The following is a 56,093-nucleotide window of genomic DNA, read 5'->3' as shown; positions in this document are numbered from 1 at the left end:
TGCAGGCCCACTGTGAGCTGATGCCGTTTGACGGGGGTACGCCGGATGAGTGACAACACCTCCGGCCAGGCAGGGTGGATTCAGCCGGTTGAGGTGGTGGGGGATTACGATCAGTCTCTGGATATCCTTCTCAGCCGCTGGGTGCGATACGTCTCTGGCCTGGCTGACGGGATGGTGCGTGCGCGATGGCAGCCGGATCAGCCAGCGTTGCCGCCCGTCACCACGAACTGGTGCGCTTTTGGGGTGATGGATATTACTGCCGACAGCGGCCCGGCGATGGTCAACCAGACCGATAGCGCCACCGAATCATGGCGTCATGAACTTATTGACGTCCTGGCGTCATTTTACGGGCCGTCCGGCCAGCAGTATGCGTCACGTTTTCGCGATGGCATTGCCATCAGCCAGAACAACGCGGCGCTCAACGAATTTAACCTCACGCTCGCTGACTGCGACAGCATCCGCTCTGCGCCTGAACTGCTTAATAACCAGTGGGTGCGGCGCTATGACCTGCGCGTGCAGCTGCGGCGCAAGGTTGTCAGCACCTGGAACATTCAGTCACTGGTGGAAGCGCCAGTTACCTTTATCGGAGAATAACCATGACGCAGGGCTTACCTGTCTCCAACGTTGTGAACGTTGATGTGATCATGTCGCCTGTGGCGGCATCGGGTCGCAATTTCGGATCGCTGCTTATTCTCGGCACCTCTACCATCATCCCTGTGACTGAACGTCTGCGCCTTTATACCGCGCTGATGGATATCGGCACGGACTTCGGTACGGACAGCCCGGAATATGCGGCGGCAACTATCTATTTCAGCCAGTCGCCTGCGCCTACGCAGGTGTATATCGGGCGCTGGGCGAAGACGCTGGCCACTGCTGAATCCGGCTCGGTTGAAACCATGCTGGCGGCGGTGAACGCCGCGCAGGGCTATAACAGCTGGTACGGGCTGGGGATTGCCGACAGTGTTGCGCTGTCCGCCGCTGACGTGCTGTCTGTGGCTGCGGCCATAGAGGCCGATACGGTCACCCGCGTTTTCGCCGTGACAACCGCAGACGGCGGTGTGATCAGCACCACTTCAACGGACGACCTGGCCTCGAAAGTGAAAGCCGCCGGTTACAGCCGAACTTTCGTGCAGTATTCCACCGCCAGTGAATACGCCGCCCTCTCAGCCTTTGGCCGTGCGTTTACCGTGGACTTTACCGGCAGCAATACCACCCTCACACTGAAATTCAAAACTGAGCCGGGTGTGGCCTATGAAACCCTGACCAGCGCTCAGGCGGCGGCGGTGGATGCGAAAAACGCGAACGTCTTCGTGTACTACGCCAACGACAGCGCGATCCTGCAGCAGGGCGTGATGGGTAACGGTGACTTCTTTGATGAGCGTCACGGCCTCGACTGGCTGCAGAACTACGTGCAGACCAATCTGTTTGCTCTGCTCTACGGCTCTACGACCAAAATTCCACAGACCGATGGCGGTAATACCCGACTGCTGGCGAACGTGGAGGCGTCAATGGACCAGGCCGTTACAAACGGGCTAATCGCGCCGGGCGTGTGGAACGGTGGCGCAATCGGCCAACTGGCATCAGGCGACACGCTGACTAAAGGCTATTACGTCTACTCCGCCGGAATGGCCTCTCAGGCGCAGGCCGATCGTGAGAAGCGTAAAGCGCCGACGATTCAGGTGGCCTGCAAACTGGCTGGCGCGGTGCATTATGCCGACGTGCAGATCAATGTAGTTCGCTAAGGGGAAAATATGGCTACCTACTCATTTATGGACGTAAATGCGTCCCTGACCGGGCCGACCGGTATTATCGATCTCGGGTATGGATCTGCCAACGCGGATGAAGGTATCACCGTGACGATGGCGGAGAACAAAAACAACATGGCCATTGGGGCAGATGGCGAAGGCCAGCACAGCCTGATCGCCGGGAAGTCCGGTACCGTCACCATTAACCTGCTGAAAACCTCCCCGGTGAATAAAAAACTGTCGCTGATGTACAACGCGCAAACCCTGTCTTCAGCTCTGTGGGGTAACAACGTGATTGTGATCAACAACTCAGCCTCTGGCGATCTGGTAACGGCCCGGTCATGTGCGTTCCAGAAACACCCGGATTACAACAACCCAAAAGTGGCCGGCATCGTCGCCTGGGTATTTGATGTCATCAAAATCGATCAGGTTCTTGGGGAGTATTAACAGTGGAATTTGAACTGAAAGGGGTGCAGTACCGCACCGCAAAGCTGAGCGTTTTTGATCAGCTGAAAGTCACGCGTAAGCTGCTGCCGGTACTGGCCGGGCTGATGTCCGATTTTCAGAGCATCAGAGACGGCGCGCGCCTTACCGCTGAAGATCCGCAGTCCGCAGAGAAGGTCTACACGCTGCTGGAATCGCTGCTGCCGAAGATTGCCGACGTGCTGTCGGGTTTCAGCGAAGAAGACACGAACGCCATCATTCATACCTGCCTCGCGCGCGTGGCGCGCCAGCATGGCCGGGGCTGGTCACCCGTGTTTTCTCAGGGCGAGCTGATGTTTGATGACATCGACCTGATGAGCATGCTGCAGATGGTGGGCCGCGTGGTAGGCGACAGCCTGGGAAATTTTTTGCCCGCAGCCCCCGCCAACGAGACGCAGCCCCCGCCAGCGGGTTAATGCTGGAGTCACTGCCAGACGGCGAAGACTTTCTGATGCGCCCGGTGGATGCCGGGTATATCAGCTACGACAAGCTGATTGATGGCACGGTTGACCTGGCGGACGTGGCACGAATGAATGACTGGCTGGATTTAAAGGCCGATAACGAAGCGCGGATCAGACGATGGGAGCAGGAAAATGAACGCTGATACCATTAAAGACTTCATGATCTCGCTGGGATTCCAGGTAGATGGTGCTGGCGCGAAGAAGTTTGAATCCGTCATTCTGGGCGCAACACTGAATGTGGTTAAGCTGGGCAGCGCAGTGGAGGCGACAGCGCTCTCTGTTGTCGCCTTCACGGCAAAGATTGCCAGCGGACTGGATAACCTCTACTGGGCCGGTCAACGTAGCGGCGCAACCGTAGCGGGTATTCAGGCTCTGGGCTACGCCGCGTCTCAGACCGGCTCAAGCGTAGAGGCGGCGCGCAGCTCACTGGAAGGACTGGCGCGTTTCGTACGTAACAGCCCCGGTGCAGAAGGTTTCCTGAACCGCCTGGGGGTTCAGACGCGTGATGCCAGCGGCCGCATGCGTGATATGTCCTCGATTTTCTCAGGTGTAGGCCAGCAGCTCAGCAAAATGCCTTACTACCGGGCAAACCAGTATGCGCAAATGCTGGGCATTGATGAAAACACGCTGATGGCAATGCGGCGGGGCATGGGGCAATTCAGCGGCCAGTATACGCAAATGGCTCAGGCCATCGGTTACAACGCTGATGCGGCGGCGGTAAGCTCGAACAAATTTATGACTTCGCTGCGCTCGTTCGGCCAAATGGCGGGGATGGCGCGGGATAAAATCGGTTCAAGCCTTGCGAATGGGCTGTCCGGCTCCATCGATAACCTGCGAAAGCAAATCATCGATAACTTCCCGAAGATTGAACAAACCATCACTGCGGGCGTTAAGGGAATTTTGTGGCTGGCGGATGCGATTAGCCGACTGGTCTACCGGCTATTTGAAGCGGCACAAGATATTCAGACCTGGTGGCGAGGACTGGATAGCAGTACGCAAAAACTCATCGCCACGGTTGGCGGCCTTGTCGTTGCCTGGCGAATACTGAACAGCGCCTTTCTTGCCTCTCCTTTAGGGATCGTGACTCTGCTTATTGGCTCGCTGGCCCTCCTTTACGACGATTACAAAACGTGGAAAGAGGGCGGTAAGTCACTTATTGACTGGAGCACCTGGGAACCGGGTATTAACGCCGCTAAGGGCGCGCTGGACTGGTTCACCGATAAACTCAATAAGCTTAACAACGGCACGCTGGACTGGAAAGCTACGCTGAAATCCCTGTCTGATTTCATGAAAGGTGACTGGTCGCAGGTCATTAACGAGGCCATCAATTACGTTAACAGTAAATTCAATGGTTTCTTCTCCGACTTCGGCAAAAAGCTGGCTAACAGCCCGTTCTGGCACCTGCTGGAAAAAGCCCACATTATGTCGGCGAAAGATACCACCGATATGCTGAGCCTTTTTAATGGTACGCCGGACACTCCTGATCAGCACGCACAGTCGGTTAAAAGACCTCAACCCACCCAGGCCGGTGCTGCATTGCTGGGCTGGATGCAACCTAAGTTCGCCCAGCTTGAGGCGCTTTATCACCTTCCGGTTGGCGTACTTCGCGGCATGGCTATTACCGAGTCGGGGGGCAATCAGTTTGCAGTTGGACCAAAAACTAAATACGGTCAGGCCAAGGGGATGTTCCAGCTCATTGATGGTACTGCCAGAGATTTGGGGTTGCGTGGCAATGACGTTTTCGATCCTGCTAAATCGGCAGAGGCAGCTGCGCGTTATCTCAGCCAGTTGTTGAAAGCGAACGGCGGCAACCTGTCGAAAGCGCTGGCCTCATATAACTGGGGGCTGGGAAACGTACAGCGCTATGGCATGGGGTTGATGCCGAGGGAAACGCGGGAATACCTGCCTAAAGTGTTGAGCAATATGCCAGGCGCTACGGGTGGGGCATCCATCAGTCAGGAAACCAACATTCACATTCATGGCGTTAATGATCCGCGCCAGGCAGCGCAGGCAATAGCGGATAAACAGACTTCGGTTAATGCTCGCCTGGCGCAGTCAGCAACTACAGGGCCGCGCTGATGGATATCGTTTCAACGCTGTTAAAACTGAGCACCCGCAAAATCGGCGTTGTGGTGCCGGACGTGGTGATTTCAGAGAAGCACAGTGACCTGCTGGAGATTACTGAGCATCCGGTTGAAAAGGGTGCACCGGTTGCCGATCACGCTTTTAAACGGCCTTCTGAGGTGGTGATGGAGGTCGGGTTCTCCGGAGGTGGTTCGCTGCTGGATTTACTGGACACGTCGTCAGTAGGTTTGAGCCTGGGCCTTAGTCCGAAAGAGGTTTACCAGCAGTTGCTTGATATACAGACCAGCCGCATTCCTTTTGATGTGGTGACGGGTAAGCGGAAGTATTCAAATATGCTGATCCGTGAGCTGTCTGTTGTCACGGATAAAACCACCGAAAATGTGCTCTCCGCAACGCTCAGTCTGAGGCAGGTCATTATCACCAGCACTCAGACAACCACTGTGGCTGATAAGGCTGACATGACCCAAGGAGCCAGCACCTCAGCCGTACAGAGCGCAGGCACAAAATCCACTGCGCCTGTCAGCAATCAGTCACTGTTATCTAAGCTGAAATCATATTTTTAGGAGGATGAGTGGACTACAGCGAGATTCTTCTTTCAGCAGATAATCAGAAATTCAGCGTAGCGATCGGAGGCGTAACTTACGTTATGCGGCTGCTCTGGCGCGACAATGCCGGATGGATTATGGATTTAATGGATGGCAGTGAAACCGCAATTGTTAGCGGAATTCCACTGATTACCGGCCTGAACCTGCTGGCGCAATACAGCTATCTCAATCTGGGATTTGGGCTCATCGTGTTGTGTGATGATGACAGCCAGGAATACCCGACTAAAACAGACCTCGGCACAGGCAGTCATCTGTATGTCGTCACGGAGTAATTATGTCTCAGAACTGGATGCGGCATTTTGAACTGCAACTCATCAGCGATAGCGGAAAAATAATCAGTTTCAGTGATTTTAAGGTCACGTTTGAAATCGAGTGGACCGATACCCGCTGGCCGCGCGTAGGCCTGGTAAAAATTTACAACCTGTCAAAAGACACCGCCACTCAGATTCTGGGGAAAGAGTTTAACAGGATTAAAATCATTGCCGGGTACGATGGCTTGCCGCAAACGGTGGATTCCAGCCAGCTTAACAAGGCAACCGAAATTGATGAGTCCCAGATAGGACATGTAAACGGCACCAACTTCGGCGAGATATTTAGCGGGGATGTTCGCTTTACTATTGAGGGGCGGGATAACCCTACGGACACGTGGGTGCTCATTCAGGCCATTGACGGGCATCAGGCATTTCTTTACGCCTCGGTCACCAAAACTATTGCTGCGGGCTATACGGTTGCTGATGTGCATGCCGCATGCGTAAAAAGCTGTAGTCCTTTTAGGATAACCCAAGGCGTTACGGGTGATATGCCAGTTACCGTATTCCCCAGAGGAAGAGTGCTTTATCAGTCTACCCGGGATGTGATGGATAATGTCGCGGCACAATGCGGCGCTACCTGGCAGTTAATTGGTGGTCAACTCCAGCTACTACCGACAGATAAGTATCTGGGAACGGCAATTGTGCTCAACAGTGACACCGGGCTGATCGGCATGCCGCAACAGACGATGAGCGCGGGTGTGAATGTGCGTTGCCTGATTAACCCTAATATTCGGGTAAACGGGCTAGTGCAGATAGACGAAACATCGGTTTATCGCGCCAGCCTGTCCTCTGATGAGGTGAAGGCACTGCCTGGACGCACCAGTGAAACTGATGCGAACGGTAATCTGACAGTGAATGGTACGCTGCAACAGCCAGCGAGTATCGCTGCTGATGGGGTGTATATTGTTAAATCAATCTCCTATACTGGCGATACACGGGGCCAGCCGTGGTACATGGATTTGATGTGCTTCGCGCGCGGATCGGCTGATCTACTCAATGCCTCAGCTAAAAACAGGACTGTTTAATGCGAAAGATCATGGTTTTTTTGGGGCTGTTTATTCTTACTTCGCAATGCTTCGCAGTAACAATATGCGGCCCATTTACTTTGTCATCTGGCCCCAATGATGGCTGGTTTCGTATAAATGGTGAGAAGCCTGATACGCAAAAAGTCACCTTCTTAAAACGGAAGGAGGGCTATGACAACATTCAAGTTCAATGGATGCTCCCGCGCTCTGATGCGCCTGGCTGGCTTGGTCTCGATTACGTAAAACGTAACGGAAAAGCCGTTCTTAATGTTGAGGCTATCCGTAGCAATATGGATCAGCCACGGGTGTTTGGTTCGTTTGATTGTAAAAAGGTTTAATCTCAACTTTTAAGGAGAAATGATGTTAGATAAAACCAAGCTGATTACAGGGCTATTTGTGGCAAGTATTAGTATTGGGAATGCTTATGCTACGCCAAGAGGTGGTTCTGCTGCATATTTCCTCAGCGAAATCTGCATGAAATATGAAAATCCTGCCTACCAGGGAGACCCTGTTAAAGCAGTAAAAGAGAGCCCAGAATATGAAGCTTGGCCTTTTAAGGAAAACCTCGATCTAGCAGAGGATGCATTCAACAAGCTTAATAAGTCAGAAAAATCAGAGTGCAGTAAATATCAAGATGATAAGTTTTACTCTCTTACTAAAAAAGAAAAATAATTGAACCCGCTTCGGCGGGTTTTTTTATGCCCGGAGGAAACATGGCAGTAACCCCGCAATCCCTTGCTGGCGGCGAGCAGGAGACGCTGAAAAGCATTATCGGCTCAGCGCTTGCCGCGATCCGCGTTGCAATGCCAGGCATCATCCAGTCATTCGATCCGGGTGACGACAGCACCCCGCCTACCTGTACCGTTCAGCCAGCCATTAAAGGGCAGGTTAGTGATGACCAGGGTAACTACACGTCTGCACCGTTGCCACTACTGGTCGATGTGCCTGTGGTATTTCAGCGCGGTGGGGGTTGCTCCCTGACGTTCCCGATCAGCGAGGGCGATGAGTGCCTGCTGGTGTTTAGCGACCGCTGCATTGATTTCTGGTGGCAAAGTGGCGGCGTGCAGGAAGCGGTGGATGACCGCATGCACGACCTGTCGGACGCTTTCGCCATTGTCGGGCTGCAGTCTGGCGCGACGAAAATCGGCGGTATCAGTACCACTGCTGTCGAGCTTCGCAGCGATGACGGCGAAACAAAGCTGAGCCTGTCACCGGGTGACGGCACCATTAGCGGCACGGCACCGGGTGGCTTTAACCTGAACGGACTGAAAATCCTCAGCGATGGTCGCCTGCAGCTGGTTGACGGCTCTATTGTTGATAAGCACAACCATGGCGGCGTGCAGTATGGCGGCAGTAACACAGCGCCGCTGGGAGGCTGATATGCGGTACCGGCGCGAAGATGCTGATGGCGACTACACATTTGGTCAGGGCGATAACACCTGGCTGATTAACTCACCCGAGTGTGTCGCCCAGGCGGTGAAAACGCGATTTGAACTCTGGTACGGCCAGTGGTTTCTCGATACCACGGCTGGCACTCCCTGGATTCAGTCTGTGCTAGGCAAACAAAGCCCGGAAACTTACAGCCTGGCTATCCGCCAGCACATACTCGAAACGCAGGGCGTGAATGCCGTGACAGCCTTCGATACCAGCAAAAACACATCTACCCGCCGCGTCACGTTTACGGCAACGATCGACACCATTTACGGAACGACGACGGTCAGCAGCGAGGCTTAAATGGCTCTTAACCTTGATACGCTGGGGCTTGCCGCAACGGTAACCGCCTCAGGCATAAGTGCGCCTGACTACCAGACGGTCCTGAGTACCCTCACCGGATTTTTCCAGCAGATTTATGGCACGGACGCTTACCTTGAGCCGGACAGTAAGGATGGTCAGATGGTGGCGCTGGTGGCACTTGCCATCAACGATGCCAACAATACGGCGGTTACCGTGTATAACTCGTTTTCTCCGTCCACCGCGCAAAGTGATGCCCTGACGCGAAACGTCAAAATTAACGGCATTACCCGCAACGGGGCCACGAACTCAACGGTTGACCTGGTGCTGAGCGGTACGGCGGGAACCACTATCACTAACGGCTCGGTGAAAGATGCAAACGGCATCATCTGGAACCTGCCAGCAAGCGTGACGATTGACACTGGCGGTTCAGTGATTGCTACAGCAACCTGCGCCAACTCTGGTACGGTGGCGGCGGTGATCGGCTCTGTTAACCAAATCAACACGCCAACGCGGGGATGGACATCAGTCACGAACGCCAGTACCGCAACAGTCGGCACCGCAGTGGAAACCGACTCCGCACTGCGCATCCGTCAGGGGCAGAGCGTGGCGCTGCCTTCGCTAACTCCGTTCGATGCTGTTGATGGTGCACTGGAAAACGTTGATGGCGTGACGCGGCATAAGCTGTATGAGAACGATACCGGCTCAGCTGATTCCAATGGCCTGCCAGCACACTCACTTTCAGCAATTGTCGATGGCGGTGATGCAACAGTCATTGCCCAGACCATTCGCGGCAAAAAAGGGCAGGGTGTGGCCACATATGGCACCACCTCAGTGACGGTACCGGATACATACGGCAACCCTCATGCGATTAATTTTTACCGCTCAACCGATGTGCCAATTTATATCGCGCTTTCTCTGAAAGTTTTCACTGGTTACACCACGCAGATTGGGGAGCAGATCAAGCAGGCCATCGCTGACTACATCAACAGCCTTCTGATTGGTGATGATGTGCTTCTGAGCCGGGTTTACTCACCGGCAAACCTCGGGGTAGTCAGCGGGGGTAATGCGAAATATTACGACATTTCGTTACTTCAGATTGGCAAAAGCGCGGGTGCTGTAGCGGCGGCGAACGTAGTTATCGCATTCAATGAATCAGCATCATGCAGCACCGCTAATATCGCGCTGACGGTGACATCATGAGTAAGTACACTGAACTCATCACCAACTACCACGCTGGAAAACCGAAGTTTGTAGCCCACGTTGACCTCTCCACCCGTCCACTTATCGACGCTTCGACATCGCTGCAAAGCCTTATTACTGCATTCGACATCGACAGCGCGGTGGGCGTGCAGCTGGACGTGCTAGGCGAATGGATTGGCCGGACTCGCATTGTCAGCCAGCCAATCGCGGGCGTTTATTTCTCTTTCGATACGGACGGGCTGGGCTGGGATCAGGGGGGGTGGCAGGGGCCATATGACCCGGACGCAGGCTACACCAGCCTGAGTGACGACACCTACCGCATTGTCCTGAAAGCGAAGATAGCGATTAACAACTGGAACGGACAAAACGATACGCTGCCGCCAATTCTGGAAACCGCACTGGAAGGCTCAGGCCTGAAAATGCAGATCGTCGATAACCAGGATATGACAATTTCTGTCTGGGTTTTCCCCGAAGTAGATATCAGCCAGGTTTCTCTCGAACTACTGGCCGCCATCAGGCAGGGATATTTAACCGTCAAAGCCGCTGGCGTCTGGGTTGGCGATATTCAAACCCCCTCAAGAAACCCCATCTGTGGGGAACCGCTTCTTTGGGTTCGACATGGATAACGAATATATCGCCGGACTTGATGAAGGCGCATGGGAGAAAAAACTTTAATGGCAACTAATAACTTCAAACCGTTTTCAACTGGTATTAACGCTAACGTAATTGCTCAGGCAGATTATGAGGCTCTGGACGCTCTGATAAATGGATTCCAGGCGGGTAAGGCATCATCGGCTCAGATTAATAAAGCATTACGCCAGTCAACCTTTGTAGCGGCGGCGCTGGCTCAGTTTCTTGTTAATAAAAATGGCACTGACGTATTAGATAACGGTGATCTGAATGGGTTTGTGACTCTGCTGGGAAATACATTTGCTAAAACTTACCTTTCACGATCCAATCCCTTTGCCGATATTAAAGCAGATGGTACGGCGGCAGTAACTGCTGCGCTGGCAAATCTGGGGCTGGATCTTGCCTTGGGTGCAAAAGCCGCATTGGGCGGATCAGCTACACAAACATTTCTGGTTCAATCAGCCTCATCAAATACCAATGCAGCAGTTCCAGTGTCTCTGCTTAATAGCGGGCTGGCTTCAAAGGCAGCGCTAGCAGGAAGTTCTGGTCAGGATTTTGCTGTAGCAGGGGGAACCGCATCAAACAGTGCAGTGGCATACAATCAGTTCACATCCGGCACCAATGGAAATGGGGCATGGACTAAACTGCCAGGAGGTGGGCAGTGGTGTCGCCAAAACCTTACTCTTGCTGCCAATGCCACAACCACTTGGACATTTCCGGCGAGTTTTGTAGCTGCGCCGGCCGTATTCATCACGGCGATCAACGGCGCGTTTCAGTGCTGGTTGAATGGCATCGGACCAAGCAACTGCGGAATCTATAACAACGGCTCATCCCTGAACGTAAACCTCCTGGCAGTGTGGTAATTGAAAATGACAGATGAAAACATTGAAGTTCAGGCAACAGAAGAGATTGCACCTTTTTCTATTCGATATTTTATTCAGACTGACAGCGATGGTTACGTCACCGGAATGATGGTAGCGGTGAGCAAACAGGAGTCGGAGGGTTATGTTTCTGCACAACTTCAGGAAGTGAGTGAAGATGTCTTCAAGTCGATTGGGCAGGACTCAAAATATGTCGATGGTAAGGTGGTTCAGGGCGAGCCTAAGCCCGTACAACTTACTGCGGACAACGCGAAAGCTATCAAGTCTGCTTTACTGGCAGAAGCTAATACCAATACCCAGCCATGGCAAACTCAATTGATGCTGGGGATTATCAGTGACTCCGACAAGGATTCATTAATAACTTGGATGAAATATTACCAGGCTGTTCAAGCTATAGATATCAGTAAAGCACCGGAAATTATTTGGCCGGTACATCCCTAGATGATAATTTAGCGCAGAAAAACTGCGCTAAAGCATTAAAAATCTGTTGTAGATTTCAACATTGCAGAGCCTGTACTTATTATCACACAGTTTTCAACGCACTGATTCGGGGTGTCAATTGTGGGTTTATAAGGAATTTCAAATGAAAAGCCTTTTTTATTCTTCAAATATAAAACCATTCCCCATGGAGCCCATTCATTGGCTAATGAAATGTTTCCGAATTCATCTGTTCGCTGCACGTTTGAAAATGCATTATAAGTGGGGTTTGTAATGTCTATCATTACTTTCCCTGAGTAATTCTTACTAACTTTATTTGATAACTCTGCTGCCAGTGACTGAAGCTCTGAGCGTTGTGGTATAACGAATCCACGGACAATATTGTAAGAGCAACTGGCAGCTATGACAGTTACCAATCCCAAGATGAACGTAAATCTGTAGCGTGGGAATAAATCAGCTAAAGAAAGAAGACCGACTATAAATATTGAGCTGACAACAATTGTTAGCCCAGGCATAGTTCTCCATGTCGCCCATGACTCACTAACAATCAAACTAAGGCTAAAACTTCCTATACCAAACATTGCGACAAGCAGCAGTTTCCATCCACCATTACTCAAACGGAAGACAAAAAATAAACCAGTTATCGTCACTATGATGCTAATAGCCAGATACCATACGGAAAGGGTTATGTCATAGTTGGACAAGGCAATTCTCATTGGTTCTATAACAAACCACTTAGCCTTCCCAATAAGATCATGAGTCAATGCCGCGCGCTGGAATGTCTCGCCATACATCATCAGTGGAATGATTTTGGTCATGACAGCACTACTTAGAACCCCGCAAGCAGTCAGGGCAAAAGAAAGAATGCATTTTTTTATGTCAATTGTTTTATTTGATAGACAAATATCAATAAATGCGAATGCTAGAAGCGCCATTCCTGCAGGCTGATAGATGGCGAACGAAGCTGAAATCAGTGCTAAGGATGCAAGAACTCTGACTACGTAACGATATCTATTGCTGGAAAAGCAATCGTATGACATCAATGATAACCATGTCGCCATTACGTACACAGAGCAAGTAGCCCACGAGGTGTAAACCTGAAACGTGGGCAGCATACTTAGAGATGTTGCCAACAAAACTCGCTTTACATCTGAATCCAGAACTTCTCTTCTTTTCAAAAAAGTAAAAAGATGCACGGAAAATCCTGCAGCGCAAACTGCAGAGAAAGCGCGGAGATAAGCTAGGTCAACAAGATCAACGTTAACTTTGTAAGCCATCAACCGAAGATAGGCAAACAACGGTCTGCCAGACATTATGTCCCACTTGAATGTGTCGCAAAAACCAGCCATCACTTGCCCAAGCAAAGCATAATCATCATTGAATGCATAGTTAAATAAGTATGCCGGTGAGAAAGCGAGCAAGACTATCGTAAAAACTATTACATGCAGCTTGTGTTGCTTCCTTATCTCTTTATCCATTTTTACTTCCTACTTTTAACTAAGTATCTTGGTCTTTGTTTGGTTTCTATGTAAATCCTTCCAATGTATTCACCGAGAACACCTATTCCAATCAACTGTACGCCACCTAGAAATAGTATTGAAACTATAATTGAAGGGTATCCATCAACTGGGTTGCCAAATATCATGGTGTCGATAATCATGTATGCGCCATAGAAAAATGATAACGTTGCAACAACTAACCCTATATAGCTCCACATCCTCAGCGGGAAAGTCGAAAACGATGTTATCCCTTCAAGTGCGAGATTCCACAATTTCCAACCATTGAATTTAGAAACTCCCGCTACGCGTTCTGCACGCGAATACTCAACCACTTCAACCTGCCCGCCGACCCAGGATAATATTCCCTTCATGAAAAGATTACGTTCAGGTATTAGCTTAATGTTGTCTACAATCTCCCTGGACATCAGTCTGAAGTCACCAACATTTTCTTCAATTTTTGGGGAGCTGATTTTATTGTGCAGCTGATAGAACCACTCAGCAGTTTTTCTCTTCAGGTGAGTATCTGTACTGCGATCAGTGCGTTTTGCTAACACAACATCAGCGCCTTGTATCCATTTCTCGACTAGCTTAGGAATTACACTGATTGGGTCCTGAAGGTCTACATCAATAGGGATTACGGCCTCACCAGTAGCGTGCTCAAGACCGGCAAACAGAGCTAGCTCTTTGCCAAAGTTACGCGTGAAAGATATCGAGATCACTTGAGGGTCGGAAACGCATAGCGCATTAATGATACCCTCCGTTCCATCTTTACTGCCATCATTAATGAAGACTATCTCAACATCAAATTTTTTCAGTTCCTTACGTACTGCCTGATAGAAAATAGGCACCGCCTCCTCTTCATTGAAGACAGGAACAACCAGTGAGATTTTCATTTATTTTTTCTTTCCCTGAAAACAATGTATTTAGAATAGATAAATCCGCAAATAAAACTTATCGCTGAAAACACGACGAGTGTCGCTACGGGTGAGACTTTTAGTCGATCGGCATACGAACCGATCATGACTGCTACAATTCCCATGAACAAAACATACATCAAATAGCGTATTGTTGTGGCCTCAGAACTGAAAGTCCATTTTGCATTAGCAAAGAACGAGAATGTAACGGCTACGCAAAATGCGATGAAATTAGACAGCGATTGTGGCTGTCCATGCTCCACAAGTATAGCGAAGGTAATCCAGTGGATAGCTGTATTCATTACGCCGATGGTGGCGTATCGAGCAAATATTTTTGCCATGAGTTTTCTCTTAAAAAGTTACGTCTGATTCTGGCATCACTGAGAGGCATTATCAAGGATTGCCATCAAACCAATTGATAACTTTCTCCGAACAATAGTACTGAATGTATGCACAGTATCTATCTAAGGGTTAATTAAAAGGGCACCCCCTCTACAGCACGGGACTACGACGAGTCTCGTCTCGACCTGAACGAGCTGTGTATGTCCAACCGTAACAGCACATTCCGCATCGATACGGCTACGGGATTTATGCTGGTTGATAGCGTGACCAGAATTAAGCCTGGCGATTTAGTCGCGTTCCAGTGGGAAGGAAACCCTATGCTCGGAAAATGGTACCCGAAGCACCTGATGACGGAAGACGGCGAAGCGATAGAGGGTGAAGCGCTGGAAGAGGTGATCGTGTTGGGGAAGATTGTTTGTGAGATTCTTACGCTGGAGCGAAACGAAGGGCCAGTATGAGCCTGGCTTCTGAGTATTAATAAAAGCCTTGTAGCACATTGTGTCATTATTTATGTTGAGTATTTACTCAAAGCGTCTACTGTAAGGTTTCAGCCTTGTTAACATAAGCTTAAAAATGAAAGAAGTTAGAGCATACAGGACGCAAATGATTGGATGCGCTATAGGGTCAGCGGTCTTACAGCTCGCAGGTAGAGGTATTTATGTCAGCAATGAAAATATTCTCTATGAACTTGAAAGGATTGCCGCTGAATCGAAAGACTTGCAGATGAAAGCATTTACCTTAGATGCCGCAAAAATTCTGCGTAAAGCATGCAAGATTATCAATAATTAGGTCGTCACTTATAGCTAATGCCCGGACAGAACCGGGCCTAGTGGTTAGTCGGATGTTGAATCAGGTTTCTTCTTCCTGCCACCCTTACGGCCAGCCTCCGCTGCGCGTGCAGGATCATTTTTGAAGTTTCCTCCACTCATCGCGCCGCCTTTCTTGCCAGCCTCTCTTGCTCTATCCGTATCCTCAGCAAAATTTCCTTTTCCACCACGTCTTGTGGTCATAAGTAATACCTCAGTTGTGTGCCTAGGGAAAAACTAGGTTTTAGACAGTAGGAGTATGATTTTCTTTGAAAAAAAATGCCCGGAGACAGCCGGGCAGTAACATGAAATATCAACGGAGAGATAAGCAACACCTACAGCTGAGTTAACTATAGATGAGATTGTATAAAGGGGCGCATTTTTTGAGTCGAAAGTGATACGCATCCAGTCTATGTACTAGAGATGGCACAGCTATAGAAGTTGAGGTTCAGGAAAAGGTGATTGTGCCAGGGAGATTGTTTGTGGGCTTTTTACATAAGATAATGTGGAAAGGGGAGTTTAAGTCCGAAAAAATCCCGAATACGATCCGAATTTCAAAGTAACTGATTGATCTTAAAAGCCTGTATTGATAACTATTGGCACCATCAAAACATGCTGTTTTCTCAGTTAACTTGATGATATTAATCGGAAATATCGTCATGGGTTGTAAACAGGAATCGTATTCGGTCTTTTTTTAATATGTTGATTTTTATGGTTATTTTTTGTGTGGTAACGAAATTTCCCGAAATTCTTATATTCGGTCTATACCATCACATACTCCTGCCCGGTGAAAGGATTACGCCAGTAGTAAATCGGTCAAGATTTTCTGAATGTCAGATTCCCTGGCAGAGTGCGTAAGGCTTAGATCGCCAACTGCGGCGGTACTGCGCAGTCCATTAGCGCGGAGTTCCTTGCGGTGCCAGTGACTGCCAAAAACGTTGTTCCAGTCGTTGCGTCCACCAGCACACTGGATGCACTTAAAGCCGGCTTCGAAAAGAGGTTGCGTGGATGCTGCACGGTATTGAGGTATTCGGTGAAACTGCTGTGGTGGATTTGGTGGCACGGCGTAATCGGTATCGTTAGAATTAAGGCGTAATGTAATATACGCCTTAATTCCTTTGGTTAGTTTATTATTTTAACTAATCTATATTTAATATTGATAATCAACCCTTGCTTAGGATGGTTTTGAATATATTTCATCTTCGATACGGATTGTAATGCTGATTCCTTGAAGTAACCTTTAGGCCATTCCTGGATGACTGCAACATTATAAGTTTTTCCACTTGCATCAACATCATATTTTACTTTTACAATTCCAGTTAATCTCTTTTGGTATGCCTGCGATGGGTATAAAGGTTTAGGAGCATAGACAAGACCTTCGGAAGGATTACCAGTAGACTGAAGTGGTGCTGAACATCCTGAAATTAATAATATCAAACCTGCAATAACCACTCTCATATGTAATCCCTTAGCGATAAATGTGATATGCAAGTGCATGGTAATGAAAGTCGTTATCATTTGCAAATGATAGTTTTAGACTATGTATAATTAACAAAGGAAGAAATTAAAAAATGACAGACACTAATAAATTAATTAGCGCTGGGTTTACTCTTCAACCTCGAGTATATAATTACCCATCTCAGAATATTTGGTTGTGGGATATTACAAGCACAGCGGTTGGGGATAATGCATCAGCATCATTTACAACGAAAGCTGTTAGAGCTTCCGCCTAATTGAAGTGTTTGCTCGTAATCAGGATGAAGCGCTCAAGATGGTGGAGTAGCACAATATCATTTACGGCAGATCTAATCCTGTTTGCCAGACGTTCGGGGACATCCTTAGTATCAACTGATGGGGGAACGAGCATGTATGGTGTAATAACGCAGATTAAAGCGGTACAAGGACAGCGAAATGCCTTGATTGCGATTCTTCAGGAAAATCAACAGGGAATGGCGGGTTGCCATAGCTACCTCATCTCCAGGGATCTTGCTGATTCCGATAGCCTGTGGATATATGAAGTCTGGGACTCGAAGGCCGCGCATGTGTCATCTTTGCAACTGCTTGCGGTACAGGATGCCATCGCCAGAGCACGTCCTGTGATAGGCGGTTTAGGTCACAGGTTTGAAACTGAACCCGTATAATAAATCTGTATATAAAAAGTAAAACTTCAACAGGATCATGACTTTGCTCCTGTTAAAGGGGCTCTATTATAACGAGTCATGCCACATCAACGCGAAATATTCCGCGCTGATAATCATAGAGATATTAAACTGTTAGCTTGCTAATGATAACAATGGCAATTAATGTTAAAACTGACTCGGAAAAATCTGAGATGATTATCTCGCCCCTTCAAGAGCTAAGCCATTACGAGTGCCGGAGATAAGCGCCGGGTGGGGCGCATGCTTTTTTCACTGCTATTTATGAATATAAACGGCAGCGTTAACCCTAAGCTATATCCATTGCTTTACTAACCAGATCTTTTTGGCAGTATGCCTCTGTTATCTTTTTGCTATACAAATAATCTTCATCACCGTCTCTCATCTTGAATTCAGAAACATACATGCACCGGCCAGTTACCTTTGAAAGTGATTCCGCGCCAACAAATAAAATGAGTGATGCGGTGTCCATTTCAAGGTTCTCCTCTTCTTCATTAGCAACTCCCCGTTCACCATGCTTTGTCATTTCAACGCGTCGAGGTACTTGCTCTTCATGCATCTAGCTATGGAGAAGGTGGGATCGGCAGAGACCGCTGGCGTCTCAGTGAGCGGAAATTTCTCCTGCACCACTGCACCAGGTTAGAAAAGCAGCACAAAATCGGCCGACAGGTACAACCTATCTCAGCAACAAGCACAACCCGCTGGCGGTTTCTGTTTGCCAGGAAAATAATAAGCTTATGACTACATATCGTATCCGCGTTGGTTTCCATAACCCCTCAGCGTTAACACTGCGCCAGCTTGATGATCATCTGGCTGAACATCGCTTTTGTAAAACCCGCGAGCGAGACGCTACTTTTCGCTACTTCCTTGAGTATGAGTATCACGCACCCGATGCCGACTACTGTACGGTATGTTCCCTGGCCTATAACGAGGCTTGCAAGGTGCGTAAGTGTCCATTGGTACTGGTGGAGGAAAAGGCTGACAACTGAGTCGCGAAAACTCTCCCCACATCAAAACAGCCCGCTTTCTAAGACACACTCTGACATATCCTGGTATGTACACACATTCCCTCTTTCCCTGTCGTCATGACGTTAAAATCTGATTTTTAAGATCATTTAGAAATAAAAAGTTAATTTTATATTCTCTAAAAATCAATCCGCGGCTGGTGTTTTCTATTTTTCCTTCGGAGTAATCTTAAAAGAATGTAAAAAACAGGGTGATTATGTTTAAAAATAATTCTTTATGTTTGATAATGTTTTGTCTGTTAATTTTGCCAAAATTGAAAAAGAACCAGCATTGGGTAGAATGATGCTGCTGATGGAGCAGGGTGGTTACAGGTAAGGGATTATTGGGGATTGTAGCGATCTCCCAAGGGCGGTAGCGTGCCAAAACGATCGTAACCAGTTGTTTTCGATCGTTTGTTTCCCCATTCCTTATTTAGTCTGTCGAAAGAACTATTGGCTGTTTACTTAACAATCATTCGATAGGCTTTAAAATCACCTGAATACAAAATTTAAGTTTAGCTGTTACGCGAACAGCTAACTGATCAGTTTGATTAAAGTTATGTAGGCTTTTCTTAGCCTTAACTTTCTACTGACTGTAAATTTATGTATAGCTTACGGTGCGTTATGAAAACGTCTCTGGTTGTTGGAGCACATTCAGTGCGCCAAAACAGCATATCTGGCCGCAATGCCACGAAATGATGCTGAGACTAAGAGAAATCTGGCGTATTTCGAACCACCCAAAACTGCTGCCATCTCCTACCCTTTGTCATTAAAACCACACAGTTCACTCCTGATCGGGGAATGATGCTGTTATCTGCATAGCATTGAATGGAAAGTAAAAATCATGACGATTAAACAAAAACTCCCTCTGTTGTTTTCCCTGCTTTGTGTTCTGGTGGTTGCCGGATGTAAAGCACCCCCTCCGCCGTTAACGGATGACTCCATTGTGAGCAGCACCGTTGATGGCGTCACGTTGAGCTACCGCCACGCCATCACACCGCCTGCCCAGTTTGAACCCGTTAACAAACCCTATCGTGCGCTATACGACGCCTCAGTCATGAGCAAACCTGGTTTTAACGGCAACCTGGTTAAACACCTGGAAAACGGTCAGGGCTACACCGTGTTAGGGACCGTTGAAAATAACTGGTTTGCGATTGCCGAAGGTGACAGCGATCAGCTGGTCGGCTATGTGCCGCTGCGAGCTGGTGTTGCTGCCGATCGTTATGACGCGACGGTACGAGCGGATTCACGTCGTGTACGTCGTGCCCCTGCGAAGAAAACCTGTGTCTCCGTGGACGGTGACAGCAAAGCGTGTCGCAACAGCAACAACGGTACCTGGATTCTTAACTAAAGTACGGCAGGGATGAACGATGACGACGAAAACGCCTTTATCGCGCTTTATCAGCTGGATGCTGATTCCTCTCGCGCTCATCCTGCTGGCAGGGTGTGGTGCTACCTCCTCAGAGACGGCTTCCCGCTATCAGCTGAAATTTCAGGCGCATCCACAAATTAACGACAGCGCACCTTTGAAGGTGCGCGTTTTGCTACTGAAATCCGATGCGAACTTCATGTCGGCCGATTTTTACTCGCTGCAAAACAAACCTGACGCTGTGCTGGGCAATGACTTGCTCAACGCCGATCAGTTCTTCCTGATGCCCGGTCAACTCAACAAACTCCTGCGCGGGCAGACCCAGCCTGGCGCGCGCTATATCGGCATCATGGCGGAATATCAAACTCTTGATGGCAAAAAATGGCGCCTGTCTCTGCCGTTGCCCGATCCTTCACAGGGCAGTACCTGGAAATTCTGGCAGAGCAACAGCGGTGAGCTGAACGCAGAGATCATCGCCGACATCAGCGGCATACGTACCCTCAGCCCGCAAAACTAAATCAACAAACGGATATCAGAAATGTCGAAAACAGCCAGGGTTGTATGGACGGAAGGCATGTTTCTTCGTCCACACCATTTCCAACAGGCCGAAAATTACCAGTTAAACCAGCAGCGTATCCGGGGCGAGGCGCAGCATAGCTGGAACTATGGTTTCTACACGCTGAAATTTGATCAAGAGCAGTTAAAACGCGGCACGCTGGCACTGGACACCGTCTGCGGCGTCTTTCCTGACGGTACGCTGTTCTCATTAGAACGAGGCCAGGCGGCACCCGCCCCCGTGGTTATCGCGCCGCAACATCTTGGTCAACAGTTGGTTCTGGCACTGCCCGCGCAGCGTGGTGGGCGAGATGAGGTGATCTTCAGCGAACAAAAAGAGTCGCTGGCACGATACGTAAGCTTTGAGCAAGAAGTGGCCGATCATAATGAAATGTCCCTTGGCGATGCGACAGTGCAGTTCGGTCAGTTGCGTATGCGCATCATGTTAGAAAGCGAGTTGACGGCGGAGTGGGTCTCCCTGCCGCTCGCCAAAGTCACGGACGTGACAAAAGAGAAGCATCTTGTCTTCCATGGCGAATATATCCCGCCCTGCCTGCATCAAGGCGCGGTTGAAAAGCTCCATGACTTCGTCAACAACTTGCTGAAGCTGATGGCAGCGCGCAATGAAGCGATTGCCTTCAAGCTGCGTGAAGCGGGCCGTATGACCAACAACGATACGCTGGATTTCATGCTGTTGGCCTTTATGAATCGTGCCAGGGCGGAGTTCACGCACCTGGCCGAGCGCAAAAAGCTCCATCCTGAGGTGGTTTACGGCTATTTATGCGGGCTGGCTGGGGAGCTGATGACCTGGAGCGAAAGCCGTCTGTTAAAAAGCGGATTGCTGCCTCCGTACAATCACGACGATCTGGCGGGTTGTTTTGGCCGCGTCGCATGGTTACTGCAACAACAGCTTTCTCAGGTTATCGAGCAAGATGCCTTGGCGATTGAGCTTGATAATCGCTCGCATGGATTGTACAGCGGCTACATTCCAGACAGCCCAGCCATCCGCAAGGGCAATTTTGTGCTGGGGGTAAAATCTAGCCAACCCAATGCCAACCTGGCAACGCAGTTTCCGGCGCGCAGCAAAGTGGCTTCGGTGCACAAAATTCGCGATCTGGTGCAGTTACAGCTGCCGGGAATCGCACTGCATGTAATGCCAAGTTCTCCACCGCAAATCCCATGGAACGCCGGGTACACCTATTTCCAGCTGGAACAGGGCGGCGACTTGTGGGATGACCTGGAACAAACCGGAGCAATTGCACTGCACCTTGCAGGGCAAAATGGCGATCTGGAAATTCAGCTCTGGTCGATTCGCGCAACTTCAGCCTGATTCAACGGACATTTTCATCATGCAGGAACACGTTTATCACGGCAGCGACGCCGTATCCTCTTCGCAATGGCAGGATAACTCTCTGCTGGCTGCTGCTAACCCGCTGCTGAATGCGATCCCGCAAATTCGTCACTCGGTGGAGCACGCTTCGCCGGATGCGCTGCGACAGAAACTGATCGCTGAGATCCAGCGTTTTGAAGTGCGCAGCCAACAGGCCGGGCACGCCTATGAAACCATTATCGGCGCGCGCTACTGTTTGTGTACGGCTCTGGATGAGGCGGCAGCATTAACGCCGTGGGGCGGCAATAATGTCTGGCCCGCCAGCGGGTTGCTGGTGACCTTTCATAATGAGACCTGGGGAGGGGAGAAGTTTTTCCAGCTGTTGGCAAAACTGTCGCAAAAGCCGCGCGATCATCTGTTCCTGCTGGAGTTGATCTACTTCTGTCTGATGTTGGGCTTTGAAGGGCGTTATCGCGTTGTCGACAATGGCCGTACCCAGCTTGAAACCATCCGCCAGCGCCTGCAGCAAATGATCGCTTCTGTGCGTGGCTCTTACGCTGCGCCTTTATCGCCACACTGTTTCGATCAGGCAACGCAACGCACCCTATGGCGGCCCAGCATTCCGCTCTGGGCATGGGGAGCGGTGAGTGGATTGGTTGGCTGCCTGCTCTTTATTGGATTCAACTGGCGTCTTGGTGATGCCACCACCCCGGTGCTGGCTTCGGTGTATCAGAGCAGTGTGCCGCAGGTCACTATCAGTAATCGTGCCGCTCCTGCACCTGCCGCGCTCGATTTGAAGCGCTTCCTGCAACCTGAAATCGCGCAGGGGCTGGTTGCCGTTAAAGATGAAGCCGATCGCAGTGTTGTCACCTTGAAAGGGGATGGGCTATTCGCTTCTGGAGCCACCACGGTACGCGGTAACTATCAGCCCGTTATTCAGAGAATCGCCAGTGCCATGAACGGCGTCAACGGACGGATCGTGGTGGCCGGGTATAGCGACAATGTGCCGATTCGCAGTGCGCGTTTTGCTTCAAACTATGAGCTCTCTCTTGAGCGAGCGCAGTCCGTGCAGCAATTGTTACAGCAGTATTTGCAGCAGCCACAACGTGTGAAAGCGGAAGGGCGCGGCGATGCGAATCCTCTGGTGCCAAATAACTCAGCGGCCAACCGCGCTCGCAACCGCCGTGTTGAAATTACACTGCTGGTTGCTCCGGGGAACACGCAGGCGCAACTCAACGGACTGTCGCAAGGAAATTAACGGATGCTTAACGTGCTATTTGCCATCCTCTCCAGCCGGGTGCTGTGGGGTTTTATTGGTATCACCGCTCTCTCTTTTATTATCTGGGTGATCGGTCCGGTGTTTTCCATTAGCGATGCCAGACCGCTGGAGCCGGAAACCAACCGTCAGGTCAGTATTCTTTTGCTGTATGTCGTATGGGGGCTGGGGCAGTTAATCCCACGTCTGCATGCTGCGTGGGTCAACCGTAAAATGGTTGATACCCTGGCGCAGCACAAAGAAGAGGCGATAGACAGCAGCAAACGCCTGACGGATGAAGAGCAGCAACTGAATGAGCGTTTCAACGAAGCCTCTCAACTGCTGAAAAAAGCCCACTTTGATAACGCCTCTGGCCGTAAAAAGCCTTTCTGGCTGCGCCGTTTCAGCCGTCAGTACCTTTATCAGTTGCCATGGTATGTGATTATCGGTGCGCCGGGTGCAGGTAAAACCACTGCGCTGGTGAACTCAGGCCTGCATTTCCCTCTCGCCAGCCATTTTGGCAAGAACGCGCTGCGTGGCATTGGTGGTACGCGAAACTGTGACTGGTGGTTCACCAATGAAGCGGTGCTGCTGGATACTGCGGGCCGCTACACCACCCAGGAGAGCCAGCGAGAGCGTGATGCCAGCGAATGGGGGAAATTCATCTCACTGCTGAAGAAATTCCGTGCTCGCCAGCCGATTAACGGGGCGATCATCACCATCAGCGTACAAGATCTGCTAACACAGAGCCCTGAGCAGCGCCAGCAACAGGCCAGTGCCTTGCGCCAGCGCTTGCTCGAACTGTATGAACAGCTGGGCATTCGCTTCCCGGTGTATGTTCTGGTGACCAAAACTGACCTGCTACAGGGCTTCACCGACTATTTCAGCCATTTTGATAAGTCACTGCGCGACCAGATCTGGGGCTTCACCTTCCCCTGGGAGCAGGTCAAGCAGGGGCAATTTGATTTGGCGCTGGCCTTTGAGCAGGAGTACGCGCTGTTGCAACAGCGTCTGGATGCCGGCTTAAGTGATGTCATGATCGGTGAGCGTGATAACAAAGCGCGCGCCGGAAGTTACCTGTTCCCGCAGGAGTTCATGGCGCTGCGGCCGTTGCTGCGTGATTACCTGTTGCAGGTCTTTGCCCGTTCAGGTTTCGAAACCCCGCTAGCCACCCGAGGCATCTACTTTGCCAGCGGTACCCAGGAAGGGCAGCCGTTTGACAAAGTCATGGGTGAACTGAATCGCGCATTGAATCTGCCATCGCGCGTTACTCAAGAGGGCGATGCGGTACCGCCGGTTAAAGGTCAAAGCTTCTTCCTGCGTGATCTGCTGGAAAAAGTGGTGTTTGAGGAGTCCAGCCTGGCGGGGAGTAATCGCTGGTGGGAACTGCGTAACCGGGTAATTCACTGGTCCGGTTATCTGGTGATGAGTGCGGTGCTTATTATCGCCACTGTCCTCTGGTACACCAGCTACAGCCTTAATCGCAGCTATCTGAATGAAGTCTCTGCCCGGGTTCCACAGGTGAATCAACAAGGCAGCGCATTGCAGATGGGCCAGGCGCGCGATCTGTTTGCGCTGTTGCCTTATCTCAACGGTTTACTGCATCTGCCAGACAGCGCGGAGTTTGATATTCATCATCCGCCATTGACGCGCCGGATGGGACTGTATCGCGGCAACGAAGTGGCTGATGCAAGCAATGAGCTTTATCAGAAAGCGTTGAAGCAGTTACTGCTGCCGCAGGTGGCGCAACAGATCACTAACTGGTTGCGTAACGACAACGGCAGCGACGCTGATTACAGCTATGAGGCACTGAAGGCTTATCAAATGCTGTATCAGCCTAAACACTATGACGGCAAGTTCCTGCAAACCTGGGTGATGCTCAACCTGCAACGCAATTTACCGCAGGACGTGACCCGTGAGCAGTTGGGTCAGCTTGAGTGGCACCTGACGCAACTGCTTGAAACCCAGATTCAGTCATCACCTTATGCCAAAGATGATGCCTTGATCGGGCGTGAGCAGGCGATGGTCGCGAGGATGCCGCTCGCTGAGCGCGTGTATGGCCGCATGAAACGGCTCATGGAGCATGACAACAGCTTGCAACCTGTCTCGCTGGCCGCGTTGGGGGGCGCGCAAAGCGACCTGGTGTTTAGCCGTAAAAGCGGTAAATCACTTAACGATGGTGTACCTGGCCTGTTTACTCCGGCGGGCTACTGGGGAAAGTTCACAGCGCAGATCGACAGCGTCTCTGACGGTCTGCACAGTGAGGATCGTTGGGTGCTAGGAAGCGCAACCCAGGATGGCGATAAAACCCAGACGCGCAGTGCGGTACGTCAGCTCTACATTGATGACTATATTCGCCAGTGGGACGCGCTGCTCAGCGATCTACAACTGAATAATATTGGCAATTTAGCGCAACGGGTGAACAGCGCTCGTTTGCTGTCGGGAAATACTTCCCCGTTGCGTACTTTGGTGACGAATCTCAGCCCGTATCTTCAGTTAGCCAAGGCAGAACCCGTCAGTAAAACTGACGCGAGCAGCAAGCCGGATAGCAGCGCCAGTTCGACGTTGCGTTCACTGTTTAACAACAATAGCGCCGCAGTGCCGACTGCGGCAGCCTCTCCGGAACAGCAGGTGAATCAACATTTCTCCGCGCTGCTGGATCTCGCGCATCCTGTGGGACAAGGGAAGAGCATCGCCTTTGATGATTTTCTCAAACAGATTGACGATCTCTACCGCTATTTGACCGCCGTTCAGGATGCGGCGAACAGCGGCCTGCCTGCACCGGGGGGCGATGCCATTACCCGATTACAAGCAGGAGCGGGTCGTTTGCCGGGTTCACTGCAAGGCATGTTCTCTAGTCTCGCCGTGGGTGCCAGCGCCGATACGCAGCAGCGCGATATGGATAACGTACGTAAACGGATTGAAGTGGAAGTGGGTGGCTTTTGCCGCCAGGCCATCGCCGGACGTTATCCGCTGGTCAGAGGCGCGCGTAATGAGGTCACTCCGGACGATCTGGCGCGGATGTTTGCGCCAGGCAGCGGCCTGATGGACAGCTTCTTCCGCGATAATCTGGCTGGAAAAGTCGATACCACGCAAAGCCGCTGGCGCTTTACGCCGGGCATTGATGGCAAAACGTTACCTGGCGGTGAGGCGTTATTACGTCCCTTCCAACAGGCGCAAAATATCCGGGATGCTTTCTTTGCTAATGGTGCAACCACGCCGGCATTTCGTGTCACGGTGCGTACCGTGCGCATGGACAATGACATTCTTTCCATGACGTTGGATGTGGATGGTCAACTGTTGCGTTACAGCCATGGCCCGCAAGCCCAGCAGTTGATGAGCTGGCCTGGCAGCGGTGGCACCAGCCAGGTGCGTTTGTCCCTCGGGTTGGCTAACGGCACAACCTCAACGTTGGTGACCAACGGGGCCTGGGCGTTGAACCGCTTCTTTGATCGGGCGCAACTGGCTGCGGGCAGCAGTAGCCTCAGTCGGCTCGCGACTTTCACCGTGGATGGACATCATCTGACGCTGGAGTTCACGCCAAACAGCATCCGTAATCCATTCCAGCTTCCGGCCTTTGGCTGTCCTTGAGGAGAAGACGATGAATCAGCCTCCTTTTATTAGCTGGTATGGAAAATTGCCCTCGGCGGGTGATTTTTTGCAGCGCCGTTTTCCTTCGGTGCTAAAGAACCAGTGGAGCCAGTGGTTTCAGGTTGGTATGCAGCAGCGGCAGGTTGAACAACCCTCGCTGCCGTTTATGCAGGCGGTGGCCTGGAATTTTATCGTGCCACCGATGATAGGCAGCCAACTGGTGCAGATGGGCTGTGTGGTGCCATCGCAGGATAGCGTTGGTCGCCTCTGGCCTTTAACGGCGCTGTGCAGTTTTTCGCCGAACAGCTGGTCGCAGCAGCAGTTACTTTCTGCGGGTCACTGGTATCGTCAGCTTTCTCAGTTGCTGGTTGAGGCCGTGCGTCACCGACACAGCCCGGAACAGCTCGATAGCGATCTGCTCGCATTAGCGCCCCTGCCGGAGCCGTCATCGGTCATTTTGAGTAGTGAAAATGCCGTGCCGCTCAGCTGGCCGCTGGTGGCACAGAACTTTTCTCCGCGCCATTACAGCAGTTTCTGGTGGAGCAGTCAGACTGATGGCACACCACTCCATACCCATGTGCACAGCGGTAACTTCACCAGCCAGCTGTTTTCGCTGTTGTTTGAGTCGTCCAGTGATGCAGCACCTGGGCGTAAAGGCATCTACAAACCCATGTTTGAATGATCTGAGAGACCCAGCTTATGACGATTGAAGCCTTACTGGCTCCTGTCAGTGAAGAGATGCCCTGCGGCATTAATCTGGAATATGACAATGACTTCCAGGCGATGGAACAAGCCGGGCAGGGCAAAGCCGAGCAGCAGTTTGGTAGCACCATCATCCCGGCTGAGCCAGCGGACTGGAACCGCGTGGCAAAGCTGGCGGAAAAGCTGCTGACACAAAGTAAAGATCTGCGCGTGATGCTGGCACTGACCCGCGCATGGACACAGCTGAAAGGATTACCGGGCTGTGCCATGGGGCTGCAATTGATTAACCAGACGTTGCAGCAGTATTGGGATCAGGTCCATCCACTGCTGATGGTGGATGGAGAAGATGACAGCTGGTTCCGCATCAATGCCTTTGCCCAACTGGGTGATAGCGCTGCGCTGAGCCTGGCGATTCGCAATGCGCCATTACTGCGCAGTGCGGCGGATGTTTTGAGCCTGCGCGATGCGGCCGCATTACTGGATGGCAGTAAAACCGAGCTGGATGAGTTTCCCGGCGGACGACCGCGCTTGCTGGATGAGCTGACCCGAGCCGAACAGCCTGGCGTCACAGCCCTGGCGCAGATTCTTCCGGCGCTGGAGAGTATTCATGCTCTGGTAACCGACAAGCTGGGTGCTGGCGCGATGCCGGAAATGAAGCAGCTGTTTCGCACCCTGAATACCGTTCAGCAGGAAAATCAAGCGACGGATCTCTCCGCTTTGATCCCTCAGGCAGAACAAGGCACTGAAGCGGGGCCGGTATCCCAGGCACCCGCAGCGGCTGCTCCCCGTGCTGCCGTACAAGACTGGCGTAGCGCAACGCTCTCAAGCCGTGACGATGCGCAACTGATGCTGGAAAAAGTAAAACAGTATTTTATCCAACATGAGCCGGGTCATCCGGCTCCACTGATGGTGGAACGTGTTCAGCGCATGATGACGCTGGACTTTATGGAAATGGTTCGTGATCTGGCCCCGGATGGTGTCCATCAGCTGGAAACCTTATTTGGCCGCCGTAACGGCTGACCATTCTGCATTGGACGGAGGGGCTTTGGTCCTCCGTCTTTGACTTACCGCGCTACTTCCTGGAGAACAACATGGCAGGTAATACCTCTCGCAGCGGGCAGAAATTTATCTCCCGTAACCGCGCGCCTCGTGTGCAAATTGAATATGACGTAGAGATCTATGGTGCCGAGCGCAAGATCCAACTGCCCTTTGTAATGGGCGTGATGGCGGATCTGGTGGGCAAACCCGTTGATGCTCAGCCTGCGGTTGATGAACGTAAGTTCCTCGAAATCGACATCGATAACTTTGATGAGCGAATGAAAGCGCTGAAACCGCGCGTAGCGTTTAACACAGAAAACACGCTGACCGGTGAAGGACGCCTCAATGTTGATTTGACCTTTAACAGCATGGATGACTTTGCGCCAGATGCGATTGCCCGCAAAGTGGAGCCGCTGCGCCAGTTGCTGGAAGCGCGCACTCAGCTGTCGAACTTGCTCACCTATATGGACGGTAAGAACGGCGCAGAAGAGCTGATCAACAAAATCTTGCAGGATCCTACCCTGCTGAAGTCATTGACGCATTTGCCGCAGGCGGATGCGACTCACCATGAAGAGAAAGGGGAGGAGTAAGCCATGAGCCAGTCATCCCAGTTACAAAATGAAAATGCAGCGGCGTTTAGCCAGGACGAGTTCAGCGCATTACTGAATAAAGAGTTTCGTCCGGCCACCGATCAGGCGCGTTCAGCGGTAGAGCATGCGGTGAAAACCCTGGCGCATCAGGCGCTGGAAAATACGGTTACCGTCTCGGATGATGCTTATCGCACCATCCAGTCCCTGATCGCCGAAATTGACGAGAAGCTGTCGAAGCAGGTGAATCAAATCCTGCACCATGAAGAGTTTCAGAAACTGGAAGGGGCATGGCGTGGCCTGCAACATCTGGTGAATAACACTGAAACGGATGAGATGCTGAAAATTCGCTTTATGAGCATCTCCAAGCAGGAGCTGGGCCGCACGCTGAAACGCTTTAAGGGCGTGGGCTGGGACCAGAGCCCGCTGTTCAAGAAAATCTACGAAGAAGAGTATGGCCAGTTTGGTGGCGAACCCTTCGGTTGCCTGGTTGGTGACTATTTCTTCGACCACAGCCCGCAAGACGTTGAGATGTTGACTGAGCTGGCGCGTATTGGTGCGGCATCACACTGTCCGTTCATTTCTGGCACCGCCCCTTCGGTGATGCAGATGGAGAGCTGGCAGGAGCTGGCGAACCCTCGCGATCTGACCAAAATCTTCCAGACTGCGGAATATGCAGCGTGGCGCAGCTTGCGTGAATCGGAAGATGCGCGTTATCTCGGCCTGGTGATGCCGCGTTTCCTGGCACGTCTGCCTTACGGCGCGCGCACGAATCCGGTAGACAGCTTCGACTTTGAAGAAGAGACCGACGGTGCAACGCACAGCCATTACACCTGGGCGAATGCTGCCTATGCCATGGCGACCAATATTAACCGTTCGTTTAAAGAGTTTGGCTGGTGTACGTCGATTCGCGGCGTGGAATCGGGTGGTGCGGTAGAGAATCTGCCTTGCCATACCTTCCCAAGCGATGACGGCGGCGTAGACATGAAGTGTCCGACGGAGATTGCGATTAGCGATCGTCGTGAAGCTGAACTGGCGAAAAATGGTTTCATGCCGTTAATTCACCGTAAAAACTCAGACTTTGCTGCCTTTATTGGTGCACAGTCACTGCAGAAACCGGCTGAATATCATGACCCGGATGCGACCGCCAATGCGCGTCTTGCTGCTCGTCTGCCTTACTTGTTCGCGTGCTGCCGTTTCGCGCATTATCTGAAATGCATCGTGCGTGACAAAATTGGTTCGTTCCGCGAACGTGCGGATATGGAACGCTGGCTGAATGACTGGGTAATGAATTACGTCGATGGCGACCCGGTTAACTCCTCGCAGGAAACCAAGTCACGTAAACCGCTGGCGGCGGCTGAAGTGAAAGTGGAAGAGCTGGAAGATAACCCTGGCTACTATGCGGCGAAATTCTTCTTGCGCCCGCACTATCAGCTGGAAGGTCTGACGGTTTCACTGCGTCTGGTTTCTAAACTTCCGTCACTGAAATCCAGCGAAGCATAATCTGCATTGAGCCAGGAAATAACCTGGCTCAAAACAAGTTCACTATTAGTGGAAATATTTACCTGAATCGTTAATTAATATTTCATCGAGGGGTTTGGCAAAAGAAGATATTTGTACTTTTGCTTTTGTTTTTTTCTGGTATAGTGAGCCCCGGTTAAGTCGATGCACAGATAAAAATCATTCACTGGCGGTAATAAGCCAGGAACCAAACTAAAACAGTAAGCCTGCGATAAACATCAGCACGACAGCCACTGCAAACAGGAACAGGAATTTTCCTACCACTAATGTCAGGATGACAGAGAGGACATAGTCCACCATCGCCAGAAACAGCGCCTTCTGCACCAGCATTAAAATGACTGCAGGGATGAGTATAACTAACAGGATGTAGAGCAGAGATTTAAGGATGCGTCTTAGATAATTATTTCCCATATACAGAGTCCTTGTTGATGTGATTAATACAGCCATGTCTGGTGCATATATCGGGCGGATAAATTCAATCACAGCAGAAAGTAGAAAATCAAGATTTGATTGTTGCATTTCGATGGAACAATCATCACCTCTGAACGGTCCATGTAGCGGATTTTTCAGAAGCAAGGCAGAGGTAAAATATGGATGGTTTTATTGAGCCCCATGCTTTCCTGTATGCCATATCGATGCTTGCCACAAGCAATAATGTTCATTAAACAAGAGTAGATAATTATGGCTATTGATATGTACCTGAAGGTTGACGGCGTAACCGGTGAATCGACTGACTCCAACCACACGGGTTGGATCGATATCAGTTCTTTCTCCTGGGGCGCGACTCAGCCGAATAACACCACTACCGGCGGCGGCGGCGGTGCAGGTAAAGTGAAGTTTGACGATCTGAGCGTTAACGCCAAGATTGACAAAGCAACCACAGCGATGCTGAAGAAGTGTGCTACTGGTGCCCACATCAGTGAAATTCAGGTTTCTGTCTGTAAAGCAGGTGGTACTCAGGTTGAGTACACCCGTATCACCCTGACCGATGTACTGATCTCCAACGTACATTACAGCGGTGCAGCAGCAGATGACACCGTTGGTATCACTTATGCCTTCCAGGCTGCAAAAGTGAAACAGCAGTACTGGGAGCAGAGCACTTCTGGTACCAAAGGCGCAGAAAGCAGCGCTGGCTGGAACATCAAGACCAACACCGAAGCATCTTGATTTTAAAGCCCCCAACTGGGGGCTTTTCCTGCCCTTAAAGATAGTTTAACTTCGTTGGTCAGAGTGAAGGGAGCATTTGATGTTAGTGTTAAGGAAAGGCGATCGCGGAGATGCAGTCCGGGCGTTGCAAAATGATTTGCACGGCAAAGGCATCAGAATTACTGCTGATGCTATTTTTGGTTTTAAAACCGAAGTCGCAGTTAAGGAGTTTCAACGTAAGCATGGTCTGCATTCTGACGGTATTGTAGGGCGACACACTCTTGCTGCCTTAGGAAGGCCAGTGACATCTCGCCCACCACATCCTGCTATCGGCGGTGTGGCTGGTCGACAAGCTGTCGGTGCTATGAATTTATCAGCATCAGGGTTTGATTTTATCTACAATCACGAAGCAAGACGAAACGTTAGTAATGTATTACATCATCCTACCAGTGGTAGTGGCGTAACTTTAGGCCCTGGTTATGACATGAAATCTAAATCGCAGAATGAGATTAAAAATGTGATGCTGAGCATAGGTCTTTCTGAAGACATATCAGATAAAATCAGTCAGGCATCGGGATTATCTAAGGATGATGCGAATACTTTTGTTTATAATAATAAAAGTTTGGTTTTCTTAAGTGTAGAACAAGAGAAGCTATTATTTAGAAATGTTGTTCCAAGCTATGTGAAAATAGTTAAAAGCCATACATTTGTACAGCTGAAGCAGTATGAATTTGATACCTTGGTATCCTTTGCATACAATGCGGGTAATCGCGTTATAAATGTTTGTAATTTCCTTAATAAAGGAAGCGTTTCAGATGCAATGGATTATATGAAAAGCATTGTTTTTTCTGGAGGAGAGAGGTCAAAGGGACTTATCAATAGAAGAAAAGCGGAAGTTGATCTATTTCTTTATGGACGTTATTAATGAAAAAAATTACTTTGTTTTTTTTAAATTTGGCTATTATCACTTCATTGACTCAAAGTGTGATTGCAGCTGATGATTTTTCGTTACCCCAAGATATTTGGCAAGTGAAAAGTCTAAGAGTGAACCTGAATCAGCAATCACGTTATTATTATCAATACGATGATGATCGGGTTGTAGGGCGTTTTTTGGTCGTCAGTTCAGATGGAATAAAAAGCGATATTCCATTATTGCAGCAGTGTGATAAACCTAAGTATCAAATACAGTATTCTACTGTAGGGAAATATCTTGAAGGTATCTCAGGAGATAAACATGATGCATCTGCCGAAGACTTCAAGTTAGGTTCGTATGTAAATGATAAAGCGAGTATTATATCTGTTAGTTGTACGGATGGATTAAATAACAATCTCAAGTTACCACCAATGGCTATTGAAGCTGATAAAATATTTTGGTCATGGGGTGAGGATAGTATACTCGTTCTAAATAAAGTAAATACCGATGATATAACCCCTTCATATGATTGTAAGAAAGCACGTTCTTTGACAGAGAAAGCCATTTGTAATAACTACCCGTTGGCATCATTGGATCGCAGTGTGGCTAAATCATGGAAGCTACAAAAAAACATCGTTACTCAAGAAGGGGTCGATGTAAAAAAACGTCTTTCTGATTTAGATGTTAGTCAGAAAAAATGGCTGACAGAGAGAAATCAATGTGGTTCAGAATCAAAATGTCTTACAGAGAGTATGAACAACAGACTTGAGGCGCTAAATGAATTTACCAATGGTTAAATTGAACTGAACGCCGATTGGGAGCATTTGATGTTAGTGTTAAGGAAAGGTGATCGCGAAGATGCAGTCCGGGCGTTGCAAAATGATTTGCATGGCAAAGGCATCAGAATTACTGCTGATGCTATTGAAGATGATGTTTAAAATCATTACGAATTTGTCTTTACTAAGTTTTCCATTGATCGCCCTCGCTAATGAAAACACTCCCCTCCAGGGAGATTGGAAAGTAGCCAGCCTTCGTGTTAATCTGAATAATCCAACACGCATGAATTTCCAGTCTGATGATGACAGAGTTGTGGGGCGTTTCTTTAAAGTAAGCTTACATGAGATTAATACGAACATTCCTGTTTTAGATAAATGTCTTGACCCAGTTTATAAAAAGAAAACCACTACTCTAGGTCAATACATTAAAGAAACATCTGGAGAGGATTATGGGACAACTGCATCAGATTTTGATTTGCAAAAAGCGGCCGGGGAAACGGTAACCGTATTTTCAATATCGTGTGCGGGGAATATCTCTGATAAGTTAGTCTTGTCTTCGCTTGCGATAGATAAAAATAATGATATTTATACATTATGGGGTGAGAATAATATAATCATTCTCAAGCCAGATAATAACAATGTGATCAAAGCTTCATATGATTGCAGTAAAGCAAGTTTATTACCGGAGAAAACCATCTGTAGCAATTCTGAACTGGCCGCTTATGACTTGAGTGTTTCAAAATCATGGAATACACAAAAAGAAGCATTACAAAGAGTCGGTCTGGAAGATAAGCTGGATGAATTAAAAGAAAATCAGAAGGTATGGCTGAAAAGCAGGAATAAATGTAATAGCGATCAAGCCTGCTTGAAAAAAAGTATGATAGAAAGGCTAGGTGAATTATCCGATGTAACTAACAATGAGGGATGACAACAATTATTAGATAATATACTTAACAAATTACAACGCTTAGATTTCTATGGTTTTGGAAGAGATAATAATCTGGTTTGAATTCATGGCTAATATGACCGTTATCAGTAAAGTATAATCTTATGTGGCGTTGTTGTTTTTTATAGTGACTGTTAGCTAGTTCTAATTTTAAACGGATGATTTTATGCGTTTGCCACTATTTATTTCCATAATGATATTCTCAGCCTTTTCATTCTCAGCTAATTTGAAGAAGGTGGGTGTCATACCTGGTTATGTAAAAAACTTTATCACTTATAATCATGATCAATCCATATCTCAAGTGAGTATACAGGATGATCAGGTTTTTGATGTGGTGAATAACCATGAATCTTTAGGCTATTTAATTCCAGTAACAGCAAGATTTAATGATATAAGATCTGTTTGTTACATCACATGGACGCTTGATGGAGTTAATATTAAAACTATTATTCCCACTGTAGGCTTAGGTGATTTAGAAACATCTCAGTGTGATAAAGTCACTGCAGTGGGTTTGATTGATAAACCTGATAGCGGGAATATAAAGCTTGCTGTTGTTTATAAGGCATATTCAGGGGCCGAAGCTGGAAGCATTCCTTTTATTCTAAATGTTAATGAAAAAAGTAAGATACTGAGTGTTGACACAAAAAATACAGAGCAAGTTGAATTGACTAATATTAGCGCTATCGCTGAAATCAAGAAAAAGCTTGCTGATCAGTAACCCCCATTGGATAATAGGTAATGCCTCTGAAATTATAAGGACGATTTTTTATCGTCCTTTGCAGGGTTTTTTAGTAAGCATCTATTCCCTATGTCTTTCTGGCTATAATTAAATTAAGGGACCAGGTGATTATTTTGAAAAATGTGTTTTTTACATTATTAATTTCTCTGTGGCTTACCTCAAAGGTGTTTGCCGGCGAAACCATGACAGGCGTCTTGCAAGCTTACTGGCTACCAGACTGGACTGAGAACAACGTCAATCATCCGGAGCTGTTACTTAGATTATTAAAGGTAGATGAAAAAGGTAATCTCGAATCCATAGTGTACCTTAAAAACAGTAATCTAACTGAGAGCTTTGTGAGAGAACACTTTCATTCAATCCCTGTTGAGTTTTACAAATATCATGAGGGTTATGTTAACCAGTACGGGAAATTAAAATTCACTCACTTAATCCAGTCTGGTGAATGTGGTGGCAGGATTGCTAACGCGAATTATGTAGGATTTATGCCTTCTGCAGATAATGTTGAAATAATACCCTCTGCAGAGCAGTGCGATCTGCATCCTTACAAACTTATCTACAGATTAAAAGATGAGATTAAAAATCTCTCATTAAAACAAGAACCAAATGCATCAAGTAAAATCATTGGTAACTTTACTCCTGAGGATACAATAACAAAAATAAAAACCATCAATGACCAATGGCTCTATGTCTCTGACTATGATGAAAGCCAAAAGGATGACATTGGAAAGATCAGAGGGTTTATAGAGGCTGACAAAGTGGTTCCGTTGAACTGACAAATGGAGTGAATACCAATGGTTGTTAATTCAAAATTATTTATTATTGCGCCGGTTTTGTTATTTTACTCTTTGCAAGCCGCTGCAGTAGAGAAAATAAATGGAGTATTGCAAGCGTATTGGCTTCCTATCTGGGATGAGCAGAATGTTAACCATCCCATACTGTCGTTACGATTCCTGCGACAGGAAAAAGGACATGACAAGATAGGCGCGATAGACCTGGAACAAGCAACGTTAAACAAGGAATTTGTCGAAAAAAATTTCCAGAAGGTACCTTCAGAATTTTTCAAATATCGAGAGGGCTACGTTAACCAATCTGGCGTCTTGGCCTACAGAAACATCCAGGTATTTACTGAGTGCGATAGCAAAATAACCAAGGCTGACTTCGTTTCATTTACGGCAGGAAAAAATGAAAAATTAAAGGGTGATATTGCACAATGCGGATCATGGCCTTACTTACTCAGCTATAGCTTGAAATCTCAGTATAAAAACCGCTATTTGAAGTCAGCACCCGATGGAAATGCGCCAGACAGCTATCTCATTTCAGATAGTTTGACAAAAATAAAGTCACTTGAACACGGGTGGTTTTATGTCGCCAACTATGATGAATCTAAAGCGAATGGCATTGGCGATCATCGTGGATATATCGAGAGTAAGTATCTTGACCCCATTAACTGATCAGCAGCGTCTTACAATCATGTTCGTGCCCTCTGAGCTAAATGGTAAGACGCTACATCTAAACGACTCATCGCCCCAAACACATTTATCTCCGTATCAATACCTCAGCGGTTTTTTATTAAAACCGCTGAGGTATTGATGCCGCACAGACCTGAACAGGAACCCGTTATGCGATTTACCATTATAACGACCAAACCCGGCCCGCAGCCGCCGCAGATGATTTGTGATTTCTACCCGCCGGGCGGCACGATTGGACGGGGCAGCAACACCCTTGAGTTGCCGGATGAAAGCCGGATGATCTCGCGTTTACAGGCGTTGGTACATACCTCTGCCAGTGGCGAATGCAGTATTTCCGAACGCGGACGAGTGACCCATTTCGTGCTCAATAATATCCCGCTGGGAGAAGAGCAGCAGGCCGAGCTGCGTGCTGGCGATGAACTGCGTATCGGCGAATATGTGATACTGGTCAGTGAGCTAGGGCAACAGCCAGTAGCAGCCAAGCCGACGCCAGTCACGCGTCCAGCCGCACCGGTGCAGCCTGTTGCCCCGGTAGTGGAAGAAGAGGACAAGCCCGCGCCGATCCCGGCAGAAATCTGGGATACGCTGGTGGATGAGTTTTCCATCTCCGATAACCTCTCCAGCAGCCGTCAGCCCAAACCCCAGGCCTTGCCTGAGCCAGCGGTAACTGCCGCTAAAACGCCAGAGTTCGTCAATCCGTTCGCACAACCGGTCGCTTCCGATCGTAACCCGGAAGACCCGCTGGCCCAGATCGTGGCCAGCGATGAAATGACTAAACAGCTGCATCGCAGCACCGACCCGACCCAACTGTTTGCTGAAGACAGCCTGTTTGAAGGGGAGAGCATTTTTGCGGATGCCACGCCTTCGGCCTTGACGCGTCCTACCGGTGAACAGAAGGTGACGCCCGTAGTCAGCGAGGCAAAAACAGAAGAGGACCCACTGGCACTCTTCGGCGCTGAGTTACAGCAGGTCCCGACGGCGCTGAGCAGCGATGATCCGTTGGGAATATTGGCCCAGGGCGCGAAACCCCTTAGCACTATCGCGCCAGCCGCCGCACCGGAAACAGTTGAGGAAACCTCTGAAAATCCGGCTCCTTCCACTGTAGTCTTGAGCAAAACACCCAACCAGAATGATCCGCTGAATTTGTTTGGCACGGAAACTGCGGAAGAGGGTAATGTGGCAACACCCGTTGCCCACACAGAGGAAGAGAGCCTGCTGAGCCTGCTTTCTAGCGACAAGGCTGAGGAAACCCCTGATCCGCTGCTGGCTGCCCTGGCTGAAGCAGAAAAGCATCTGCCGCCACATGCGCGAGAAGCGAAACCGCAGGCTGAACCTGTTTCACCGGCAGAGAAAGAAGCCGAGAGTGAACTGGCCGATCTCGCTTCATCACCGCTGTTTGCTGAACTGCCATCCAGCCAGCCGGTAAGCGAAGCGCCACGCAATGATTACGCCGGTATTACGCTGCCAACGCCGCAGACCGTCACCCGCACGGTCACACCGCCGCCGAAAGGGCGCTTGCGTATTGATCCGGTTGATTACGGTGCCGCACGCGCAGAGCAAAATACCGCACCGCAGACCAACGACAGCCGTTTAAATGGCGAGCTGCTGGATGCGCTGATCGAAGGAATGGGGCTCAAAGATCTCCAGCCCGTACCGCAGTTTGATAAAGCACAAATGCATCAGCTCGGGCAAATGCTGGGCATGTTCTCACAAGGCACGGTGGCTCTGCTCTCATCTCGCTCCATCCTCAAACGTGGGGTGAAAGCGGAAATGACGGTCATTCTCGATGAAGCCAACAACCCGTTTAAATTGCTGCCATCAGGCAAATCTGTCCTGATGCAGATGTATGGCAGCCGGATGCCAGGCTTTATGGCCCCGAACCAGTCTGTACGTGACGCGCTGGTCGATTTGCAGGCGCACCAGCTCGGGATGATCGCCGGTATTCGCGCCATTATCGCCGCTATGTTGCAATCGTTTAATCCCGAACAGTTGGAAGCCGAAGCCAAAGAAGAGGGACTGACCTCACGCATTGGCTTCGCCAGCAGCCGTAAAGCTGCTCTGTGGGAACATTTCACCCAACGCTATAAAGCCACTGCGGGCGAAATCGAAGATGACTTTCATACCCTGTTCGGCGAGGCCTTCTTGCACGCCTATGACATGGAAGTTAACCAGTATAAAGACTCTCAGAACGCATCGGACACATGATAAATATTACAACTGCCTCGATCTCAAAACAGGGCGACCGCGCCTCTAATCAAGACCACATCGGCGATCGCATCGGCGAACGTGCGGCCTGCTTCGTCGTCTGTGATGGCGTAGCCGGTCTACCCGGTGGTGAAGTCGCTTCACTGATTGCGCGTAACGCCATTGTGAATGCCTTTGATGCCAGCCAGCCGCTGGATGCCCAGCGCATTCGCACCTTTGTGGCGGATGCGCAACAGGCCATCCGCCATGAGCAACAGCAAAACCAGCAGAACCGGCGCATGAGCACCACGCTGGTGGGGCTGTTTCTTGACCGCGACCATGAGCTGGCCTACTGGGCACATGCGGGCGACAGCCGTTTGTATCTGTTCCGCCGTGGCTACATTCGTGAGGTGACAACCGACCACAGCCTGGTTCAACGCATGCGCGATGCCGGACATGCCACTGAAGGCATCAACAGCAACATGCTCTATTTTGCCCTCGGCATGGAAGATGAAGGGCGAGACGCCAGCTATAGCGAAGTGGTGCCGATTGAAGATGGCGATGCCTTCTTACTCTGCACGGATGGCTTCTGGCATGACATTGATGAGCGCCAGATGGAGCAGTCTCTGCACATGGTTAACACCCCGGAAGAGTGGCTGACGCTGATGCAGCAGATCATTGCCAGCCAGCCGCGCACTAACGGCGAACGACAGGACAACTTCAGTGCGCAGGCGGTGTGGGTGGGTTCACCCCAGGACACCACGTTATTGCACTCACTGGCTGAAACCGCTCAGTTTATCCCCGCCCGGGGATGATTGACGTATCTCTCAAGGACAAACATGAAATACTGGATCTCAGGTGCGCTGGCACTCTGTTTTGCTACGGGTGCTGCGGCAGAAGGCGTTCAACTGGTCTCTTCTCCTGCGCTGAAACTCGATTTTTGGGTTGATAACATCAAAAACACCGATGTTGCCAGCTGGTGCCGTGCCGAATTACCGCTGCGCGTGGTTTCTCATGAAAGCCACGATCCCCATGTGCTGGATGACTATCTGCCACGTCTGGCGAGCCTCTTAAGCTCACAGTGCCCAACGCTGAACACCCTGAAGTGGCAAATGAACGACGGCCACGGTGAAGCACTGGCTTCGGGTGAAGCCTTGAAAAGTAACAAATGGGCGGTGACGGTCGATCAGCCTGCGCCGCCAGAGCCGACACCTGCCGCACCTTTGTCTCCCCCGGCGGACACCACCGCATGGCAGCAATTTGATCTACTAAACGGCTGCCATTTCCGCACCTACTGGATGGATGACAGCGCCAGCTCAGCTCTGTTCGTGCCGGGCAAATCAGGGATGAAATGTGGTGATGATGGCTGGCTGAATGGACAAAGTAACATCACGCTGATGGGTTCTGGCGCGGCAAAAAGCAGCCGCATCACCTTCCTGGCAGGGTTCCCCATCAGCGGGTTGAAGCGAACTGACAATGCCATTCACATCACCACGGTCAACAATCAACGCATGGTGTTGAGTAACGATAAATCACCGCAAAGCTGGCTGATTTTACCCTGGCAGCCCCAGCAGCATAGCTGGAGCAGTGCGGGTAGCCTGGCGGTACAGATGAACCCACAGGAAGCGGCCGACCCGGATGCGGTAAAAGCCCGTCTGGCTGAAGTGCGAAACGCCTGGAACGGCTACCTCAGCAACGGCGATAAACTGCCTGTGGCGCTGATCGCTAACCTGTCACCTCAGTTGCAGGACCCGACCGCCGGGGCATTTCGCACCGTCACCCAGGAGCAAAAATGAACTCACTGACGCAATGGATAGGCGGGAGAACGCTGGCTGAAACACTGACGGAAGCGCAACAGCAAGTGCGCCAGAACCCGGCCAGTGCTGACCCGCGTGCGGCACTGGTACAGCTCATGTGCCTTAACGGTGACTGGGAGCGTGCGCGTACCCAGCTTAAATCCTGGCTGGCGTTAGCACCGCAGGCTGCACCGACGGTCACGTTGCTGGACCAGTGTATTGCCGGGGAAATCAGCCGTGCCGGGGTATTTGCCGGACAGGAACAGCCACGTCTGCCGGGTGAAGAGTTTCACTGGGTCTCGCAACTGCACCAGGGGTTACAGGCGCAAATCGCCGGTGACAGGCAAACGGCCGAAGCCCTGCGTGCAGCGGCACTGGACGCTGCACCGTTAACCACCGCAACCCTCTACCTGCAAGGGCTGGCGGAGCCGGTTCACGTAGCCTGGCTGAGTGACGGTGATGGCCGGTTTGGCCCGGTGTGTGAAACGCTGGTCAATGGTCATTACTACTGGCTGCCGTTTGCCGCCATTGCCGAAATTGAGTTTCAGGCACCGGCCAGCGTCACCGACCTGGTATGGCGTCATAGCCGGATTCAGCTGGTGGATGGTAGCGAGCAAGTTTGCCAGATCCCGGTGCGCTACCCGTTTGATAGCCAGACTTCAGACGCTGAACGTAGGGGGCAAATGACCGAATGGCAGACCGAAGATGAACAGCTCTGGACAGGCCGTGGACAGAAAAGCTGGCTCGATGCAGAGCAGGATTTCCCGCTGCTGACGTTGAGCAAAGTGGTGTTTAGCACCGGAGATGTGGCGGATGCATAAGCCTCAAGACAGCCTTGAGCTGCTCTATGGGGGCGTGCGCCAGCGCAAAAAGCGTGAAACGGTCACGGCACGCGATCGGCTACAGCCTTCGTTGCTGGATCGCCTCACTGATGATGCTCCGCACCTGAGCGAAGAATCCGCAGGGCAGCAAGCCATCTCCCACACCACGCTGCGCCGCAACGTGTTGCGTGACCTGCAATGGCTGTTTAACACCATCAACCTGAATGGACAGCAGGACCTCGATGAGTGGCCGCAGGTAGAGAAATCGGTGCTCAACTTTGGTGTCGCACCGCTGGCCGGTCGCAGCGTCTCGGAGATTAACTGGAGCGACATGCAAAACAACCTCACCCAGGCGATTGTGCGGTTTGAACCGCGCATCATGCCGGAAGGGTTGGAAGTGCGCTGCGTGTCGGATACCACCAGCTTGACGCTGCACAATCTGGTCTCAATCGAGATTCGTGGCCGCCTGTGGTGCGTTCCCTGGCCACTGGAGTTTTTGTTCCGCTCCGATGTCGACCTGGAAAGCGGCTCATTCGACTTAAAAGATGTTGGCGTGGCGTAGAGGTAAATCATGGATACAAAACTGCTCGATTACTATAACCGTGAGCTGGCGTGGCTGCGTGAAATGGGTGCCGAGTTTGCCGAACGCTACCCCAAAGTCGCCGGACGGCTTGGGATGCGCGGCATTGACGTAGCGGACCCCTACACAGAGCGGTTGATGGAAGGTTTCGCCTTTCTGACCTCACGCGTGCAGTTGAAAATGGATGCGGAATTTCCGCGCTTCTCGCAGCATTTGCTGGAGATGATTGCCCCCAACTACCTCGCCCCGATGCCCTCCATGGCGATTGCTGAACTGCATCCAGACATGAGCAAAGGGGATGTCGGCAATGGTTTCTGTGTGGCGCGCGGTACGCGTTTAGAAAATGTCGCGCTGAAACAGAAAGGGGTCTACTGCGCCTTCACCACAGCCCAGGACGTTGTGCTGCATCCGCTGTCGATTCAACACGTCGAGCTGGGTGGCGTTCCGGTGGATGCGCCCCTGAGCCGGATGGGGATTGATTCCCGTGAAGCGGCCAGCGCGTTGCGAATTCGTCTGGCCTGTGATGAAAAAGTCCAGTTACAGCATCTGCGGGCCGATGACCTGATGTTTTGTCTGTGTGGACCGGACATTGAAGCCAGTGGGCTGTTGGAATTGCTACTGGCGCATGGTATCGGCCAGTATTGCCAGACGCGGGAAGAAGAACCACAGCAGCTCCTGCTGGCCGATGATGCGTTACGTCAGGAAGGCTTTGCGCCCGAACAGGCGCTGTTGCCCGATGAAATGCGCAATTTCAGTGGCTACCGCCTGATGCAAGAGTACTTCGCGTTTCCCCAACGCTTTCAGTTCATCAGCCTGCACGGCCTCAAGCCCTTACAGCGCATCAGCCCACAGGCGCGTGAGTTCGACATTATTATCCTGCTGGATAAGCGCGAAGTCGCGCTGGAACGCGTGGTGGATGCATCGCATCTGGCGCTGAACTGCACCCCGGTCATCAATTTGTTTCCGCAGCAAGCCCGGCGCGAGCGCTTCAATGAAAGCCGCAATGAGTATCACCTGGTGGTGGATGCGCTTAAGCCACTGGATTTTGAGATTTTCAGCGTTGATCGACTGGTTGCCAGCGGCCATAACGTTGAGCGGGAATTCCGGCCATTCTGGAGTAGCTACAGCCGTGATGAGGGCAACTACGGGGCCTACTTTGCGGTGCGTCGCGAGTCACGTCGTCTGTCTGAACAGGCGCACCGTTACGGCACCCGCACCGGCTATGTGGGATCAGAAGTGTTTGTCTCACTGGTGGATGAAGCGCAATCGCCCTGGGCTGACGGTCTGGAGACATTCAGTGCAGAAGTGATGTGTACCAACCGTGATTTACCGCTGTTACTGGCGCAACCCGATCGCGCCAGCTTTGCGCTGCCCAGTTCCATGCCGGTGGCGAACACCACCTTACGCAAAGGGCCAACCATGCCTCGGCCCTCACTGGCAGAAGGTTACTCAACCTGGCGATTGATCAGTCACTTGCAGATGAACTATCTGAGTTTGCTGGAGCAGGAGGAGGGTAAAGCCTCTGGGGTGTTGCGTCAGATGTTAGGGCTGTATGCCAACCTGGCGGAAGCGCAAATCGCACGGCAAATTGAAGGCATTCGTCGCTGCACATTGCGACCGGTGAATCGCCGCGTGCCTGAGCCGGGGCCAATTGTTTTCGCCCGAGGCATCAGCATTGAGCTACAGGTGGATGAACAGGCCTTTTCGGGTATCAGTCCTTGGGTGCTAGGCAGCGTGCTTGATCAGGTCTTCTCGCGCCTGGTCTCCATCAACAGTTTTACCGAACTGAACATGACAAGCCAGCAACGTGGTCAGGTGGGTATCTGGCGCAGACGCAGCGGTAAGAGGAGCCTTCTATGAGTAAAGATGCGATGCAGATTCGTGCCCTGAATCGCCTCCCGCCGGATTTCTGGCCACAGCGGCACGCGGCACCGTGGCGCTACGACCTGTTCCAGCTGTTGCGCCGCATCGATGCACAAGGCGGGCTACGCTATCCGTTAGGCCGGGCACCGCTGCCACGGCATGAGCCGATTCGTCTCGGCCAGCAACCGTCACTGGCGTTTGCCCCAGCCACACTGGCGGCGGTCAGCCAGCGTGATGAGAGCGCGTTGCAGGATATCAGCATCTTTAGCTTTGGCCTGTTTGGACCGAATGGCCCGCTGCCGCTGCACATGACGGAATACGCGCGTGAACGGCAAACGCATCACCAGGACCATAGCCTGACGGCGTTTGCGGATATCTTCCATCATCGTCTCACACTGCTGTTCTATCGCGCGTGGGCCGATGCGCAACCCACGGTGTCACTGGATCGGCCTGACGATCGTCGCTTCGAAAACTATCTCGCCTGCTTGATTGGTATGGGACAACCGGGGCAGTTAGACCAGAGCGATCTGAGTAGCCATGCCCGTTTCAGTGTGGCAGGGCACCTCAGTCGCCAGGCGCACAACCGCGAAGGACTGGAAAAGAGCCTGCGCCATTTCTTCCAGGTGCCGGTCACCGTACTTGAAAACGTACCGCACTGGATGGCACTGGAAACCAATGACCAGGCGCAGTTGCGTGGGCGACGCGGGGTGTCACGGTTGGGGGAGAATGCCTTTCTCGGTAAGGCGATACACGACCGGCAGCACAAAATTCGCATCGAAATCGGGCCGCTCTCCCATGAGGATTATGGGCGTTTTCTGCCGCAGGGCGATAAGTCGCGGCAGTTGCGCGACTGGCTGCGCCAGTACCTCGGTATTGAATTTCTCTGGGATGTTCGCCTGACGCTTGCTGCCAGTGCGGTCAGTGGCGTGCAACTCGGAGGGGCGCAGCAACTCGGGTACAGCTCATGGCTGGGGCAGCAGTCACAGGCTAAAGATCGTGGCGATTTGCTGTATCAACCGGAACAAATCAGTACCTCACACGCCGCATAACATCATTCTTTATTCCAATTAAAAACGAGACCTTACATGTCAGAAATCAGCCGTGCCGTTCTGTTCGGCAAACTTGATAGCTTACTGTTTCGCGCTCTGGAGAGTGCCACCGCGTTTTGCAAACTGCGCGGTAATCCGTATGTAGAGCTGGTGCACTGGTTGCATCAGTTGCTTCAGCAGTCGGAGGGTGACCTACAGCTTGTGATTCGCCATTTTCAGCTTGATGAAACGGCGCTAACCCGTGATGTGGTGGCGGCACTTGAGCGCCTGCCTCGCGGGGCTACGGCCATTTCCGATCTCTCTTCCCATATCGACAGTGCGGTAGAGCGTGCCTGGGTAAACAGCTCACTGCAGTACAACAGCGGCAAAATCCGGGGCGGCCACCTGCTGCTCGGCATCCTGAACACCTATAGTTTGTCCAGCCAACTGACGGCGATTTCGGCTGAATTTAACCGTATCAATGCAGCGCAGTTGGCGGCACAGTTTGCCACGCTGCTGGCGAGCAGTGCGGAGTCTGCGGAAGCGGCTACCGCCAGTAATGAACCTTCAGCCAAGGTTCCTCAGAGCGAAAGTGCCCTGGCACGTTATGGCCAGGATCTCACGGCTCAGGCACGCAGCGGAAAAATTGATCCGGTGGTAGGGCGCGATGATGAGATCCGCCAGATGATCGATATCCTGATGCGTCGCCGTCAGAATAACCCGCTACTTACGGGAGAAGCCGGTGTGGGTAAAACCGCAGTGGTAGAGGGATTGGCATTGCGCATTGCGGCCGGTGAAGTCCCGCCACCGTTGCAAGAGGTGCAGCTGTGGCTACTGGACATTGGCCTGTTGCAGGCTGGCGCAGGCATGAAAGGGGAGTTTGAGGCGCGTCTGCAAAGCCTGATTAACGAAGTGCAATCAAGCCCGGTCCCGGTGATTCTGTTTATCGATGAGATCCACACCCTGGTGGGGGCGGGTGGTCAACAGGGCACGGGAGATGCCGCCAATCTGATGAAACCTGCACTGGCACGTGGCCAACTGCGTACCATTGGCGCCACCACCTGGGCTGAATATAAAAAGTATATTGAGAAAGATCCGGCACTGACACGACGTTTCCAGACCGTGCAGGTGCAGGAGCCTGATGAAGAGAAGGCGGTGCTGATGTTACGCAGCACCGTGGCCGCGCTGGAGAAACATCACCGCGTGTTGTTGTTAGATGAGGCGGTTACGGCAGCGGTGCGCTTATCGCATCGCTACATTCCGGCGCGTCAACTGCCGGATAAAGCCGTTGCGCTGCTGGATACCGCCTGTGCGCGTGTAGCGGTCAGCCAGAGTGCACGTCCGGCGCAGTTGGAAGCTTGTGACAGGCAGATTGCCGCCCTGGATGTCGAGCTTGATATTGCCACGCGTGAAGCGCGAGTGGGTTGTGGTGATGCCGGGCGTATTGCGCAGTTGCAGCAAGCGCGCATTGAGGTTGTGGATGAGCAAGCGGCACTCGAGCAGCGCTGGCAGCAGGAGCGCGATCAGGTGGATGCGATCATCGCCCTGCGCGCGTCACTGACCGAGCAGGAAGATGGCGCCGTGCAACAACAGTTACGCACCGCCCAACAGGCACTGGCTGAACTCCAGGGTGAAACGCCGCTGTTGTTTGCCGCCGTAGATGCCACTGTGGTGGGCGCGGTCGTCGCCGACTGGACCGGTATTCCGGTAGGTCGCATGTTGAAAAACGAAATTGATGCGGTGTTGCAACTGGCGGATACGCTCAACAGCCGGGTGATTGGTCAGCGTCATGCGCTGGAGTCAATCGCCCGGAGAGTACAGACTTCACGCGCACGGTTGGACGATCCGAATAAACCGGTCGGCGTATTTATGCTGTGCGGCCCTTCCGGTGTGGGTAAAACCGAGACGGCGCTGGCGCTGGCGGAAAGCCTGTATGGCGGTGAGCAGAACGTCATCACTATCAACATGAGTGAGTTCCAGGAGGCGCACACGGTTTCAACGCTGAAAGGCGCACCGCCAGGTTACGTAGGATATGGCGAAGGCGGTGTACTGACCGAAGCCGTACGGCGTCGCCCCTACAGCGTGGTGTTGCTGGATGAGATCGAGAAGGCCCACCCGGATGTACATGAAATCTTCTTCCAGGTCTTTGATAAAGGCTGGATGGAAGATGGTGAAGGGCGGCGTATTGATTTCCGTAACACGCTGATTATTCTCACTTCAAACGTAGGAACCTCTCTGGTGAGTGCGCTCTGCGCCGACCCAGAGCTGATGCCAGAGCCAGAAGCGCTGTCTCAGGCACTGCGCACACCGTTGCTTGAAGTGTTCCCTCCAGCATTACTCGGACGCTTGCTGGTGGTGCCTTATTACCCGCTGAGCGACAGCATGCTGGCTGAAATTGTGCGGCTGCAGTTAGGGCGCATAACCCGACGCTTGCAGGAGAACCACAACGTCGAGGCGCATATTGATGAGGCGGTGATTACGCAAATTGTCTCGCGCTGTACCGAAGTGGAATCTGGCGGTCGTATGATCGATGCCATTCTTACCAATACTCTGTTGCCACAGATGAGCCGCTTATTGCTCAGTGCTGCGGTGCAGGCAACTACCTATCGCCAGCTACATGTCACGCTGCAGCAGGGCGAGTTTCACTGTCAGTTTGAGGCCTGAGGCCTGTAGCCAGAAGAGATTTGTCTACTATGTCAGAAATCGATAATAAAAAAGCACGGCCTAACGCACTGCCGGTGGGCTACCGCTTCAACGAGTTTGAGATCAAAGAGGTGATTGGCGGCGGTGGGTTTGGCATCGTCTATCGCGCCTGGGATCATCAACTGGAACGCACCATTGCGATCAAAGAGTTTATGCCAGCCTCATTGGCTGTGCGCAGCGATAACCTGAACCTGGTGTTGCGCAGCGAGCGCTTCAGCAAATCTTTCCATGCCGGATTAAACAGCTTCATTCAGGAAGCGCGTTTGCTGGCGCGTTTTAACCACCCGAACATGCTACACGTGATGCGCTTCTGGGTGCAGAACGATACCGCTTACATGGGTACCCAGTTTTACAGCGGGACAACGCTGTCACAGCTGGCGCAGGAGCGACCAGAGGTCATCAATGAAGCCTTTATTCGCGATATGCTGCCACCGCTGATTGGCGCTATCCGCGTGATTCACTCTGAGGGCTATCTTCACCGCGACATCTCGCTGGATAACATTCAGATTCAGGCCAATATGCGTCCGGTATTGCTTGATTTCGGTTCCGCGCGCAAGGCGATTGGCAACCTGAACGATGAAACTGAAACCATGTTGAAGCCGGGCTTCGCGCCGATTGAACAATACAGTGATAACAATGAGAGTGAGCAGGGCGCATGGACCGATATCTATGCGCTGGGTGCGGTGCTGCATACCTTGATTACCGGGACGCCACCGCCAGTGAGCGTGGTACGCAGTATCGAAGATAACTATCAGCCGTTAGCCCAGCGTCGCCCAGAGGGTTACTCACTGCCGCTGTTACACGCCATCGATCAGATGCTGGCGCTCTATCCAGCCGGGCGTCCTCAGGATATGGATCAGCTGGCGCATCTGCTCCAGTTGAGTGACGGCGATATCAATGAAAGCCTGTTGGCGCGTCCTGGTGGATTGGGCACCATGCTGGTGCCGGTAAAAGAGGAAGAACCCGCAGAGGCGCAGCCAGAGAAAACCGAACCCTGGCGGCGTTGGCTGTGGCCAGGGCTGGTTGCCGCTGGCGTGGTGGTTGGCGTGGGTATTGGTGCCCTGGTTGCCGGAGGTGGCAAATCAGCACCGGAGCCGACGGCAGCTGCCCCAGTGAGTGCACCAGCAGCCAGTTCGCTGGCGGCCACACCGGTTGCGGCTGAAGTACCACCACCACCGGCCAAGCCCATGGCGCAAGTCTATGTACGAATGCAGCAAGGCGACGCGCTGTTACTTAACGGTGAGAAGCAGTCAGCAACACCGGCGACCAACGGTTTCGCCCAGTTGCAACTGCCACGCGGTGATTACCTGATTGCCGTGACGCACGACAGCGCCACACGACAACAGAAACTGACCATTAATCAGGAAGGTGTCTGGATCGTAACGCCGCAGTAAGTCTCGCTATCACGCAGCACCTCAGGGTGCTGCGATTTTCTTGCCTAACACATCACGATAAAAGCAGAGCTCAATCTGTATAAAACCTGCCCCCACGCTAACGCCATTCGGCGCTGTGGCTCATCGCAAAACCCTCAGTGTGCATAAACACGTTTATTTCAAATAGCACCTGAACCCGCTGATTATTGTTACCTTCCGGACATTCGCTGTGTTTAATCGTATTTAATCTGCAAGGAATCTCATGATTGATTTAAGAAAATCTGAAGCTGAACTGACTGCCTATGCGCAGCGCTATCTGCAAGCTATTCCCGTATTACCTGGGCAAAGTGCCCCTTCACTGGCGTATCTGCCTCAACCGTTGGCATTTTCAGGCGCACGCTGGATGCAATCCGTTCCACAATCGATCAGTGAGGCACAAGCGCTGGACAAGGCCCAGGGTGCCTTGCTCGGTCTGGCGATTGCGGATGCGGTAGGGACTACGCTGGAGTTTCTACCGCGCGATAAACAACATGTCCATGACATGGTAGGAGGAGGGCCGTTTAACCTGCAAGTCGGCGAGTGGACAGACGATACCTCCATGGCGCTGTGTCTGGCGCAAACTTACCTCGAAGCCGGTGATTGTGATATCACGCTATTTCGTCAAAAACTGGTGAGTTGGTATAAGCATGGCACGAACAGCGTTAACGGCGTCTGTTTTGATATCGGCAATGCAACACGCCATGCGCTAGATCAGTTCATCCTACAGGGGCCGGGTTGGGCCGGGAATACGGCAGCGGAAACGGCCGGAAATGCGGCGGTCATTCGCCATGCGCCTACCGCCATTTTCCGCCGCAAATCTTTTATTGCTGGCTGGAATGATGCGCGCTTACAAAGCATTGCCACACACGGTGCCACGGAGTCGATCAGCGGCTGCCAACTGTTTAACGTTATTTTGCATCATCTACTCAATGGGCAGAATAAACAGCAAAGCTTTGCGCCACATTCAATGCCCGCAGTGCTGCGCGTCACGCTGATTAATGCCGGTGAGTACAAACAGAAATCCCGCGATCAAATTCGCTCTTCCGGGTATGTGATTGATACGCTTGAAGCTGCACTATGGGCAGTCTGGCAGACGGACAACTTCAAAGATGCAGTGTTACTGGCGGCGAATCTGGCTGATGATGCCGATAGCGTAGCCGCAACGGCCGGGCAGTTGGCTGGAGCTCTGTATGGGTTATCCGGTATCCCGACAGAGTGGGTTAAAAAAGTCGCTCAGAGAGAGGAAATACTTTCACTGGCTGAGCAACTGTTCTCACGTGCCCCGTAGCGAAGGGCAAATAATCGCTGGGCAGGATCAGGCTGATCCTGGTATAAAAACGCCTGAAAGCAGGGAGATAATCATGAACAATGACACCGCAGTAGATTATGTTGAGCGTGCATTACGCCTGGCACAAAAAAGAGCGGCAATGATGAAAACCATCACCGGCGGTGCAGCACTTGAGCCTATGTATGATTCAATTGTGAATCAGCTTATTTTCCTCAGTGCACTGCTGTCCGGTCAGGAGAACGATAAAAGTAAAATTCACACCATGACCATCGGAATATATGCAGCCAAAGAGTTTGCCGAAACCGACCCAATCTTTGCCGATCGCCTGTTCAGCGCCAGTTTTATTGCCGATCAGATCGGCAGAGGATTGAAAGTCAGATTACCGCATACGCTGGAAGAGGGTTATGAAGCCGAACAGCACCAGTTACAAAAAACCTTTCCCGATGATTTTGATGTCTGACTTTCGCGCATTTCGTCGCTGTTAATCGCACTCAGACAGGGGGAGTACCCTCTTTCGAGCACAGGACCTGTCCTGCTCAAAAACGCCCCGTCTGACCCGTGCCGCTCACCTGGGCATTGCAGACGTGATGTCTTGCAAATTCAGACGATAAAATGCGCAAATAACTCTTTGAAAACAGGTGCTTTTGCTTGTCGCACCGCGCAGAGCAGGCCTTTCAGACTTGTCACCCGGTTGAGCAAAAAGTTAACATAGGTACATGCAAACTTTGCACCTTTGAGCCATTTTCTGACGAAAGTCATCAGTTAAAGCGCAGATACGCCACTCTATTCAGGATGAATAAAGATCATGTTCGATCGCATTAGTGCCACGCTGCCGACAGGGGCTGAATCCCTGTTATTCTGGCAATTACAGGGCGATGAAATCGTCTCCCGCTCCTTTACTTTCTCGCTGAGCCTGCTCAGTACCGAGGCCCGGATTGACCGTAGCACGCTGCTGGGCAAACCGGTCACCATCAATATCCCGACGCAGAACCTGCAAAACCCTACACGTTATCTTAACGGCAAGGTGACCGGGATACGCGTCAACAGCGCTGACGTCAATGGTGCGCGCTATGTGCACTATCAGCTCGAGGTGGAGTCCGATTTGTGGCCGCTGAAGCGAGACCGCAACCAGCGCATCTTCCAGAATCAGCGGGTGCCGGACATTGTTGCCAGCGTACTGCGCGACTATGGCGTCAATCTGGAAGACCGTCTGACCGGTAGCTATCGCGTATGGGAATACTGTGTGCAGTATCAGGAGTCGAGCTATGACTTTATCTCGCGGCTGATGGAGCTGGAAGGTATCTACTACTTCTTTGAACACAGCGCGGACAAACATACGCTGGTGCTGGTGGATGCGCCCGCCACACACAAAACGTTCACCGGCTATGAAACCATTGCTTATCACGCTACGCCCTCCGGCGGTTCAACCAGCGAGCAGGGGATTGGCCAGTGGGCGATCTCTGAACGGGTGACGCCAGGGCTGTACAGCACGGATGACTACGACTTCCGCAAACCGTATGCGTGGATGCTGCAAGCGCGACAGAACCCCGTGTCGCCACAGCCAGGCAACATCGATTATTACGAATGGCCAGGCCATTTTGTCGATCACTCGCACGCAGAGCATTACGCGCAGGTCCGTCAGGAGGAGTGGCAGGCTGAGCATCAGCGGGTGGATGCCACGGCAACAGCGCTGGGCGTTGTGCCGGGCTGCACGTTTGAGTTAACCACACCGCCGTTTGCCAGTGATGCTGGAAACTATCTGGTGATGAGCGCGCGCTATCAGTTCCAGGAGAACAGCTACAGCAGCGGTAATGCGGAAAGCGTACACCGCATCGATTTTGTCGTGATCCCGGCGGCTACCCAGTTCCGCCCGGCACAGCGCACGCCATGGCCGCGTACCCATGGTCCGCAGACGGCTCGCGTCATGGGGCCGGAAGGCCAGTCAATCTGGACCGATCAATATGGCCGGGTAAAGGTGAAATTCCACTGGGACCGCCTGGGCAAAGAAGATGATACCAGCTCATGCTGGGTGCGTGTTTCCAGTGCCTGGGCTGGTCAGGGCTTCGGTGGCATTCAAATTCCCCGCGTGCAGGATGAAGTGGTGGTGGACTTTGTGAACGGCGATCCCGACCGCCCAATCATTACCGGACGCGTCTATAACGACGCGAAAATGCCGCCGTGGGCGCTGCCAGCCGCAGCCACTCAGATGGGCTTCCTGAGCCGCAGTAAAGATGGCACGCCGGAAAATGCCAATGCGTTGCGCTTTGAGGATAAGAAAGGCGAAGAGCAGCTGTGGGTGCAGGCCGAACGCGACATGGACGTCAACGTTAAGCAGAACTCCAGCCGGGGTGTGGGGGGCAATGAATCCCACTTCGTCGCGGGTGATGCGCTATGGCGTATTGCATCCAACCGAAGGGAAGCCGTACAGGGCGATGATACGCACCTGACTGGCGGCAATCGCTTAGATGAGAGTGTCGGTGTTCATGTGATCGGCTCCAGTGCTGGGCTGCGTCTGGAGTGTGGCGATAGCGTGCTGGAGATGACGCCGGATGGTACTTTCAATCTTTATGGTAAAGCCTTTAATTTGCGCGTGGACGGCAACGGCAACATCACCACCAACGGGGGTGAATTAAAAATCAATGGTGACTCTCCGCCAGAACCGCCGAAAGTGCCCGGTGAAGATGCGCACAAGGCAAGCAACGAGAAGGCGGTTAAAGATTTGTTCCCTTCAGACGAAGAGTAATAAATACCGCCGTCATCTTTGTGTGGCGGCGGGTTATCTGTGGGCCATTGTCTCGCCGTTTAGTATTGAGCGTAATAATTATCATTTTCTTCTCATGTAGATCTTAACCACTTATGAAAGCAAAACATCTGCTGACCACGCTTGCCCTGGCATTGACCGCCGCGCTGCCTGCACTGGCTTCCGCCACGACCTATCCCCTCACCGTCACCGATATTGACCAACATCAGGTGACCATTGAGCACGAGCCACAACGGATTATTTTGCAGGATGGGCGCGATATTCTTAGCCTGGCGCTGCTGGATCGTGATGACCCGTTCAAGCGCGTGGTGGCCTGGAATAACTTGCCGAAAAAGCAGGACAGTGAAACCTGGGATCTGCTGCGCAAAAAATGGCCGGAAGCGGAAAAAATCCTTGACATGGGCTTCTCCGACCAGGGTGAAGTGAATCTGGAAACGGTGATTGCCCGCCATCCAGACCTGATGATTGCCCAACTGCGGGCTAAACCTGCGCTGGAACAAACCGGTGTGTTACGCCAACTGGCGGCGCTGAAAATTCCGGTACTGTTCGTGGATGATGAACTGCATGCGGTGAAAGATACTGCGGCCAGTATCCGTCTGTTAGGCAAAGTCCTGAATCAGGAAGCGAATGCCAACGCCTATGCTGACTACTATGACCAGCATATGCAGCGGATTACCCAGACCGCCGAACAGGCGAGTAAAAAACCGCTGGTGTTTATCGAACCGATCGCCGGGATTACTGAAGATGCCTGCTGCTTCACCCATTCCCACAGCGGTTGGGGTGGTTTGGTCGAAGCCGCAGGGGGGAAAAATATCGGTTCTGAACTGCTGCCAGGTGCCGTGGGCTTTATTTCCCCTGAAAAGATCATCAGCCTGAACCCGGACTTCTACATCATGACCGGCTCTAAGCGTGGCGGCAAAGGCAGCGGTGTCTTGCCATTTGGTTACAACACCGACAGCAGCGCTATCAAAGCCACCTTTGAGCGCCTAAGCCAGCGTAATGGGGTGAAAGAGATCCCTGCGGTGAAACAGGGCCACGTCTTTGGCCTCTATCACCACTTCTATAACCATCCTTACAACATTGTTGGGCTGGAGTTGCTGAGCAAAGCGTTTTACCCGCAGCAGATGGCCGATGTTGATCCGCTGGCGGATTATCACTACATCATTCGTACCTTTACCCACCTGCCTGATGCACCGATTAACCTGAGCTATTCGGCGGCATCAAAACCATAACTTCGTTCCACCCGGCAAATTCGGGTGGTGAAGCTCTGGTACCATTTTTCCCTGCCAAGACGCTGCGCCATAAGATGGGCAGCGTTTTTCTTCCAATTCTGAATATCTTCCACGGTCTGCCAATAAGAAACGGTAATGCCGATAGTTTCCCGCGCTGACTCGACGCCAAGAAAACCCGGCTGCTGTTGGGCCAACTGCACCATTTGTTGTGCCATGTCGCCATAGCCTTCATCGGTTTCAGTGCGCGTTGAGGTAAAAATCACCGCGTAATAGGGAGGGTTAGGGAGCTGCAGCATAGCAAATTCAACATCCTGTTTAGCAAATGAGAATTAGCTTTACCATAGATTGTGCAGGGTTAATAGTCGCTGTTAACGTCCTCGGCAGCCGAACGCAGGATTCGCCATAGGATGAAAGCACACAGTGCAATCACACCGCCGATAATGGCAATCCACATGGTTTGTTCTCCCGAAACCGAATATTGTACCGGCATTGAGTGCAGTTACGCTGGAAGGCTAAGTATAACGATTGGTTATTGCAGTGTATGACTGCGCCAAAACAAAACGTTACAAGCCTTGTCCTGGCGTTGAACGGAATTATGCCTTCAGAGGCTGCAACGCCCGGTAAACAGGACGGCGATCTTCTATACTTGATCTCGTTACCGGCTGCGATAATCACGGGATCGGATATGAATTATCAATTTCTGCGGGGAGATAACTGGCGACACATTTGGGTGGTCGGTGATCTTCACGGCTGTCGTGCGCAGCTTGATGCTGCACTTCAGGCCAGACATTTTGATACAGATGAAGATCTGCTGATTTCGGTAGGTGACCTGATTGATCGTGGGCCAGACAGCCCAGGCTGCCTGGATTTACTGCAACAGCCGTGGTTCCGTGCGGTGCGGGGGAATCATGAAGAGATGGCGCTGGCGGCGATTAACCACAACGAAATTTTGCACTGGATGATGAACGGAGGTGAGTGGTTCTGGCAACTACAGGGCAGTGCCTTGATCAGTACGCGGCATGCCCTGAAACGCTGTGCTGAATTACCGCTGGTGCTGCACCTGCAACGTGAAAATGACATTGTGGTGATTGCTCATGCGGATTACCCCGCCAGCCACTATGCATGGGAACACGAACTCGACTGGCAGCAGGTAATGTGGGGACGCAATCGCATTAACCACCTGATGCAGGGAGAGGGCGAGGGGATAGCCGGGGCGCAGGCTTTTTACTTTGGCCATACGCCGCTCCAGCGACCGCTGCATCGCGCCAATCTACATTACATTGATACTGGCGCAGTTTTTGGCAACGGCCTGACGCTGGAACAGCTGCAATAAAGGCTTAGCGGAAGAGTCGACCATCGCGCACTAACTCACGCGGATAGCTATTTTTAATGCGGCTGTTAACGCGTTTTGCCAACCCTAACGGCTGTTGATGCAGCGTTACCACCATTTCATCCAGCGGAGGCGTGTTCTCCGGGTGGATATCCCGTCCACGGAACCACTCTTCCGCTTCTGCTTCGGTCAGGCCATAACAGTTGTCCGCACTGCCCGATGCCAGCGCCACAACAGCTTCATGCTGCCAGCGGTATCCCTTCGCGAAGGTTTCCGCTAACCGCAGACCAATACGGGAAAAACGGACTTTGTTGAGCAACGGCTCGGCTTCTCGTGGGAACAACCACAGCTCTTTATCCCGCTCCCACAGCGCTAAGTTGTCTGGCCAGGCGAGACCAACTTGTTTGGCGGCAGCGTAAACTTCCGCCTGCAATTTGCGTGTTGCCGGGAAGAAAGGCAGTTTGCCCAGCTTATACGTTGGCGCGGGGAGAGCCGCGACTTCCGCCGTTTTACGTAACCGCGCGACGAAGAAACCTTCACTGTCGAACAGCTGTGGGAAGACGTGCAGGAAGCCTTCCGGCGTCACGGCTTTTTCCGCGCCGGTGAACAGATCATCCAGCGGTTCGATGCTCACGGCATCAGGGTATTCAGCCAGCAGCCAGGCGACAACCTGCTGGTTTTCAATCTGGTTCAGCGTACAGGTTGAGTAAATTAACGTGCCACCCGGTTTTAGCGCGTGGAATGCGCTGGCGATCAGATCGCGCTGTGTGGCTGCAATCTCGTGCGTGCTCTCCAGCGACCAGTTTTTTAATGCATCCTGATCTTTACGCATCACACCT

General features: G+C 51.4%; 60 protein-coding genes and 1 pseudogene (2 of these 61 running past the window's edge). 52 read left to right on the top strand and 9 right to left on the bottom strand.

Annotation, left to right across the window (positions count from 1 at the left end; genetic code table 11):
* From F3J40_RS01350 to F3J40_RS01265, 18 genes and pseudogenes are all read left to right on the top strand, one after another.
* Positions 1-53: the final stretch of a head-tail adaptor gene (locus tag F3J40_RS01350; protein WP_167012183.1), read on the top strand. The gene continues 334 nt to the left of window position 1, outside the view; the window shows 53 of its 387 coding nt (coding positions 335-387); the start codon falls outside the window, past its left edge; its stop codon occupies positions 51-53.
* Complete coding sequence (locus tag F3J40_RS01345; protein ID WP_167012182.1) at positions 46-594, top strand: phage neck terminator protein; 549 nt, start codon at positions 46-48, stop codon at positions 592-594. The genes F3J40_RS01350 and F3J40_RS01345 overlap by 8 nt, the downstream gene beginning before the upstream one ends.
* Before the next feature lie 2 nt (positions 595-596).
* Positions 597-1,742 (top strand): DUF3383 family protein, encoded by a 1,146-nt coding sequence (locus F3J40_RS01340; protein ID WP_167012181.1) that lies wholly within the window; start codon positions 597-599, stop codon positions 1,740-1,742.
* Between the two features lie 9 nt (positions 1,743-1,751).
* The gene (locus tag F3J40_RS01335; protein ID WP_167012180.1) at positions 1,752-2,192 is read left to right on the top strand and encodes a phage structural protein; all 441 of its coding nucleotides are present in this window, start codon (positions 1,752-1,754) and stop codon (positions 2,190-2,192) included.
* 2 nt (positions 2,193-2,194) lie between these two features.
* Positions 2,195-2,644, top strand: a complete 450-nt coding sequence (locus tag F3J40_RS01330) for a phage tail assembly chaperone (protein WP_167012179.1) — start codon at positions 2,195-2,197, stop codon at positions 2,642-2,644.
* Between the two features lie 35 nt (positions 2,645-2,679).
* Positions 2,680-2,832 carry a DUF6889 family protein gene (locus tag F3J40_RS01325; RefSeq protein WP_167012908.1) on the top strand — a complete coding sequence of 51 codons (153 nt, stop codon included), beginning with the start codon at positions 2,680-2,682 and terminating at the stop codon, positions 2,830-2,832.
* Positions 2,822-4,768 carry a lytic transglycosylase domain-containing protein gene (locus F3J40_RS01320; protein WP_167012177.1) on the top strand — a complete coding sequence of 649 codons (1,947 nt, stop codon included), beginning with the start codon at positions 2,822-2,824 and terminating at the stop codon, positions 4,766-4,768. The genes F3J40_RS01325 and F3J40_RS01320 overlap by 11 nt, the downstream gene beginning before the upstream one ends.
* On the top strand, positions 4,768-5,337 hold the full coding sequence (locus F3J40_RS01315) for a phage baseplate protein (RefSeq protein WP_167012175.1): 570 nt from the start codon (positions 4,768-4,770) through the stop codon (positions 5,335-5,337). The genes F3J40_RS01320 and F3J40_RS01315 overlap by 1 nt, the downstream gene beginning before the upstream one ends.
* Positions 5,338-5,345: 8 nt before the next feature.
* Positions 5,346-5,651: a phage baseplate plug family protein gene (locus tag F3J40_RS01310; protein WP_167012173.1), complete on the top strand. Its 306-nt coding sequence runs from the start codon at positions 5,346-5,348 to the stop codon at positions 5,649-5,651.
* Positions 5,652-5,653: 2 nt separating this feature from the next.
* On the top strand, positions 5,654-6,715 hold the full coding sequence (locus F3J40_RS01305; protein WP_167012171.1) for a hypothetical protein: 1,062 nt from the start codon (positions 5,654-5,656) through the stop codon (positions 6,713-6,715).
* Complete coding sequence (locus F3J40_RS01300; RefSeq protein ID WP_167012169.1) at positions 6,715-7,053, top strand: STY1065/STY2022 family phage-derived protein; 339 nt, start codon at positions 6,715-6,717, stop codon at positions 7,051-7,053. Before F3J40_RS01305 ends, F3J40_RS01300 begins: the two co-directional genes overlap by 1 nt.
* A 19-nt stretch (positions 7,054-7,072) precedes the next feature.
* Positions 7,073-7,387, top strand: a complete 315-nt coding sequence (locus tag F3J40_RS01295) for a hypothetical protein (protein ID WP_167012167.1) — start codon at positions 7,073-7,075, stop codon at positions 7,385-7,387.
* A 41-nt stretch (positions 7,388-7,428) separates the two neighbouring features.
* Positions 7,429-8,094: a Gp138 family membrane-puncturing spike protein gene (locus tag F3J40_RS01290; protein WP_167012165.1), complete on the top strand. Its 666-nt coding sequence runs from the start codon at positions 7,429-7,431 to the stop codon at positions 8,092-8,094.
* Between the two features lies 1 nt (position 8,095).
* Positions 8,096-8,449 (top strand): contractile injection system sheath initiator, encoded by a 354-nt coding sequence (locus F3J40_RS01285; protein ID WP_167012163.1) that lies wholly within the window; start codon positions 8,096-8,098, stop codon positions 8,447-8,449.
* Entirely contained in the window at positions 8,450-9,649 is a 1,200-nt protein-coding gene (locus tag F3J40_RS01280) for a baseplate J/gp47 family protein (protein ID WP_167012161.1), read from the top strand.
* Positions 9,646-10,324, top strand: a pseudogene (locus tag F3J40_RS01275) (DUF2612 domain-containing protein). The gene F3J40_RS01280 and the pseudogene F3J40_RS01275 overlap by 4 nt, the downstream one beginning before the upstream one ends.
* Positions 10,306-11,142 (top strand): hypothetical protein, encoded by an 837-nt coding sequence (locus tag F3J40_RS24710; RefSeq protein ID WP_205297160.1) that lies wholly within the window; start codon positions 10,306-10,308, stop codon positions 11,140-11,142. The pseudogene F3J40_RS01275 and the gene F3J40_RS24710 overlap by 19 nt, the downstream one beginning before the upstream one ends.
* A gap of 6 nt (positions 11,143-11,148) precedes the next feature.
* Complete coding sequence (locus F3J40_RS01265; protein WP_167012159.1) at positions 11,149-11,601, top strand: tail fiber assembly protein; 453 nt, start codon at positions 11,149-11,151, stop codon at positions 11,599-11,601.
* 35 nt (positions 11,602-11,636) lie between these two features.
* Here the strand turns inward: F3J40_RS01265 and F3J40_RS01260 are convergent, their stop codons facing one another.
* Genes F3J40_RS01260 through F3J40_RS01250 form a run of 3 tightly spaced genes read right to left on the bottom strand, consistent with a single transcriptional unit; the run spans position 11,637 to position 14,352 of the window.
* Positions 11,637-13,076 carry a hypothetical protein gene (locus F3J40_RS01260; protein WP_167012157.1) on the bottom strand — a complete coding sequence of 480 codons (1,440 nt, stop codon included), beginning with the start codon at positions 13,074-13,076 and terminating at the stop codon, positions 11,637-11,639.
* A 2-nt stretch (positions 13,077-13,078) separates the two neighbouring features.
* Positions 13,079-13,990 (bottom strand): glycosyltransferase family 2 protein, encoded by a 912-nt coding sequence (locus F3J40_RS01255; protein ID WP_167012155.1) that lies wholly within the window; start codon positions 13,988-13,990, stop codon positions 13,079-13,081.
* Positions 13,987-14,352, bottom strand: a complete 366-nt coding sequence (locus F3J40_RS01250; protein ID WP_167012153.1) for a GtrA family protein — start codon at positions 14,350-14,352, stop codon at positions 13,987-13,989. Before F3J40_RS01250 ends, F3J40_RS01255 begins: the two co-directional genes overlap by 4 nt.
* Positions 14,353-14,553: 201 nt before the next feature.
* Here F3J40_RS01250 and F3J40_RS01245 point away from each other — a divergent pair, with 201 nt between their 5' ends.
* Both F3J40_RS01245 and F3J40_RS01240 read left to right on the top strand, forming a co-directional pair.
* Positions 14,554-14,811, top strand: coding sequence for a phage repressor protein (locus F3J40_RS01245; RefSeq protein WP_167012151.1), 258 nt, complete (start codon positions 14,554-14,556; stop codon positions 14,809-14,811).
* A 115-nt stretch (positions 14,812-14,926) separates the two neighbouring features.
* Positions 14,927-15,142, top strand: a complete 216-nt coding sequence (locus tag F3J40_RS01240; RefSeq protein WP_167012149.1) for a hypothetical protein — start codon at positions 14,927-14,929, stop codon at positions 15,140-15,142.
* A gap of 44 nt (positions 15,143-15,186) precedes the next feature.
* Here F3J40_RS01240 and F3J40_RS01235 read toward each other — a convergent pair whose 3' ends face one another.
* Together F3J40_RS01235 and F3J40_RS01230 are read right to left on the bottom strand one after the other, a co-directional pair.
* Positions 15,187-15,363, bottom strand: coding sequence for a con-10 family general stress protein (locus F3J40_RS01235; RefSeq protein ID WP_167012147.1), 177 nt, complete (start codon positions 15,361-15,363; stop codon positions 15,187-15,189).
* A 918-nt stretch (positions 15,364-16,281) separates the two neighbouring features.
* Positions 16,282-16,617, bottom strand: a complete 336-nt coding sequence (locus F3J40_RS01230) for a TonB family protein (RefSeq protein WP_167012145.1) — start codon at positions 16,615-16,617, stop codon at positions 16,282-16,284.
* A gap of 407 nt (positions 16,618-17,024) precedes the next feature.
* On the opposite strand from F3J40_RS01230, the gene F3J40_RS01225 reads away from it, so the two are divergent.
* A complete protein-coding gene (locus tag F3J40_RS01225) occupies positions 17,025-17,300 on the top strand; it encodes a putative quinol monooxygenase (RefSeq protein WP_167012143.1) in 276 nt (91 codons plus the stop codon).
* Between the two features lie 304 nt (positions 17,301-17,604).
* Here the strand turns inward: F3J40_RS01225 and F3J40_RS01220 are convergent, their stop codons facing one another.
* Positions 17,605-17,841: a hypothetical protein gene (locus F3J40_RS01220; protein WP_167012141.1), complete on the bottom strand. Its 237-nt coding sequence runs from the start codon at positions 17,839-17,841 to the stop codon at positions 17,605-17,607.
* Between the two features lie 211 nt (positions 17,842-18,052).
* Here F3J40_RS01220 and F3J40_RS01215 point away from each other — a divergent pair, with 211 nt between their 5' ends.
* The 10 genes from F3J40_RS01215 (at position 18,053) to tssC (ending at position 30,249) form a co-directional block, all read left to right on the top strand.
* A complete protein-coding gene (locus F3J40_RS01215; protein ID WP_167012139.1) occupies positions 18,053-18,304 on the top strand; it encodes a hypothetical protein in 252 nt (83 codons plus the stop codon).
* A gap of 859 nt (positions 18,305-19,163) precedes the next feature.
* A complete protein-coding gene (locus F3J40_RS01210) occupies positions 19,164-19,670 on the top strand; it encodes an SH3 domain-containing protein (protein ID WP_167012137.1) in 507 nt (168 codons plus the stop codon).
* Positions 19,671-19,689: 19 nt separating this feature from the next.
* Positions 19,690-20,205 (top strand): type VI secretion system lipoprotein TssJ, encoded by a 516-nt coding sequence (gene tssJ, locus F3J40_RS01205; protein WP_240155260.1) that lies wholly within the window; start codon positions 19,690-19,692, stop codon positions 20,203-20,205.
* A 21-nt stretch (positions 20,206-20,226) separates the two neighbouring features.
* Positions 20,227-21,573, top strand: coding sequence for a type VI secretion system baseplate subunit TssK (tssK, locus tag F3J40_RS01200; protein ID WP_167012135.1), 1,347 nt, complete (start codon positions 20,227-20,229; stop codon positions 21,571-21,573).
* Positions 21,574-21,592: 19 nt separating this feature from the next.
* The gene (locus F3J40_RS01195) at positions 21,593-22,831 is read left to right on the top strand and encodes a DotU family type VI secretion system protein (protein ID WP_167012906.1); all 1,239 of its coding nucleotides are present in this window, start codon (positions 21,593-21,595) and stop codon (positions 22,829-22,831) included.
* 3 nt (positions 22,832-22,834) lie between these two features.
* The gene (tssM, locus tag F3J40_RS01190; protein WP_167012133.1) at positions 22,835-26,419 is read left to right on the top strand and encodes a type VI secretion system membrane subunit TssM; all 3,585 of its coding nucleotides are present in this window, start codon (positions 22,835-22,837) and stop codon (positions 26,417-26,419) included.
* A 10-nt stretch (positions 26,420-26,429) separates the two neighbouring features.
* The gene (gene tagF, locus F3J40_RS01185; RefSeq protein WP_167012131.1) at positions 26,430-27,101 is read left to right on the top strand and encodes a type VI secretion system-associated protein TagF; all 672 of its coding nucleotides are present in this window, start codon (positions 26,430-26,432) and stop codon (positions 27,099-27,101) included.
* A 17-nt stretch (positions 27,102-27,118) separates the two neighbouring features.
* Entirely contained in the window at positions 27,119-28,141 is a 1,023-nt protein-coding gene (gene tssA, locus F3J40_RS01180; RefSeq protein ID WP_167012129.1) for a type VI secretion system protein TssA, read from the top strand.
* 71 nt (positions 28,142-28,212) lie between these two features.
* Positions 28,213-28,749, top strand: coding sequence for a type VI secretion system contractile sheath small subunit (tssB, locus tag F3J40_RS01175; protein ID WP_017347163.1), 537 nt, complete (start codon positions 28,213-28,215; stop codon positions 28,747-28,749).
* 3 nt (positions 28,750-28,752) lie between these two features.
* Positions 28,753-30,249 carry a type VI secretion system contractile sheath large subunit gene (gene tssC, locus F3J40_RS01170; RefSeq protein ID WP_167012127.1) on the top strand — a complete coding sequence of 499 codons (1,497 nt, stop codon included), beginning with the start codon at positions 28,753-28,755 and terminating at the stop codon, positions 30,247-30,249.
* Between the two features lie 210 nt (positions 30,250-30,459).
* Here the strand turns inward: tssC and F3J40_RS01165 are convergent, their stop codons facing one another.
* Positions 30,460-30,678 carry a hypothetical protein gene (locus F3J40_RS01165; RefSeq protein WP_157060539.1) on the bottom strand — a complete coding sequence of 73 codons (219 nt, stop codon included), beginning with the start codon at positions 30,676-30,678 and terminating at the stop codon, positions 30,460-30,462.
* Between the two features lie 270 nt (positions 30,679-30,948).
* On the opposite strand from F3J40_RS01165, the gene F3J40_RS01160 reads away from it, so the two are divergent.
* The 20 genes from F3J40_RS01160 (at position 30,949) to F3J40_RS01065 (ending at position 53,924) form a co-directional block, all read left to right on the top strand.
* The gene (locus F3J40_RS01160; RefSeq protein ID WP_167012125.1) at positions 30,949-31,434 is read left to right on the top strand and encodes an Hcp family type VI secretion system effector; all 486 of its coding nucleotides are present in this window, start codon (positions 30,949-30,951) and stop codon (positions 31,432-31,434) included.
* Positions 31,435-31,513: 79 nt separating this feature from the next.
* Positions 31,514-32,338, top strand: a complete 825-nt coding sequence (locus F3J40_RS01155; RefSeq protein WP_167012123.1) for a pesticin C-terminus-like muramidase — start codon at positions 31,514-31,516, stop codon at positions 32,336-32,338.
* The gene (locus F3J40_RS01150) at positions 32,338-33,123 is read left to right on the top strand and encodes a lysozyme inhibitor LprI family protein (RefSeq protein ID WP_167012121.1); all 786 of its coding nucleotides are present in this window, start codon (positions 32,338-32,340) and stop codon (positions 33,121-33,123) included. The genes F3J40_RS01155 and F3J40_RS01150 overlap by 1 nt, the downstream gene beginning before the upstream one ends.
* Before the next feature lie 91 nt (positions 33,124-33,214).
* The gene (locus tag F3J40_RS01145; RefSeq protein WP_167012120.1) at positions 33,215-34,030 is read left to right on the top strand and encodes a lysozyme inhibitor LprI family protein; all 816 of its coding nucleotides are present in this window, start codon (positions 33,215-33,217) and stop codon (positions 34,028-34,030) included.
* Positions 34,031-34,214: 184 nt separating this feature from the next.
* Positions 34,215-34,766, top strand: coding sequence for a hypothetical protein (locus F3J40_RS01140; protein WP_167012118.1), 552 nt, complete (start codon positions 34,215-34,217; stop codon positions 34,764-34,766).
* A gap of 134 nt (positions 34,767-34,900) precedes the next feature.
* Positions 34,901-35,560 (top strand): SH3 domain-containing protein, encoded by a 660-nt coding sequence (locus F3J40_RS01135; RefSeq protein ID WP_167012116.1) that lies wholly within the window; start codon positions 34,901-34,903, stop codon positions 35,558-35,560.
* Between the two features lie 18 nt (positions 35,561-35,578).
* Positions 35,579-36,238 (top strand): hypothetical protein, encoded by a 660-nt coding sequence (locus tag F3J40_RS01130; RefSeq protein ID WP_167012114.1) that lies wholly within the window; start codon positions 35,579-35,581, stop codon positions 36,236-36,238.
* Between the two features lie 168 nt (positions 36,239-36,406).
* Positions 36,407-38,461, top strand: a complete 2,055-nt coding sequence (tagH, locus tag F3J40_RS01125; protein ID WP_167012112.1) for a type VI secretion system-associated FHA domain protein TagH — start codon at positions 36,407-36,409, stop codon at positions 38,459-38,461.
* Positions 38,461-39,255 carry a PP2C family protein-serine/threonine phosphatase gene (locus tag F3J40_RS01120; protein ID WP_026042529.1) on the top strand — a complete coding sequence of 265 codons (795 nt, stop codon included), beginning with the start codon at positions 38,461-38,463 and terminating at the stop codon, positions 39,253-39,255. Before tagH ends, F3J40_RS01120 begins: the two co-directional genes overlap by 1 nt.
* A 24-nt stretch (positions 39,256-39,279) precedes the next feature.
* A complete protein-coding gene (locus tag F3J40_RS01115) occupies positions 39,280-40,236 on the top strand; it encodes a hypothetical protein (protein WP_167012110.1) in 957 nt (318 codons plus the stop codon).
* Complete coding sequence (locus F3J40_RS01110; RefSeq protein ID WP_167012108.1) at positions 40,233-41,057, top strand: type VI secretion system accessory protein TagJ; 825 nt, start codon at positions 40,233-40,235, stop codon at positions 41,055-41,057. The genes F3J40_RS01115 and F3J40_RS01110 overlap by 4 nt, the downstream gene beginning before the upstream one ends.
* Positions 41,050-41,619 carry a type VI secretion system baseplate subunit TssE gene (gene tssE / locus F3J40_RS01105; protein ID WP_017347174.1) on the top strand — a complete coding sequence of 190 codons (570 nt, stop codon included), beginning with the start codon at positions 41,050-41,052 and terminating at the stop codon, positions 41,617-41,619. Before F3J40_RS01110 ends, tssE begins: the two co-directional genes overlap by 8 nt.
* Before the next feature lie 9 nt (positions 41,620-41,628).
* On the top strand, positions 41,629-43,497 hold the full coding sequence (tssF, locus tag F3J40_RS01100; RefSeq protein WP_167012106.1) for a type VI secretion system baseplate subunit TssF: 1,869 nt from the start codon (positions 41,629-41,631) through the stop codon (positions 43,495-43,497).
* Positions 43,494-44,549, top strand: a complete 1,056-nt coding sequence (gene tssG / locus F3J40_RS01095; protein WP_167012104.1) for a type VI secretion system baseplate subunit TssG — start codon at positions 43,494-43,496, stop codon at positions 44,547-44,549. The genes tssF and tssG overlap by 4 nt, the downstream gene beginning before the upstream one ends.
* A 36-nt stretch (positions 44,550-44,585) precedes the next feature.
* Positions 44,586-47,192 carry a type VI secretion system ATPase TssH gene (gene tssH / locus F3J40_RS01090; protein ID WP_167012101.1) on the top strand — a complete coding sequence of 869 codons (2,607 nt, stop codon included), beginning with the start codon at positions 44,586-44,588 and terminating at the stop codon, positions 47,190-47,192.
* A 29-nt stretch (positions 47,193-47,221) separates the two neighbouring features.
* The gene (locus F3J40_RS01085; protein ID WP_167012099.1) at positions 47,222-48,625 is read left to right on the top strand and encodes a serine/threonine protein kinase; all 1,404 of its coding nucleotides are present in this window, start codon (positions 47,222-47,224) and stop codon (positions 48,623-48,625) included.
* 241 nt (positions 48,626-48,866) lie between these two features.
* On the top strand, positions 48,867-49,931 hold the full coding sequence (tri1, locus tag F3J40_RS01080) for an ADP-ribosylarginine hydrolase Tri1 (protein ID WP_167012097.1): 1,065 nt from the start codon (positions 48,867-48,869) through the stop codon (positions 49,929-49,931).
* Positions 49,932-50,004: 73 nt separating this feature from the next.
* Positions 50,005-50,391 (top strand): immunity protein Tsi6 family protein, encoded by a 387-nt coding sequence (locus F3J40_RS01075; RefSeq protein ID WP_167012095.1) that lies wholly within the window; start codon positions 50,005-50,007, stop codon positions 50,389-50,391.
* A gap of 345 nt (positions 50,392-50,736) precedes the next feature.
* The gene (locus tag F3J40_RS01070; RefSeq protein ID WP_167012093.1) at positions 50,737-52,674 is read left to right on the top strand and encodes a type VI secretion system Vgr family protein; all 1,938 of its coding nucleotides are present in this window, start codon (positions 50,737-50,739) and stop codon (positions 52,672-52,674) included.
* Positions 52,675-52,787: 113 nt separating this feature from the next.
* Positions 52,788-53,924 (top strand): ABC transporter substrate-binding protein, encoded by a 1,137-nt coding sequence (locus tag F3J40_RS01065; RefSeq protein WP_167012091.1) that lies wholly within the window; start codon positions 52,788-52,790, stop codon positions 53,922-53,924.
* Here the strand turns inward: F3J40_RS01065 and F3J40_RS01060 are convergent.
* Positions 53,900-54,220, bottom strand: a complete 321-nt coding sequence (locus F3J40_RS01060) for an antibiotic biosynthesis monooxygenase family protein (RefSeq protein ID WP_167012089.1) — start codon at positions 54,218-54,220, stop codon at positions 53,900-53,902. The genes F3J40_RS01065 and F3J40_RS01060 overlap by 25 nt on opposite strands.
* A 389-nt stretch (positions 54,221-54,609) precedes the next feature.
* Here F3J40_RS01060 and F3J40_RS01055 point away from each other — a divergent pair, with 389 nt between their 5' ends.
* The gene (locus F3J40_RS01055) at positions 54,610-55,257 is read left to right on the top strand and encodes a metallophosphoesterase (RefSeq protein WP_167012087.1); all 648 of its coding nucleotides are present in this window, start codon (positions 54,610-54,612) and stop codon (positions 55,255-55,257) included.
* Positions 55,258-55,261: 4 nt separating this feature from the next.
* On the opposite strand, the gene rsmF is transcribed toward F3J40_RS01055, so the two are convergent.
* A protein-coding gene (gene rsmF / locus F3J40_RS01050) for a 16S rRNA (cytosine(1407)-C(5))-methyltransferase RsmF (RefSeq protein WP_167012085.1) crosses the window boundary here: on the bottom strand, positions 55,262-56,093 show its 3' portion. Its footprint extends 596 nt past the window's final position; only the last 832 of its 1,428 coding nucleotides appear in the window; its start codon lies off the right edge, out of view; the stop codon is at positions 55,262-55,264.

Origin of the sequence: Candidatus Pantoea multigeneris (assembly GCF_011752615.1) — a bacterium.
GTDB lineage: Bacteria > Pseudomonadota > Gammaproteobacteria > Enterobacterales > Enterobacteriaceae > Pantoea > Pantoea multigeneris.
The sequence above is the reverse complement of the archived record's forward strand: the minus strand, read 5'-3'. Positions and strand labels throughout refer to the sequence as shown.

Excerpts from the sequence above, each read along its gene's own strand:
- F3J40_RS01345 (WP_167012182.1), top strand. The coding sequence starts at position 46 with ATGAGTGACAACACCTCCGGCCAGGCAGGGTGGATTCAGCCGGTTGAG.
- F3J40_RS01340 (WP_167012181.1), top strand. The coding sequence starts at position 597 with ATGACGCAGGGCTTACCTGTCTCCAACGTTGTGAACGTTGATGTGATC.
- F3J40_RS01335 (WP_167012180.1), top strand. The coding sequence starts at position 1,752 with ATGGCTACCTACTCATTTATGGACGTAAATGCGTCCCTGACCGGGCCG.
- F3J40_RS01325 (WP_167012908.1), top strand. The coding sequence starts at position 2,680 with ATGCGCCCGGTGGATGCCGGGTATATCAGCTACGACAAGCTGATTGAT.
- F3J40_RS01320 (WP_167012177.1), top strand. The coding sequence starts at position 2,822 with ATGAACGCTGATACCATTAAAGACTTCATGATCTCGCTGGGATTCCAG.
- F3J40_RS01315 (WP_167012175.1), top strand. The coding sequence starts at position 4,768 with ATGGATATCGTTTCAACGCTGTTAAAACTGAGCACCCGCAAAATCGGC.
- F3J40_RS01305 (WP_167012171.1), top strand. The coding sequence starts at position 5,654 with ATGTCTCAGAACTGGATGCGGCATTTTGAACTGCAACTCATCAGCGAT.
- F3J40_RS01300 (WP_167012169.1), top strand. The coding sequence starts at position 6,715 with ATGCGAAAGATCATGGTTTTTTTGGGGCTGTTTATTCTTACTTCGCAA.
- F3J40_RS01295 (WP_167012167.1), top strand. The coding sequence starts at position 7,073 with ATGATGTTAGATAAAACCAAGCTGATTACAGGGCTATTTGTGGCAAGT.
- F3J40_RS01290 (WP_167012165.1), top strand. The coding sequence starts at position 7,429 with ATGGCAGTAACCCCGCAATCCCTTGCTGGCGGCGAGCAGGAGACGCTG.
- F3J40_RS01285 (WP_167012163.1), top strand. The coding sequence starts at position 8,096 with ATGCGGTACCGGCGCGAAGATGCTGATGGCGACTACACATTTGGTCAG.
- F3J40_RS01280 (WP_167012161.1), top strand. The coding sequence starts at position 8,450 with ATGGCTCTTAACCTTGATACGCTGGGGCTTGCCGCAACGGTAACCGCC.
- F3J40_RS24710 (WP_205297160.1), top strand. The coding sequence starts at position 10,306 with ATGGGAGAAAAAACTTTAATGGCAACTAATAACTTCAAACCGTTTTCA.
- F3J40_RS01265 (WP_167012159.1), top strand. The coding sequence starts at position 11,149 with ATGACAGATGAAAACATTGAAGTTCAGGCAACAGAAGAGATTGCACCT.
- F3J40_RS01260 (WP_167012157.1), bottom strand. The coding sequence starts at position 13,076 with ATGGATAAAGAGATAAGGAAGCAACACAAGCTGCATGTAATAGTTTTT.
- F3J40_RS01255 (WP_167012155.1), bottom strand. The coding sequence starts at position 13,990 with ATGAAAATCTCACTGGTTGTTCCTGTCTTCAATGAAGAGGAGGCGGTG.
- F3J40_RS01250 (WP_167012153.1), bottom strand. The coding sequence starts at position 14,352 with ATGGCAAAAATATTTGCTCGATACGCCACCATCGGCGTAATGAATACA.
- F3J40_RS01245 (WP_167012151.1), top strand. The coding sequence starts at position 14,554 with ATGTCCAACCGTAACAGCACATTCCGCATCGATACGGCTACGGGATTT.
- F3J40_RS01240 (WP_167012149.1), top strand. The coding sequence starts at position 14,927 with ATGAAAGAAGTTAGAGCATACAGGACGCAAATGATTGGATGCGCTATA.
- F3J40_RS01235 (WP_167012147.1), bottom strand. The coding sequence starts at position 15,363 with ATGACCACAAGACGTGGTGGAAAAGGAAATTTTGCTGAGGATACGGAT.
- F3J40_RS01230 (WP_167012145.1), bottom strand. The coding sequence starts at position 16,617 with ATGAGAGTGGTTATTGCAGGTTTGATATTATTAATTTCAGGATGTTCA.
- F3J40_RS01225 (WP_167012143.1), top strand. The coding sequence starts at position 17,025 with ATGTATGGTGTAATAACGCAGATTAAAGCGGTACAAGGACAGCGAAAT.
- F3J40_RS01220 (WP_167012141.1), bottom strand. The coding sequence starts at position 17,841 with ATGACAAAGCATGGTGAACGGGGAGTTGCTAATGAAGAAGAGGAGAAC.
- F3J40_RS01215 (WP_167012139.1), top strand. The coding sequence starts at position 18,053 with ATGACTACATATCGTATCCGCGTTGGTTTCCATAACCCCTCAGCGTTA.
- F3J40_RS01210 (WP_167012137.1), top strand. The coding sequence starts at position 19,164 with ATGACGATTAAACAAAAACTCCCTCTGTTGTTTTCCCTGCTTTGTGTT.
- tssJ (WP_240155260.1), top strand. The coding sequence starts at position 19,690 with ATGACGACGAAAACGCCTTTATCGCGCTTTATCAGCTGGATGCTGATT.
- tssK (WP_167012135.1), top strand. The coding sequence starts at position 20,227 with ATGTCGAAAACAGCCAGGGTTGTATGGACGGAAGGCATGTTTCTTCGT.
- F3J40_RS01195 (WP_167012906.1), top strand. The coding sequence starts at position 21,593 with ATGCAGGAACACGTTTATCACGGCAGCGACGCCGTATCCTCTTCGCAA.
- tssM (WP_167012133.1), top strand. The coding sequence starts at position 22,835 with ATGCTTAACGTGCTATTTGCCATCCTCTCCAGCCGGGTGCTGTGGGGT.
- tagF (WP_167012131.1), top strand. The coding sequence starts at position 26,430 with ATGAATCAGCCTCCTTTTATTAGCTGGTATGGAAAATTGCCCTCGGCG.
- tssA (WP_167012129.1), top strand. The coding sequence starts at position 27,119 with ATGACGATTGAAGCCTTACTGGCTCCTGTCAGTGAAGAGATGCCCTGC.
- tssB (WP_017347163.1), top strand. The coding sequence starts at position 28,213 with ATGGCAGGTAATACCTCTCGCAGCGGGCAGAAATTTATCTCCCGTAAC.
- tssC (WP_167012127.1), top strand. The coding sequence starts at position 28,753 with ATGAGCCAGTCATCCCAGTTACAAAATGAAAATGCAGCGGCGTTTAGC.
- F3J40_RS01165 (WP_157060539.1), bottom strand. The coding sequence starts at position 30,678 with ATGGGAAATAATTATCTAAGACGCATCCTTAAATCTCTGCTCTACATC.
- F3J40_RS01160 (WP_167012125.1), top strand. The coding sequence starts at position 30,949 with ATGGCTATTGATATGTACCTGAAGGTTGACGGCGTAACCGGTGAATCG.
- F3J40_RS01155 (WP_167012123.1), top strand. The coding sequence starts at position 31,514 with ATGTTAGTGTTAAGGAAAGGCGATCGCGGAGATGCAGTCCGGGCGTTG.
- F3J40_RS01150 (WP_167012121.1), top strand. The coding sequence starts at position 32,338 with ATGAAAAAAATTACTTTGTTTTTTTTAAATTTGGCTATTATCACTTCA.
- F3J40_RS01145 (WP_167012120.1), top strand. The coding sequence starts at position 33,215 with ATGGCAAAGGCATCAGAATTACTGCTGATGCTATTGAAGATGATGTTT.
- F3J40_RS01140 (WP_167012118.1), top strand. The coding sequence starts at position 34,215 with ATGCGTTTGCCACTATTTATTTCCATAATGATATTCTCAGCCTTTTCA.
- F3J40_RS01130 (WP_167012114.1), top strand. The coding sequence starts at position 35,579 with ATGGTTGTTAATTCAAAATTATTTATTATTGCGCCGGTTTTGTTATTT.
- tagH (WP_167012112.1), top strand. The coding sequence starts at position 36,407 with ATGCGATTTACCATTATAACGACCAAACCCGGCCCGCAGCCGCCGCAG.
- F3J40_RS01115 (WP_167012110.1), top strand. The coding sequence starts at position 39,280 with ATGAAATACTGGATCTCAGGTGCGCTGGCACTCTGTTTTGCTACGGGT.
- F3J40_RS01110 (WP_167012108.1), top strand. The coding sequence starts at position 40,233 with ATGAACTCACTGACGCAATGGATAGGCGGGAGAACGCTGGCTGAAACA.
- tssE (WP_017347174.1), top strand. The coding sequence starts at position 41,050 with ATGCATAAGCCTCAAGACAGCCTTGAGCTGCTCTATGGGGGCGTGCGC.
- tssF (WP_167012106.1), top strand. The coding sequence starts at position 41,629 with ATGGATACAAAACTGCTCGATTACTATAACCGTGAGCTGGCGTGGCTG.
- tssG (WP_167012104.1), top strand. The coding sequence starts at position 43,494 with ATGAGTAAAGATGCGATGCAGATTCGTGCCCTGAATCGCCTCCCGCCG.
- tssH (WP_167012101.1), top strand. The coding sequence starts at position 44,586 with ATGTCAGAAATCAGCCGTGCCGTTCTGTTCGGCAAACTTGATAGCTTA.
- F3J40_RS01085 (WP_167012099.1), top strand. The coding sequence starts at position 47,222 with ATGTCAGAAATCGATAATAAAAAAGCACGGCCTAACGCACTGCCGGTG.
- tri1 (WP_167012097.1), top strand. The coding sequence starts at position 48,867 with ATGATTGATTTAAGAAAATCTGAAGCTGAACTGACTGCCTATGCGCAG.
- F3J40_RS01075 (WP_167012095.1), top strand. The coding sequence starts at position 50,005 with ATGAACAATGACACCGCAGTAGATTATGTTGAGCGTGCATTACGCCTG.
- F3J40_RS01070 (WP_167012093.1), top strand. The coding sequence starts at position 50,737 with ATGTTCGATCGCATTAGTGCCACGCTGCCGACAGGGGCTGAATCCCTG.
- F3J40_RS01065 (WP_167012091.1), top strand. The coding sequence starts at position 52,788 with ATGAAAGCAAAACATCTGCTGACCACGCTTGCCCTGGCATTGACCGCC.
- F3J40_RS01060 (WP_167012089.1), bottom strand. The coding sequence starts at position 54,220 with ATGCTGCAGCTCCCTAACCCTCCCTATTACGCGGTGATTTTTACCTCA.
- F3J40_RS01055 (WP_167012087.1), top strand. The coding sequence starts at position 54,610 with ATGAATTATCAATTTCTGCGGGGAGATAACTGGCGACACATTTGGGTG.